The organism is Moraxella porci DSM 25326 (assembly GCF_002014855.1).
GTDB classification, from domain to species: Bacteria; Pseudomonadota; Gammaproteobacteria; order Pseudomonadales; family Moraxellaceae; genus Moraxella; species Moraxella porci.
In genome coordinates, this window is sequence record NZ_MUYV01000004.1 from 1 (window position 1) to 57,671 (window position 57,671).

Sequence of the window (57,671 nt, forward strand, 5' to 3'; positions counted from 1 at the left end):
TGCCATGATGGTTTCCTCGATTGTTAATTAAAACCCATGGTTTTATTTTTAGCAAAACAAAACCATATTCTGATGCATTATATCATACAAGTTTTTTGATTGAAATAGATTTGGCGGTATTTATTTTATGATGTGCAATGATATGGGCTGAACGATGCTTTGGGTCAGCTTAAGACAGCTTATGTGTCATACTGACTGCGCCATCAGCCCTGTTATTGGCCATTAAGGCTGTTTAAGATATGGCCAAGCTGCTTTTAGATAAATCATCATTGACCACAAGGTCAAAATCACCGCAATCACCATCAGCGTATAACCGATCATCTCAAGCGATTGCCAGTTGAGTAGCAATACAGTGATGGCGATCATCTGAAAAGTGGTCTTAAGCTTACCCACATACGACACCGCCACACTGGTGCGTGCGCCCAGCTCCGCCATCCACTCACGCAATGCCGACACCGCAATCTCACGCGAGATGATGACGATCGCCGATGTCGCCATGACGATGTTTGGATGCCATTGCACCAGTACGATCAAGGCAGCTGCCACCATCAGCTTGTCCGCCACAGGATCTAAAAAACGCCCAAATGCCGAAGTGATATTCATCTTGCGCGCCAAATGGCCATCCAGCCAATCGGTCAATGCCGCCAGCACAAACAGCAGCGTCAAGATCAGATGCCGAAGCATACTGTCGCTATATTCCATCATTCCCAAGCGAGCGATGGCATTATCAGGGATGGCAGGCACGCCGATGCCCAGCGCTGGCGGCCAATAGGCGATGGCCACAAACAAAGGAATCATCACGATGCGCGCGATGGTGAGATTGTTAGGCAAATTAAAAACCGATGCCGGCTTCGTTTGCTCGGTTGGTAAATTCACAGTCATGCAGTCTTGCGTGGTTAAAGTTGATTTATGATACCCAATTTTTTAATAATTTGCCATCATTTTAGTAAAAATCGCGCAATGGATACGATGCTTTTGGGTCATAAAAATGTTACCATAATAGCTTTGGCGACTCAATGATTCGCCATCAGACACGCCACTTTGCCCATTTTCACAGCCAAGGAAATACTATGAACCATACAGTCGATACCATCATCATCGGTGCAGGCGCATCGGGGCTGTTTTGTGCGTTCAACTTGGCAAGCTTTGGTAAATCGGTGCTGGTACTTGATCATGCCAATAAAGCCGGCAAAAAAATCCTAATGTCAGGCGGTGGACGGTGTAATTTTATCAATCGCCAAGTAGAGCCACGGCATTTTATCAGCCAAAATCCGCATTTTGTCAAATCCGCGCTATCCAAATACGGCAGTGATGATTTTATTGATTTGGTCAATCGCCACGGCATCGCCTATCACGAGCGGGAGCATGGACAGCTATTTTGTGATGACAGCGCCAAAGATATTTTAGATATGCTACTAAAGCAATGCCAAGATTTCGGCGTCGGTATCCATCTGCATACCGTCATCGATAGCATCCGTGCGACCGATGATAACGGCTTTGCACTGCAGACCACCCACAAAAAGGATGGCACCGCCACCACCTATCACTGTCAGCATCTGGTGGTTGCCACAGGCGGTCTATCTATCCCAACGCTTGGGGCGAGCGGCTTTGGCTATCAAGTGGCAAGCCAGTTTGGACATAGCATCGTCCCGACCGAAGCTGCCTTAGTGCCATTTACCTTTACTGATGCGACAGGAGATCTCATCAAGTCACAAGCAGGTCTAAGCCTAGATGTCACTGCATCCAATGATAAGATTAGCTTCACTCTACCACTGCTATTTACGCATCGTGGTCTGTCTGGCCCTGCCATGCTCCAGCTGTCAAACTACTGGCATCTGGGCGAGAGTATTACCATCAATCTAGCACCACAGACCGACATCGCAGCACTGCTACTAACCGCCAAAAAATCGCATCCAAAACAGCTGATTCGCACCGCTTTGGCAGGTGTGCTACCCAAAAAACTACTCACCGCACTCGAAAACCATCTGTGGCAAGCTCATAAAGAGACCGAGCTTGCCAATCTCAAAGACGACACCCTGCGTCAAATCGCCACACTGCTAAATGCATGGACGCTCAAGCCCAGCGGCACCGAAGGCTACCGAGTCGCCGAAGTCACTCGTGGCGGTGTCGATACTCGTGATGTCTCAGGCAAGACGATGGAGTCTCGCCTAAAACCAAATCTCTATTTCATCGGTGAAGTGCTCGATGTGACCGGCTGGCTTGGCGGCTATAATTTTGCTTGGGCATGGGCAAGTGGCTATGCCTGCGCCGAAAGTATCGGGATGAAATGGTGATGTGGTGCATGTTTGTTGTAAAGCTGTGCAATACCGACTTGGTTTGCGAACGGCTGCACTTAGGAAATGAGCAATGATTGTTTTTAATCTATCCCATGAAAAAGCCTTAGACAGCCTTAAAGCAAGCTTGGAAAAAGATAATCTAAGTGAGCTGTATGTAAATTTAGATAATGAAACGCCCTCAAATGTCAAAGAGGTATTTTTGGTTTCATATTTTGATCATATTTTGACCGAAGACGAGTATATGAATGAGCAATTCGTATGCTATGCCAATATCGTGAAATTGAATGATAAATATTTTGATGAAAAATTTACAACAATAGCCAATGAATTTTTATACATATACCAGCGCTTATTTGACCTAAATGATGGGTTTGTTTATATTGATGCTAACTCATCAATCATTAAAACCAAAAATAGCGCTGTTTATGCAAGACATATCATTAATGGACTAAAAGAACGACCAACCTGCTGCTTGGTATTTCAAAATTTAAAATTGGTTGTTGATCTTGGTTTTGATTTGACACATCACTTTTATTGTTTAGATGATAGTAAAATCAAACAAATAAAAGAAATGATTTTATCCACCAATCTATTCATACTGCAGCCATAGATACATGCGCATAGATACCTGCACATAGATATTCATACAGATACTTGCGCAATTTTAATTAGATATATTGCCAATCCACCCACAAAAAAGCGAGCCAAAGCCCGCTTTTTATTATGCCAATTTCTTAATCACAAAACCAAGCTTACTCATGGCATCTGCTTGTTCTATCGGTGCCAGTGTGGCTTTGGTATGTGGTTTATCCTTCAGATAGGTCGTCGCCACTCGTTTTAGATCATCGATAGTGACTGCAAGAATTTTGGCTCGCATCGCCTGTTGCCATGCTTGATCACGCTCATGTAGCTCGCTAAAGCAAGATTTGACCGCTTCACCAGCAGGCGAACCTGGTTTGTCCATCCCTGCGATGATGCCCAAGATGGCTTCGGTCAGCTGCTCGTCATCATGCTCGGTAGTGAGCAGCCAGTCGATGCTTTTATCAAAATGAGCAAAAGTCTCTTGGCAGTGCGGATCGCGATAGCTATAGAAACGAAACGCAGCTGCATTGCTATCAAAGCTGGCACCACCACCATAAGCACCACCTTTTTCACGGATAGCACTATGCAGATAGCCATTACGCAAAAATGGTGCAAGCACCATCAAAGCAGGCGTATCAGCATGACCTGATGTGGTCGCAGGATAAGCAGCGGCGTTGTGATGGACATTGGTTGAGATCAGCCATGCGATATCCTCATCGCCATGATCATCAAGCAATTCAGTCAGCTCATCGAATATCATTGGCGAACTTACTGATGGTGCCGCTTGCGTGCTTGGCTGCAGCGATAGCTGATCGGCGATGATTGGCAACAAAGTCTCGCTCATGCCCTCTTCGCACACGAGCAATACTTGCTTTGGCAGTGCCATCACCGTCTGATGCAGTGCCGTCAGTCGCTCGCTGAGTTGTTGCCACTGTAAGTCATCTTCGGCTGCCTGCACCAAAAATGCCTTGAGCGTCGCCAATGCTGGCAGACCCGAATAGGCATATTCGATGGCTGCTTGACGGCTCATCTGACGCACCGCTGTCTGCATAGCATAGGCGTGCCCTGCACCTGATAGACGAGACTGCCAGCCGCTTTGTTTTTGTTGCAGTAGCTCACGGATGCGATCGGTTTCGCTAAAGATGGTATCGTTTAGCACTTCAGATACCAAAGCGATGGCTTCGGTTTTACGATTGAGCGCACGAGTGGCAAGCACAAAATAACTGCCCATCTGATCCTTATCATCAACACTGGTACGCTGACTGATACGAGCTGTCACCCCTGATGAATGCGATGCTTGCACCGCTTGGAAACTGCGGGCATCATGCTGATGAGTACCGACTTCAGACAGCAGTGCCAAATACAGTGGCAGTAGCGGATTATTGAGTACTTGATCCGCCACATCACCAGTCAGTGGTGTGATCAACTGATAATAGTACAAGCCATTCGTGCCAGCATGGTACAGATGCACAGGCACATCCCCCATGGCGGTTGCAAGTGTCGTATGCGTCGCGTGCGTGAATGCCACATCACTCGGCACATCACTCAAATCAACTTTTGGCAGTAGATTGACATCATCTGGGGTGGCTTGACGAGCCTGTAGATCAGCACTTTGCTTACGGATATTGACTCTGTCATCATCACCCAACTGCGCATCCAGCTCTGCCAATTTTGCCTGTTCATCACGAATCAAGCGAGCCGCCTTATCCGTATCAGGACTCATGGTCAAGCGTACTCGGTGCGGATTGTCAATCAAATGCGTGCGAATCAGCGACTGCACCCAATTTGGCTCAAATGCCTTGTCCTTGAGCCACGCCAAATGCTCATCAATCTGCCACACATCGATCGGATCACCGCCATGAATCGCCGTGCTAAAGCCCTCAAGCATCAAGGTCAAACCATAGGGCATACTATCGCCACCGATATGACGCTGATCAATCTCAATCTGATGCAAAATCGTCTCAATCACTTCATCATCAATCGGATGATTGGCAATGTCAGTTAATAAATCCAAAATCCCCTGCTCAACTGCATCGGCGTATTCAATATCCGAACCACGCAGTCCTGCATAGAATACCATCTGATAGTGGCTGTCATCCAGACCCAGCAGCGGACTCGGTGCTGTGCCATGCGGATGACTCTCAAGATACGCTCTGAGTGGCGAACCGCTATGCTCAGCCAGCACCCCTTCGACTAAGCGTAATGATAGTCGAGTCTTTGGATCAGTGATGGTTGGCAAAAGCCATGCCAGCACATGGTGCGTCATCTGCTTGCCATCACTATCACTGCTATAAGTATCCGACACCGCTACAGGGGCAGTCAGTGGCTGCTCTAGTGATGATGAGAATTTTTTACCCTGAGCAGGACGGGTAATGCCATCAAAACGACTTAGGGCATCATCATGAAGTTTTTCTTGAATGTCGCTCACCGCAATATCACCAAAGCTCATGATGATGGCGTTGCTCGGATGATAATGCGCTTGGTGAAATGCCACCAAATCAGCATGGCTAAGCTTTGGAATCTCGGCAGGATCACCGCCAGAATTATAATGATAAGTCGTCGTCGGAAATAGGTGCGGTGTCAGTGCATAATACAGCTGATCAATCTCACCACTCATCGCCCCTTTCATCTCATTGAACACAATGCCGTGGTACTGTGGTTTGCCATCATCATCGAGCTCGATGCGGATACCTTCTTGAGCAAAATCCAGCGGATGAATATTGGGGAAAAATACCGCGTCGGTATAGACGGATAATAGGTTAAAAAAGTCCTTTTTATTCTGACTAGCAAAGGGATATACCGTCCAATCACTGGCCGTCATCGCATTCATAAAGGTATTGAGCGAGCGTTTAATCATACTAAAAAATGGATCTCGCACAGGGTATTTTTCAGAGCCGCACAGTACCACGTGCTCTAGGATATGCGCTTCGCCACGAGAAGTCATCGGCACGGTGGCAAAGCCAATCATCAAGGCGTTTTCGCTGTTTTGGCACGCCAAATGATAATGCATCGCCCCTGTTGTGCGATGGCGGGCGGTCAACACGGTCATATCCAGTGCTTCGATGCGACGCGTGTCAAGCAGCTCAAAGCTTGGGTGTAATGTTATTGTCATATTTTTCCTATCAAATTCAATGAATTATCATGGTATATCACACCAAGATAATGTAGCAACCAGTAGCGATCGCCAAAAAATTTTGTTATGCTAAGCGATTTGCAAAGTCGTTATTTTAGCACAGATTTGGCATAAATAGGCGAATTGTCATGCGTGATACTGATGCCCGCTCATATCAGTGCTGTTATTTGGATGTTTATAATTTATCTTATGAAAAAATTCTACCTAATCCGTCATGCCCAAAGCGAATCCAATGCAGGGCTTGTCATCCGCGAAAATCATCTGATCAATCTCACCGACCTTGGACGAACTCAAGCCCAAAGCCTGTGCGACTGGCTGTGTGACTATTTGGCAGCTACCCAAGAAACCATCAGCGGCGTGTTTACTTCACCTTATATTCGTACGCAGCAGACCGCCCTACCTTATCTACAAAAAACTGGCTTTGATGCCACGGTGATGCCAAGCTTACAAGAGTTTAATATACTTGAATTTGAGCGGATTTTTCAACGTGAATTGTCCGAGATTCGCACGATGGCGCAGGCATTTTGGCAGCTGCCAAACGATCACAAAGATGGCGATAGCACGGATAGTTTTGATGATTTTGTCGCCCGAGTACGCACAGCACGGCACGCCTTTAGCGAGATGGCGGACGGCAGTTATGTGGTCTTTGGACATGGAATGTGGATTGGGATGTTGATTTGGCAACTACTGCACCAAGACAGCGAACAGGTGCTGAACAAGGCGACTTTTGCTACTTATGAGCTGACTATTCGTCCTGATAACTGCGATGTCTATCTACTCACCATCGATAATAACACCCAATCCATCGCCAAACTGCGGGATAATCATGGCGGTGTGTCAGTGGTGATGTGATGGCAAATTGGGTGAGTTTTTGAAGAAAATTGCCCAAATCAGCTGAATTATCGCTTTATATTTGTTATACTAAAGCTAGGAAAATTGGCAACTCAAACTGCAAAAGGAGCGTGTTTATGTACCAACATGTACTGCTAGTCACTGACCTAAAAGACGATACCGATTTGGTCGCACAAAAAGCCAAGTGGATTTTGGATGCAGAACCACAAGCCCAATTATCCGTCTTGCACATCGTCGAAGAGACTATGCTTGGTTTTGGCTATGAGTTGATTCCAGCATCGGCATTGCATGAGCAAATCGATGATGAACGCTGCCAAAAAGCGCGAGTGCGTCTGGCCGAAGTCCTAAACCGCAACCATCTACAAGCCCATCATGTCAATATCAAGACTGCCATCTCTGGTCGCAAAGGCATCGTGGATTACTGCCATCAGCACGCTGTGGATCTGGTGGTCATCGGTCGCCACAAGCGTACTGGTTTGTCAGCTTGGATTGCCGGTGCGACAGCGGACAGCATTTTGCCAGATGTTGATAGTGATTTGTTGGTCGTACAACTGGCTGCTGAATAACCGTTTATTTTATCCTATCATCAGTCAAGCGAGTCAAGCCTATTGGCACGCTTGGCTGTTTGTGTTTTTTAATTTTTAAAATAAGAGAAAACTATGTATGATGTCGTCGGCATTGGTAATGCCCTAGTAGATACCGAATTTCAATTATCCGAAGATCAGCTTGCCAAAACAGGGCTGACTCGTGGCAATATGACGCTGGCAGATGCCGATGCTCAAGCGACACTATTTGACACACTAAACGCTCAAGGCATCACCCCCGCCAAGCAAGCCGGCGGCGGCAGTGCGGCCAATAGCATGGTGACATTTGCCTCTTTGGGTGGCAGTGCTTATTATCATTGCCGTGTCGGCGGTGATGAGATGGGTGATTTTTATTTGGGCGATCTAGAAGCATCAGGCGTGACGACAGATGCTGATTTTGCGGTACATCGTGACGGCACCACTGGCTCATGTGCGGTACTGGTGACACCAGATGGTGAGCGTACGATGCAGACACATCTTGGCACCAGTAGCGAGATCTGTGCGGATAATGTGAATTTTGAGAAATTAAGCCGTGCCAAATGGCTGTATCTTGAAGGCTATCTTGCCATGTCGCCATCGGTCAGTGATGCACTGGCTCAGCTACACACCACCTCTCGCAAGCATGGTGTCAAAGTCGCTGTCAGCTTTGCTGATCCTGCCGTGGTCAAATTTGCCAAAGAAGGTCTCTTGGCGATGCTAGATCGTGGCGTGGATGCGGTATTTTGTAACTTTGAAGAAGCCAGTCTATTTGCCGAAGCAGATGGTGAAGCTGACCCTGTCAATGCCCTACTCAAATACAGTGAGCTCGTAGTCATCACCAACTCAGACAAGCCTGCCATCATCGCTTGTCGTGGCGATACAGGTATCATCGAACATCACATCGATGCCGCCCCAGTCAGCCAAGTGATTGATACCAATGGTGCGGGCGATAACTATGCTGGGGCGTTCTTATACGGCCTATCCCAAGGGCTTGAGTTGCCTGTTTGTGGCAAGCTTGCCGCCGAAGTCGCCGCCGCCATCGTCAGTCAGTTCGGCCCTCGCCTAAGCGTGGCGGACTATCAAGCAATTAAGGCTAAGACGCTATAACACACGCCATAATTAAAGCCAAAAAAATCAACCGCTTTGAAAGATGGGCGGTTGATTTTATTTTAATAAGACCTCAAGATCTCGGATGGATGGGAATATATTCAAAAGAATTACCGTATGATTTTGTTCATCAATCTTATAAAAGGCAGTATATTTGCCATCAATGATAAATCGTCGATAATTCTTAGAAAATGGTGCAGTCGTGTAGATTTTGGGTGACTGCTTGAGTGTTTCGAGCTGAATATCCAGCATCAGTGCAATTTTTTCGGCATATGCTTGGGTGTAATTTTGCAAAATATCATCAATAATCTGCTCAAAGTCGGCCACAAACTCTTTAGAAGCTTGCACAGTGTACATCAGGCAACCGAAGTCTTGCGACTAACCATATCGGCAAAAAAACCATTTTGCACATCAATCAACTTGCTCTCGCCACGCTCAATACGAGTTTCTGTCTCGTGCAGCGTCTGCTCGATCATCTGTAAATATGCCTGCTCAATCGCTTGAACAGCTGACACGCCACTTTGGACATTTAAGTTGTATTCTTGTTTCATCACGCACTCCTATGGCTATGATAATCAAGTATATCATAGATTAACAAAAATACCCACCAACCGTCCAATTACGATTGATGGGTATCGGATAATGATGATAAATTTAAGATAAATCAATCACTTATAATACGCATTATCCGCGACGCTGTGGTCGGTGCTATCTACCACTTGGGTCAGCTCAGGGATAGATTGCTTAAGCTGCACTTCCACACCTTGACGCAAGGTGACATCCACCGCCGAGCAGCCTTGGCAGCCACCGCCAAACTTCAAGACCGCTGTCAGACCCGCCTCATCTTCGATGACTTCAAGTAGCTCAACTGAGCCGCCATGACTGGCAAGATTTGGGTTGATTTCTGACTGTAGCACATAGTTGATGCGTTCTTCGATGCTGGCATTTTCGCCAACTTGTGGCACTTTTGAATTTGGTGCACGGAAAGTCAGCTGACCACCAAAACGGTCTTTATTATAATCAATCACCGCATCATGCAGATAAGGGATGCTTGGTGCATCAATATGAGCGGTGAATTTTTCATAGGCGATGTGCAAATCATCTTCATCCACCTCGTCAGGCTGGCAGTATGACATACAGCACTCCGCGCGTGGCGTGCCTGCGTGCTCAACAAAGATGCGCACACCGATGCCGTCCACTTCTTGCTTGGCAAGCAGCTCAGCCAGATAGTCTTGGGCAGATTCGGTGATTTTGATGTTACTGGTTAATTCGCTCATGGGGTTCTCTTATTTGGTATTGGCGTAAATTATTTACAATCTGTTTGATTATATATGGTAACATAGTTGCCATTATCAAGGCTATCAACAAATTTTTATTGGATCAGTGATGAACGACGCTTTTGAATTTGATTATTTGGTATTTATTGGGCGATTTCAGCCATTTCACCAAGGTCATCATCATGTGGTCAAGCTTGCCCTACACTATGCCAAGCAGGTCATCATCCTGATTGGCTCAGCCAATTCGCCACGCACTCCCAAAAACCCCTTTACCGTCAGTGAACGCACGGCGATGATTTTAGGCAGTTTTGAGCCCGATGACGCTGCACGCATCCATTGCATTGGCATCCCCGATGCCACTTATAATGATAACAAATGGCTGATCGGCGTTCAAAAAGCCATCGCCAATGCCACCGCTACCGCCGATGCCAGTATCGCCATCATCGGACATGACAAGGATGAAAGCTCGTATTATCTTAGTCTGTTTCCACAGTATGGCAGTTTTATGGTGGATAATTATCAAGGGCTGTCAGCGACGCCCTTGCGAGCGGCATATTTTGGCGATGATGCCAAGGCGCGTAGCGACGCCAGTGCCGTACTGACGGATACAAGCCGAGCATTTTTGGATGCATTTCGCCAAACGGCTCATTATGCCAATCTCAAGCGAGAATTTGACCACATCCAATCCTATCAAGCTGCATGGCGTGATGCACCGTATCCGCCAAGCTTTATCACTGCTGATGCCATCGTCGTACAGTCGGGGCATATTTTATTGATCGAACGCGGTGGCGAATACGGCCGTGGACTGTATGCACTGCCGGGGGGTTTTGTTGATCAAGGTGAAGATTTTTATCACGCCTGCGTGCGAGAGCTGATCGAAGAGACCAGCATTGATATTGATCCAACTATCTTAAAAAATAGCCTAATCACAAGCCAGCTGTTTGATGCACCAAAACGCTCTGCTCGTGCTCGTACAGTGACGATGGCGTATTATTTTGAATTGCCGAACAGTGCCGATTTGCCACAGGTGCGTGCCGCAGATGATGCCAGTCATGCCTTTTGGTTGCCGTTATCACAGCTGGATGCCAGTCAGATGTTCGAAGATCATTATGGCATGATTTGTCGTTTACTTCGGATTTGATGGCCAAAGTGCTGGGAGTGTCATCATGAAATTTCGCAAACGAGATTATCTGCTTGCGCCGATTTATCTGTATCAAGCGCATCAAATCAAGCGCACCGCCATCAGCCTGCCTGAGCCTCGTGGTGAACGGATCGGCACGACGACAGTTCAGTCAGCTGGTCAGTCGCTCAGACTGATGATTATCGGTGATTCAGCCGGTGCAGGTGTGGGCGTGGCGCACCAAGATGATGCTGCGCTTGGGCGAATCATCCATCACCTGTCAGCACATATAGCAGATTTGCCCTTTGGGACCATCGAGTGGCAGCTACACGCCACCACAGGTCATACCAGCCTAGATATATTAAAAAATCTACAAAATATCAATGATACCGCCATCGACTATGTCATCATCAGTGTCGGGGTTAATGATGTGGTAAAAAAGACAAGCGAGGCAGCATGGCGACAAGCAATTACATCGATGGTGCAGATGATTGATGCCAAATTGGCGCAAGACAGGTGTACTTTTTAAGCTTGCCACCGATGCAGCTGATGTCATCTTTGCCTTATCCGCTGAATCGCTTTTTGGGTTATCAGGCGAAGCGTCTGGATCGACTGCTATATCAAAGCTGTGAGATGCTGCCTAAGGCGACTTATTTGGCAGACGAATTTGACAAGGCGGCACTAGATTCACACCAAATGTTCGCCAAAGACGGCTTTCACCCCAGTGCCATCACTTATGATATCTGGTCACGGACCATCGCCCAAGCCATCTATCAAGATCTAATGTGTGATCAACATCAATTCAGCCAAAGTGCATCGAGCCATCAAAACACCACTTCCACACGGCTAAATAATGCCACATGATGGTCGCGATCTTCGGTTTTATTATTATAATAACTGACATCACCTTGTAAGAACAGCCAATCACGCCACACAGGCTGACGATAGCTGACATAAGGGCCATAGGTGTTGAGATTTGGGTTTTTATCGACGATATCGCCGCCAGTATAAATGCCATAACTCAGCTCGGCGGTGCCATGCTTGACTGGCAGAGCATGCTGCTGAAATAGACTGCTACTCCAGTCGAGATCCTCCTGATCCTTGTGAGCATAATATAAATGTGAGCGGCTGACGATTTGCCGTGATTGTGACTGTGGCTGCACGAACTCCAGCGTCGTCAGCGCCGTATGCTCGCTCGATGAGCCATAGCGATACATCTGCTCAAAGCGCGCATGGATATCATGGGACAGTTGCCAAGACTTGTCATATTTGGCGCGCACAAACACATCATCAGATCGCACCCCTAAATCGACATCGATGCCCGCAGCACGACGGAATTTCGACCATCTGAGCGCCAAAGATGAGTTATCCTCCCGCGCTTGACGGCGGTCAAATCGGCGATCTTCGGCATTTGGCGTCGCCACGCGATCATCACTCATCACCCCACCATCGCTTGGAATGTCATCCAAGCTGTCATCACCAAATACAATGCTCAAGCGGTTTTCGAGTGTTGGCAGTTTAATTTTGCCACGCACACGCGGTTTGACGGTCGTGCCATCGTATTCATTCCAAGTGGTATCCATCATCACACGCAGACTGGCACGCGCAGGCTCATTGGGATTGGTATCGCCAAACCACCCATCCATTCGATGCGCAGTTTTTTGGAGCCATCCTCTAAATTCTTGATGATTGGCATCAACCCACTCAAGCTGCTTGACATTCTCATCGGCTGCTTGTTCAGCCATCGCCTCTTCATTGGCTGTTTTAGATTCTAAGTCAGCATCGATTGACTGTGTCGCTGCCTCCACCACATCCACAGCCGACCCATCCTCTGAAGGCAAAGCATCTGGCGTCTGTGCCATCGCAGGCATGCCGATTAGCATCAAAATTGCCACTGTCACATCAAAGCGCATCACGGTCTTCATTTTTTCTCCATTTATAAAAGCTGACTTTGCCACATATTTACCGCAAATCCAATAAACAGCCCTGATGCCGCCATCATCAGCGCGCTGCCGAGCACTGGACGCTTGACAAATCGCTCAGCAAGCGCTTTGCCGGTATATACAAGGAGCATCAAATACAAAAAACTCACCGCCTGTAGAATCAATGCCAAAATCAAAAAACTCAGCCACGGCTTATCATAAGTAGAATCAACAAACTGCACAAAAAACGACAAAAAGAATAAAATCGCCTTTGGATTGGTCAGGCTCAAAGTCAGCGAACGATAAAAATAATTCTGACGCGATGGGGTCTTGATGCCAAACTCTGCGCGGCGAATCTGATGGCGATTTTTAAAATTATAATAAGCACCAATCAATAATCGTATGCCCAAATACGCCAGATAAGCGCCGCCAATCAGCTTGATGGCATCAAACACAGCAGGATAGACTCTTAAAACAGTGCCAGCACCCAAGATGGTGGCCATCATCAAGATGCTATCTCCCACCAAAATCCCTGCCAGCGCACGCCAACCCGCAGCGCGCCCGTGCCCTGCAGATACCGACAGACAGTACAGGCTATTTGGACCAGGCAAGACAATGATAATCACCACCGCCAGCACATAAGTCCACAAATCTGTAATACCCAACATCCCAACCACCATACAGCCCTCATTCATCGGCTCACTATACCCAATTTGGTCAAGTGTTGCAATATTTTGGTGAGTATTTGGCAACATTTTCATGCTGTCTGTCAATCGACCGACAAAAACCTAAAAATTTGACAATAAAAAACACCCCAAAGCCGCACAGCTTTAGGGTGTATGAATCCATGACTTATTGAGCTTGAGCTTCTTGAAGTGCTTTCATTTGCGCTTCCATCATGGCTTGCTGCTCTTTTTGGATGGTGGCAGCATCGGCGACGCGCTGCAAATCGATGGTGAAGATCAGCACGCTGTTCGGGCCGATCTCAGCACCTGGCACGCCCTCTTCGCCATAAGCCAAGGCGCTTGGAACATACAGTTCATATTTGCCGCCTTCTTTCATCAGCTGCAGACCCTCTGTCCAGCCTTTGATGACTTGGTTTAGCATGAATGGTACAGGCTGACCTTCTGATGAATCAAACACCGTGCCATCGATTAGCTTGCCTTCATAGGCGGCATATACGCCATCGTTCGCGGTTGGTGATTTGCCTGTGCCTTCGGTGATGACTTTATATTGTAGGCCTGATGCGGTGGTTTGAACGCCAGCTTTTTTGGCGTTGTCGGCCAAGAATTTCTCACCTTCAGCTTTATTGTTGGTGGCAGCTTCAGCTTGTTTTTGCTGCGCTTCTTCGCTCTTACGCTTCTCATAAGCCACACCCAGCGCCTGCACCTGCTCTTGGGTCAATGCGCTTTCGGCACCTGCATAGCCATCTTTAAAGGCTTTCATGTAGATGTCCAAATCCAGCTGATCTTCGATTTGTTTTAGGGTTTTGCCAGCGTCATAGCCAAACACATAGCTGACTTTTTGGATCTCGGTGCTGCTGTCGGTGACGACGGTGGATTTCTCGCCTTCTTTCGGCTCTGCTGCCGTATTTTTATTACAGCCGACCAATGCCAATGCTGCGATGGTTGCTGCCAAAACTTGTTTTTTCATACAATTTCTCAATGTCGTGTGGGAGGAAGTCAGTGCGTCGTGATCGTGTGCATATCAGCAGATCGGTCATGACCGTCATCTTTGCCTTTGCTGCGCTGACCACAAAGATTCGCCAATGATAGCAAAATTTTGGAGTTTTGACCACGAATATCCACTAAATTTGCTCGCAAGTTGTATTATTATTGTTAAGATTGTCAAAGCTTGTTTAATAAAGGCGGTGAAATGATGGATTTGGTGTTACAATCTTGCTGAAACTGGCGCGCTTGCCCATTTACTGTCACATGTGATGGATAAATTGCTCGCTGACTGTGATCCATGGCGCCAGTAATTTTGATTTTTTTCACTGCATTGACATTAGTCCATATCAATAAATCTGGGCGCTGTCTTACTGGGTTGTCCTAGGGCTGCTTGGCCTGTTAGGCATCTGCCATCGGTTTGACTTGGCACACTTAGGTATTTCATGCGACTGCCAAATGTCATATAATATCGGAGCATTTCATGGATTTTAACAGAATCGTGATTTTTAACCAAGGCCTACAAGGACCGATTGGCTCGATCATCGGCGCCATCGCTATTTTTGTGTTGGGTTGGCTGGCTGCATTGGTGTTGGCGGCGCTGACTCGTAAGGCACTTGCTAAATTTAATGTCAATCAGCGCATGCAACGCTCAACTGGCAGCAATTATCAAGTCGATGACATCTTAGCAAAAATTGTTTTTTGGTTTGTGTTCGTCATTGGCATCTCAGGGGCGCTGAATCAGCTGAATCTTAACTCAATCTCGGTGCCATTTGCCAACATGATTAATCAAGTTTTGCTATTCTTACCAAATCTTCTGGCGGCCATCGCTGTTGGTGTGATTGGCTGGGTGGTCGCAACCATCGCCAAAAATGCCGCTAACATGGCACTGAACAAAACCAATCTTGACGAAAAACTGTCTCAAGAAGCTGGTGTCAAGCCGCTTAGCAGCACGATTGCCGATGTCATTTATTGGTTCATTCTGCTGATCGTATTGACCATGGTGCTTGGTCGTCTGGGTCTGACAGGTCTGTTTACGCCGCTGACCAATATGATTGATAAGATTTTCGACTTTGTGCCGAATTTCTTGATGGCAGGCTTGGTGTTCTTTGTGGGCTTGATCGTCGCGCGCGTGGTTCGTGGCATCATTACCAATTTGGTTTCTGGATTAAACATTCAAAGTCTGGCCGCCAAAGCAGGTGTCAGCGAACAAAACAGCTTGCCAAACATTGCAGGCTCACTGGCGTTCTTGTTGATCATCGTGCCATTTACCATCGCTGCACTTGATGCTCTAAAAATCGAAGCCATCTCGCGCCCTGCGACCAACATGCTGAACAAAATCATGGAGGCGCTGCCAAATATCTTCACCGCAGTGGCGATCTTGGTGGTGACTTATTTTGTGGTGCGCATGGTGGCCAATATCATCAAAGGACTGCTTGCCAGCACTCAGCTTGACAGCCTGCCTGCGCGCATCGGCTTACAAGGCGTACTTGGCACCAAGCAGCTGTCTGAAGTGGTGGCATGTGCCATCTTGTTCTTCGCCATGCTGTTTGCTGTGACCGCAGCAGCTGACATTCTAGGCTTTGAGCAGATCCGCGATGTGGTGACGATGTTCATTCATTTTGCAGGTCAAATCATCCTAGGCGCTGTGATTTTGGCGATCGGCTTTTGGCTTGCCAATATCATCGCTGGCATCGTCGAGCGCTCTGAACAAGGCTCGCGCCTATTGGCAAACATTGTCCGCGTACTGATCATGGGTCTGGTACTGGCGATGGGTCTGCGCGCGATGGGCATTGCTGATAGCATCGTCAATCTGGCCTTTGGTCTGACGCTTGGTGCTGTGGCGGTGGCATTTGCCTTGGCATTTGGCATGGGTGGTCGTGAAGCGGCCGCGCGTCTGCTAAAGCGCATTCAGGATAAAGCTGAAAGCGAAGCGGACAACAAAGTCATCCTGCCTACCGACACCAAGCAAGCGGTAGAAGACAGCATTGAAGATAACACACCGCGCTTTTAATCGCTGTGTGTGATCCAAAAACGGCATCTGTGTGATGCCGTTTTTTGTGCTTAAAAAAATAGTTATGCTTATTTTGATGATATATATTTGCATTCTATAAGCCATTCTTTTGCATTTTATAGAGTGTATTTTTCTTTCAAGTCAAATTTTATGAATATCCATTAAGCACTAATTTATTTAGCACATATCGGTAAAACTCTGCCTGCTCATATTCTATGCACCCAAACATCAACTCTAGATTTTCTTGGCTAAGCATATTATCCATACTGAATAAATTATCAATTGCGACTTTTCTTCTTTGACATAAATCAATATTGTTTAAATTTAACAAATTAATCGCTTGTTCCGCTCTCTTGCTTTTTGGGTTCAGTTCGCCATTAACTTTTAGCGTGATTTCTATATCACATTCTATCATTAAAGGTGTTAATTCTAGCTCATTATTACCTTTTGCATTATCGCATTGGTTGCTTTCTTGGCAAGAGAGTAATAAATTTTGATAATCAAAAGTTAATTGTGGGAATTTACTACGGCTTTTTAAATGCTCAACGGTAGCCTGAGTTTCCAAAATTTGACAACAGTAACAACACAAACCTTTTTGTTCTTGGCGTAATTGTTCTCTTAACAAGACATAACCATCATGATAATCCTTACCAAGCTCCCAAGTTTTTGGTTGATTTTTCTTAATCCAATTTTCCACATCTGTTGGCATGGATAGCTGTTTAGTAATATACTGCATATTAGACTTCCTTGCTTTGGTCTAATTTTGCTTTCGCCCAAATTAATTGGGTTCTTAATAACTGTGTGTGATTTTTTGATAATATTTGCGACAATTCATCAATTAAATTTTTGGCATTATCTAATTGCTTATCAGAGATATAATCACCAATCAATTTAAATTTTTCAGCAATTTCAGGCGTTCGTTCAGAAACCCCAAAAACCCCACTTAACAAAGTATTCACATCTTCGCCATAGGCATTATTATATGCTCTTAATTCACCATTATCCAAAATATAAACCAATACATCAGGATTATCACTCACAATATGCGGTGAATGCGTGGTTAAAATAAATTGGACATTGGGAAAAGTTTTGGTAAGTTTATCAATGAGATTTTGCTGCCATTTTGGGTGCAAATGCAAATCTATTTCATCAATCAATACCACCCCTTCACCATGCAAAGGATTATCAAGACTTGGATTTAAGATTGCCAATCTGCGAGCAATATCACCTACCAAGGCAAGCAACGATTTTTCGCCTTGTGAAAGTTGATTAACATCTAATTTTTCACCGTCTTTTTCTACAAACATTTTTGGAGTATCTTGGCGTTCAATGTGAATGTTTTTAAAGTCAGTAAAAAGCTCAATGGCTTGGCGAACACATTGTAACTTCTTATTGCCCTTAAATTCGGTGATTGCATCTTTTATATGATCAATCTGATTTGTATTATTGCCATCTATTAATTCCAATATTTTGTTGCTTAAATTTTTCTTATTTTCATTTTCTAAATCTTCATTCTCCCTAAACCATCTAAAAAATCTTTTGTATTCAGATTCTGCAAGACCATATGCTAAATATCCCAAAAGTATTTGATGACTATCCTTATCTGAATGTTCATCAATTTTTACTTTTTCAATATTTCTAGTAGTACCATAAAATGCCAATATTGGAAAATTAGTTTTGTCAATTGTATTGGACGTTAATTTATTTAAAAAATATTGTAAATTTTCAAACAAATTATTTGAAATTTTTACATTACTACCATTGTTAATATTTGCCCCTTTTCTTTCAGAATATACACTTACAAATGAATTTTTATTGCTAAATAAAATTTCAGTATCAATTTGAGTATAATTGCTATTATTTCTTATTGATAATTCTGGAACTGTATGACCTGTAATGTTCTTAAAAAATACCCAATCTTCTTCCTTTTTTTGTTCTTTCCTGCCATTCAAAATATAACCAATAACATTGCTTAAATTATCAAGCAACGCCTGTAAAATCTGCGATTTCCCTGCCCCATTATTCCCCACAATAATGGTAACATTGCCCTTTGTCTCTCCATTAGGGGCAAATTGTATTGTTAAATTATCAAAACGCCCATAATTTTGTAATTGCAATTGTTTAACTTTCATTTTTAACCCTTAACATTCATTGATTAAAAACATAAATGCCCTACAATCGTGCAAGGCATTTATGCTAAGGCGAGTTAAGATTAACCCCCAATCTTCTTATATTTCATACGCTTAGGGCCTGCATCTGCACCAAGGGTCTTTTTGCGGTAGGCTTCGTACTCGGTGTAGTTGCCATCGTACCACACAGGACCTTCTTCTTCGAATGCTAGGATGTGGGTCGCGATACGGTCAAGGAACCAGCGGTCATGCGACACAACCATCACTGTACCTGGGAAGACTTGCACCGCATCTTCTAGCGCACGCAAGGTCTCGACATCAAGGTCGTTTGACGGTTCGTCAAGTAAGATGACATTGGCGCCTTGCTTAAGTGTCTTGGCAAGCTGTAGGCGGTTACGCTCACCACCTGATAATTGACCGACGCGCTTTTGTTGGTCTTGACCTTTGAAGTTGAAGCGACCGATATACGCACGGCTTGGCGTGGTGTACTCACCCACAGTGATCATATCAAGACCGTCCGAGACTTCTTCCCACACCGTCTTATTATCGTCTAGCTCATCACGCACCTGACCGACATAGGCGACTTTGACGCTCTCGCCCACTTCGACCGTACCTGTATCAGGCTTATCTTTACCCGTGATCATATTAAACAGTGTGGTTTTGCCTGCACCATTTGGGCCGATGATACCGACGATTGCCATCGGTGGTACGGTGAATGATAGGTTTTCGTACAGCAAGCGATCGCCAAATGATTTTGAGATGTTATTGACTTCAATCACTTTATTCCCTAGGCGTGGCCCTGGTGGAATATAGATTTCGGCGGTTTCGTTGCGTTGTTGGAATTCACGAGAGTTCATCTCTTCAAAACGCTCTAGACGAGATTTAGATTTGGCTTGCTGACCTTTTTGGTTCTTGCGTACCCATTCCAATTCTTGTTTTAAGGCTTTGGCAAAGGCTTCTTCTTGCTTTTGCTCTTGCTCTAGGCGTTTGTTCTTCTGCTCTAGCCATTCGGTGTAGTTGCCTTGGTATGGATAGCCATAACCACGGTCCAGCTCCAAAATCCACTCAGCGACATTGTCAAGGAAATAGCGATCGTGGGTAATCGCCACAATTGTACCTGAATAGTCTTTTAAGAAACGCTCAAGCCATGCCACCGATTCTGCATCCAAGTGGTTGGTTGGTTCGTCAAGCAGTAGCATATCAGGCTTGGACAATAGCAGACGGCACAGAGCGACACGGCGTTTCTCACCGCCTGATAGCTTAGAGACATCAGCATCCCATGGTGGTAGGCGAAGTGCATCTGCTGCTTTTTCAAGCTGGGTGTTTAGGTTGTGCGCATCCCATGCTTGGATAATGTCTTCCATCTTGCCCTGCTCAGCAGCAAGCTTATCAAAGTCTGCATCAGGCTCGGCATATTCGGCATAAATTTGGTTCAGGCGGTCAAGGGCATCGAGCGCTTCACGCACACCATCTTCGACATTTTCACGCACGGTTTTGTTCGGGTCCAGCTGTGGTTCTTGGGGTAGATAGCCGACCTTGATGCCTGCTTGTGGGCGCGCTTCACCGCTAAACTCGGTATCCACGCCTGCCATGATGCGTAGTAGGGTGGATTTACCCGCACCGTTTAAACCTAGGACACCGATTTTGGCACCCGGGAAAAACGACAGACTGATGTCTTTTAGGATTTCACGCTTTGGGGGAACAATTTTTGACACCTTGTTCATGGTGTAAATATATTGAGCCATAGTTTTCCTGTGGGGTTGAATGACAATAAAAGCTTAACTGGATATTATCGCATTGATACCCGATTTGGGCAAGGTATTTTGGCGATGCTCGGCATATTTTGGCTGCCAAATGGTGCCTTATTGCAATCCATGCGATCAACGGCTCTTATTTGGTGGACAAATTTGATATACTGCGCAGTTGGCAGATTATGGCACGGATATGGCCACGCATCATTGACCAATCACAGGGGCTTTGCCAAAGATTTGGGCGAGACGCCAGCCTGTCAAAAGCCGCTGTCCGACGATGTCTGGCCTTAAAAAGAGTTTGTATTATGAAAAAATCATCCGATCGCGGGCAAGAAAACAGTAGCTTGCGTTATTTTTTAATTTGGCGATGGCATTTTTATGCTGGCATCGTCATCGCGCCTTTTTTGATGATTTTGGCGATTACTGGGCTTGCGATGATTTTGTTTGCCAATATCCAAGGCAAAGATGGCGAGCGCATTCATGTACCAGTGCAGTCGGTGGTTCAACCGCTTTCACAGCAAGCCAAAGCCGCTTTGGATGTGGTGGACAAAGAACACGGCATGGTGCTGCAATACATCTCGCCGCGCGCAGCCGACATGGTGGCGGTGTTTCGCGTCAATGATGGCGCGGGCAAATCAACCATGGTGGCGATTGACCCTTACACCGCGCAAGTCGTCCAAACTTATCCGCGCAATCAAAACATGTATCATGTGATGGATGAAATCCACAGCGATTTATTACTGGGTAAAGTCGGCGATTATGTGCTGGAAACCACAGCCGCATTAACCGTATTGATGATTTTGACAGGGCTGTATTTGTGGTGGTGCTCGCGCAAGCGTCGAGTGACGCACATGTTGTTCACAGGTAAATTGGGCACAGGACGGTCGTGGTGGCGTGGTTTTCATGGCGTGTTTGGGGTGTATGTGTCGGCAATGCTACTGGTATTTTGCATTTCTGGCATGGCTTGGGCGGGCATTTGGGGCGAAAAAGTGGTACAAGCGTGGTCGCAATTTCCTGCTGGTAAATGGGGCGTTGCACCGAATCCAACCTCTACTTTACCCACGCATGGCGATTTAAATGACGGTAAAACCAAAGAAATTCCGTGGGTTTTAGAATTGACGCCCATGCCTGTTTCAGGCAGTACTTTGGGCGAAAAAGGGATCTCGTCCGATGTGCCGATGACGCTTGAAACGGTGGACAGATTTGTCCGCGAAAAAGGATTTGACGGTCGTTACCATATTTATTTCCCAAAAACAGACACCGGCGTATGGACAATCAACCAAGATTCCATGAGCTACGACAGCCCCAATCCAACCGCTGACCGCACCATGCACATTGACCGTTATAGTGGCAATGTGTTGGCGGATATTCGGTTTGAGGATTACAACTGGTTTGGCAAATTGATGGCGATAGGCACAGCCTTTCACATGGGAACGATGGGCTCATGGTCGGTGGCGTTGAATGTCGTATTTTGTTTGCTGGTGATTTATTTGTGTGTGAGCGGCTATGTGATGTGGTGGAGGCGCCGTCCGCGTGGTGTGGGTGTGTATCCGCCAGCGCAAGGGCGTGAATTGCCCAATTGGAAAGCGGCGATGATTGTATTATTGCTGGTGGCGTGTGTGTTTCCAACGGCTGCGGTGGCGATTATGGCGATGGCGCTCTTGGATTGGCTGTTGGTGTCGCGAGTGGCGGTATTGAAAAAGTGGCTAAAATAAACAGCCGATCTGATGAATACTGCCTTGTGCGTGATGATTCTGTGCTTGTGCGTCAAAAAAATGAGCTGACATCAATACCAGCTCATTTTTAACAATCAAAACAGCTTAGAGTGTGAATGGATGGTTGTAAGTTGCATCAAGATTTGCTCGCCGCCGTAAAACGCTTGTGTAAATGCGCTTGATTTTCCACATCATCACTGATAGCAATCGCCAAATCCGCGACGCTGATGCCTGCAGGGATATCGCCATTCATCAGCAAATTATCATCACCTAAACGATATTCGCCTGTACGCTCTTCGCTATAGTCACCTGTCACACCAAGCAATGCCGGCGGTGAAATAAACGCCCAATTCACATCACGGCGTTCTTGTAATTCTTTTAATAAATTGCGTGCTGAGTTTGCCCCATCAAAAATTTCTTTTGGAAAATCAGGTGTATCAATCAGCTGTACATTGGGCGCAACAAACAGACTGCCTGCACCGCCCACCACCAATAAATACGGCACAGCTGCTGTTTTGGCAGCCTCCGCGATGGCAGTTGCCCCACGGGTAAAATCCGCACCGATATTTGGGTTTGTCCAACCTGGATTAAAGGCACTGACCACCGCATCAAAGCCCTGTAATTGCTCTGCAAAATTCGGTGATAATACATCAGCATTAACAGCCGTTACATTGTCTGCCTGTACGACTTTTTCGACATTGCGTGCAAAAGCGGTAACTTGATGACCACGGCTTGCCAATTCTTTGACCACTGCCTGACCCACATAACCTGTCGCACCGATGACTGCAAATTTTTTCATAAAAATACTCCGATTGTCAAAAGTTAACATCTTGCAAAATTGCTTGATATGGCGTATTATAGATGAGTAAATTATTTTTAGTAAGTACTTACAAAAATGTAAGTATGAAAATAATTTTTAATTCATTGATTTTATTATATATTTTATGAAAGGATTATTATGCCACTCAACCATCTCAATCAACCCATCGGGGAAACATTGACGGATTATTCAGCAGGACAACAGCCCAATATTCAACAGCTAATCGGTCGTTATACCATTGTTGAACCTATCAGTTTTAAACATTTTGATGATGCCTACCGTGTTTATGGCGCAGAAAGCCCTGAAACACAATGGACTTATTTATCTATTGAAGCCTTTAAAAATCAAGCGGATTTTCGGGCTTATTTTGAAAAAATGACACAATCTCATGATCCTTATTATTTAGCGATTGTGGACAAAGCCTCAGGCAAAACTGTTGGAACATTTGCCTTGATGCGTATTGATACTGCCAATCGTGTCATAGAAATGGGTTGGGTGCTTTATGGCGATGAATTAAAGCAATCACGCTTGGCAACGGAAGCACAGTTTTTGGTCATGCAATATGTGTTTGAAGTTTTGCAATATCGCCGTTATGAATGGAAATGCGATAGCTTAAATGCACCTTCTAACCGTGCCGCAAGACGCTTAGGTTTTCATTTCGAAGGCACCTTTCGCCGAGCACAAGTGTATAAAAATCGCACGCGAGATACCAATTGGTATTCAATGATCAAAGAAGACTATCAAGCAATGAAACCCAAATTTGAACGCTGGTTACAACCTGAAAATTTTGATGAAAACGGGCAACAACGTACAGCATTAAATGATGAATAAAAAAAATCAAGGAGATAAAAAATGGAAAAGTTTTCAAATTCAATCGAGCGGGGCTATGTCTTGGCAGCCAGTTGTCCATCTCGGCAAATTCTACAGCATCTCACCAACCGTTGGGGCGTGTTGGTGATGATTGTGCTGATGAATGGCACGAAACGCTTTAGCGAAATTCGCCGTGAGATTGAAGGTGTCAGCGAACGAATGCTCACGCAAACTTTGCAACAACTAGAACACGATGGCATGGTACATCGCAAATCTTATAACACCGTACCGCCGCATGTGGAATACTCACTCACCGACTATGGCAAAATCGCTGGTGAAAAGCTTGCGGATTTGGTGGATTGGCTAGAAGAGAATTTGGGTGGGATTTTGGCGAGTCAAAATAATTGTTAAATGGCGATCACTTTGGATCGCCATTGAGGTTTATTGGATTAAGCAGTTTTTAGCTCGCCTAATGCTTGCTTGATGATGGCATAACTGGCGCTCAACGCCAATGCCGCCATGATAAACGCCACCACCAGATCAGGATATCTTGAACTGGTAAAATACACAGCAATCCCTGCACCGATCACGGCAACATTGCCGATAGCGTCATTGCGAGAGCATAGCCAGACGCTCGTCATATTGCTGTCACCATCACGAAAGCGGTATAGCAGCCACGCCGCTGTAACATTTGCCAATAACGCCAGCGCCCCCACAAGACTCATCTGGCTATGGCTTGGTACTTCACCATACCACAGCCGATACACCGTGGTCGCTAGGATAAACAGCCCGAACGCCCCCATCGTCGCTCCCTTGATGAGCGATGCCTTGGCACGATAAGATAACGCCATCGGTAGCACGATTAAGCTAATCGCATAATTAGCACTATCGCCAAAAAAGTCTAAGCTGTCGGACAATAGCGACACCGAGCCTGAACTGATGCCCGCTAAGATCTCAACGACGAACATCGCTGCATTAATCAGCAGGACAACCCATAAGGCTCTTTTGTAGGCTGGCGATAGTCGTTTGGCGGCTGTGTCGTGCGAACAAGAAGTGCAAGCCATGATGATCTCCCATGTAATTTCTCATCAATTCAGCTATACTATAAACCCTGTAGTCGCTACAGAGTCAAGGATAAACGAAGGAAAAATGATGAAAATTAGCGAACTTGCCAAATCAAGCGGCATCAATCTTGAGACCATCCGCTATTATGAACGGCTTGGGCTTATCACGCCTGCCAAGCGAGATGTCAATGGCTATCGATCATTTAATCAGGTGCAGTTAGATGAGCTGCATTTTATTAAGGCATGCCGTACCATTGGTTTTAGCCTTGATGAGATTCGTGAGCTGCTCGCCCTGCAGGCCAATCCCGATAATCCTTGTCAAATGGCTGATGCCCTTGCCAAAGCGCATCTGAATCAGATTGATCGGCAGATCGAGCAGTGCCAACAGATCAAAGCCTTACTTGAGCGCATGGTCAATTGTCATGCTCCTGATATTGATCATTGTCAGATCATTGAGGGTATCAAGAAGTTTGGGAATGAATTATAATTCCTCAATATCCAATGAACGTAAATATTGATACGTCCCATCATAAAAACACGGTTTGCGAGTATTATCTGTTTTACTGCCTTCAGGAATCCAAATCACCATACCTTGACGAGCACGCGTCAGTAGTACACGGTAGCATTTTGGATGTATTGTCTATCGTCCGCTTTATTGACATTTTGCCAAATCCCGAGTTAAGACCTGCTTCACCAGTATTAATTTTTTTAACCACCGCCAATCAGACATGCAATAACGCACCAGCCTGATGGCGATTCATCACATCAATCAAAACTCTGGCTCTGATCATATAATCAGCTGACAAAACCGCTGTTTTTTGCCAAAAAATCGGTGTAGCGTTTCTTTGCCTGTTTATGTTTTGAGATAAAGATCATACAAACCTCAAGAAATCAAAAAACTTGGCGATGCTTAAGCTCACCGCCCATTTACATAATTTAAAAACTGTATTATCATAAACCAACAACCAAACAAGGACGCATCATGAACATCACCCACAACACCACCGCCCAACGCTTTGAGACCACCATCGATGGCATCACCGCTTATCTAAGCTACCAAGTGGCTGGAGATGACACACTGATTTATGATCACACCATCGTCCCAAGTGCACTTGGCGGTCGGGGCATCGGCTCGGCATTGACCCAGTTTGCCCTAGATTATGCCGTCGAGCACGGCAAAAAAGTCGTGCCGACCTGTTCTTTTGTCGCCCATTACATAAATAAGCACACCCAATATCAATCTGTGCTAAAATAAACCACATTTTGATTGATTGAATTTAGGAAATACTATGAGCAGTCTAACTTCCGACCAAGTCGCCCTACAGCTGGATGGGCTACCAGGATGGTCTCGAGATGGCAACAGCCTGATTAAGACTTATACTTTTGAAGATTTTGCCACAGCGATGAGCTTTATGGTGCGTGTCTCGTTTTTTGCCCAAAGCCTTGAGCATTATCCTGTGTGGCAGCACGACTATAATGTCGTGAGCGTGCGTATCGGCGATCCTGAGCAGCATGCCGTGCACAGCCGTGATGTACAGCTTGCCAAGCGTATGGAAAGCTCATTACAAGCACTATAATCACCCACATCACCCAACAAAAGCAATGGCTGATCGGTCATTGCTTTTGTTGTATTTGCTTATAAATCAGTCAGCTTGGCATTGCCTAACCCTAGCAAAACTTGCTATCATAGCTGATTATTTTCTTTGATTGATGATTATGACCACGCACATCGACACCCGCTCGGTAAGTGACTTTACCGAATACGCCTATCTCAACTACGCCATGTATGTCATCATGGATCGCGCCCTACCGCACATCGCTGATGGACTCAAGCCTGTACAGCGACGCATCGTCTATGCCATGAGCGAGCTTGGACTCAAGCATACCGCCAAGCCCAAAAAAAGCGCTCGTACCGTCGGTGATGTGCTGGGCAAATACCACCCACATGGCGACATTGCGTGCTATGAAGCCATGGTACTGATGGCACAGCCCTTTAGCTATCGCTACCCGCTCATCAGCGGTCAAGGCAACTGGGGCAGCCCTGATGACCCAAAATCCTTTGCTGCCATGCGTTATACCGAAGCCAAGATGAGCCAGTATGCCAATACGCTATTGGCTGAACTTGAGCAAGGCACAGTCGATTGGCAAGATAACTTTGATGGCTCGCTCACCGAGCCTGTCACCTTGCCTGCTCGTCTGCCCAATATCTTATTAAACGGCACCACAGGCATCGCTGTCGGTATGGCGACCGACATCCCACCGCACAATCTGAACGAAGTTGTCAAAGCCTGTATTCGCCTGCTAAAGAACCCAGATTTGTCGGTCAAACAGCTTGCCCAAAGCATCCCTGCGCCTGATTTGCCGACCACCGCTGAGATCATCACCCCAAAAGATGAGCTCATCAATATGTACGAAACTGGTCGTGGTAGCTATAAGATGCGCGCCACTTATCACATTGATCCAAACCAAAAAAATCTTGTCGTCATCGATGCGCTGCCTTATCAAGTCTCTGGCAACAAAATCATCGAACAGATCGCCAAACTGATGAACGATAAGAAACTGCCTTGGGTCGTCGATGCCAATGATGAATCAGACAATACCAATCCTTGCCGTATCGTGATTGAGCTCAAAAAAGGCAAGCTTGATATTGATAAAATCATGAGCCATCTATTCGCCAATACCGATCTTGAGACCAGTTTTCGGGTCAATATGAACATGATCGGCGTCAATGGCAAGCCTGAAGTCAAAAACCTAAAAACCATCTTGTCTGAGTGGCTGTCTGTGCGTCGCAATGTGGTCATTCGCAGGCTCAATCACCGCTTGGATAAGATTGATAAACGACTGCACATCTTGGCAGGTCTTTTGATTGCTTACCTAAATATCGATGAAGTCATCCGCATCATCCGTGAAGAAGACGACCCCAAGCTTGAGCTGATGAATCGCTATGGACTATCGGACATTCAAGCAGATGCCATCTTGGATATCAAACTGCGTCAGCTTGCCAAGCTTGAAGAAATCGAGCTCAATGCTGAGCGTGATCGCCTAGAAGCTGAGCGCGCTGTGATCGCCGAACAGCTGGCCAATCCAGATGCACTCACCGCCTTACTCATCGATGAGCTGACCGCCGATGCCAAAGAGCATGGCGATGAACGCAGATCACCTGTGGTGGAGCGTAATGAAGCTACCAGCCTAAAAGCCACTGAGCTGATTAGTGCTGAGCCTGTGACCGTCGTTATCTCACAAGCAGGCTGGATTCGCCTTGCCAAAGGGCATGGCACCGATCCAAGCGAGATGAACTACCGTGCTGGCGACGGCTATCTGACCCACGCACTGGGCAAATCGACTGAACGCCTGATTTTATTGGACAATACAGGGCGTAGCTACGGACTAGATACCGTCAATCTGCCATCGGCTCGTGGTCAAGGCGATCCGATCACCAGCCTACTAAACCTAGCCAGTGGTAGTAAGATCGAACAGCTGCTATTTAACACCCCGCACAATATCATCATGGCAAGTAGCACAGGTTATGGCTTTGTTAATAGCATCAATAATCTCGACACCGCCCAAAAAGCTGGCAAAACCAGCATCAACCTAGGTGATGGCACGCTTCTGCCTGTTGCACTGATTGATGAAGCAGATACGCTTGTGGCGGTCAGTGTCTCCAATGGCAATCTGCTGATTTTCCCGCTTGATGATCTGCCGCAGCTTGCCAAGGGCAAGGGTAATAAACTGGTCAATCTCAAAGGTGATGAGACCATCACCGCCATCACAAGCCTATCGGCAGCTGACAGCCTAGTCATCAGTGCAGGCAAACGCACATTGACGCTAAAGCCCAATGACATCGCCAATTATACTGGCAAGCGTGCTGGTCGTGGTGCTGCGTTGCCCAAAGGCTTTGGCAAAGTGAATGCAATGACCAAGCTCATCAAAGATGCTGAATGAGGATGACAAGTAAGACAGACGGTGGTGTGATAGCCACCGTTTTTTTATTGATCAATCACTCATCGTTTATCAACTCACTCTCAGATAGATTATTAAGATAAAATAATCATACTGGTATTATGAATTATTCCATATCAGCATAAAAATAGTGCCAAATTTACCCTTGATAAACATCATCATCCACCCAACCTAAATAGTGCCGATCTTATTTTCGGTGTGTTTTAAATAAGTCAAAGGACAATTCCTATGAGTATGAAAGTCGCTCGCTGGTACGGTCAGCGTGATATCCGTGTTGAAACTGCCCCTATCCCTAGCCCAAAAGCCCATCAAGTCAAAATCGCCGTCAAATACACAGGCATTTGTGGTTCTGATTTGCACGAATATCTAGGTGGCCCAATCTTCATCCCCACCAAAGATAACCACCCTTATTCAGGTCAAAAAGCCCCCATCACCATGGGTCATGAATTTGCTGGTGAAATCGTGGAAGTCGGTAGCGATGTGACTGGCGTACAAGTGGGCGACCGTGTCACCGTTGAGCCAATCCTTGCCAAAAACGGCCTAACAGGCAAATACAATCTAGACGAAAACTTAGGCTTTGTCGGTCTAATGGCGGATGGTGGCTTTGCTGAATTTTGTGTGGTGGATGCCGAGCTTGTGCATAAGCTACCTGACAGCATTGACTATGAACAAGGTGCTTTGACCGAGCCTGCGGCCGTTGCCCTATATGCGGTGCGTCAAAGCAAGCTAAAAGCTGGTGATACTGCTGCCGTGTTTGGCTGTGGCCCGATTGGACTACTCACCATCGAAGCCTTGCGTGCAGCGGGTGCGACCGACATTTATGCCGTAGAATTATCCGCCGAACGCCAAGCCAAAGCCGCTGAGCTTGGTGCCATCATCATTGACCCTGCCAAAGTGGACGCCGTCGCCGAAATCAAACGCCTAACAAATGGCGGTGCGGATGTGTCGTTTGAAGTGACAGGCGTTGCCCCTGTGCTAAAACAATCCATCGAAGCCATCAAAAATGACGGTGAATGTGTGATTGTCAGCATCTGGGAAGGTGAAGCGTCTATCCACCCGAACGAAATCGTCATCAAAGAAAAAACCGTCAAAGGCATCATCGCTTATCGTGATGTCTTCCCTGCAGTGCTAAAACTGATGGAACAAGGCTACTTTAGCAAAGACAAGCTTGTGACCAAACGCATTAAGCTTGAAAATATCGTTGAAGAAGGCTTTGAGGCACTGGTCAAAGAAAAAAGCCAAGTTAAGATTTTGGTTGAGCCAAAATAAACCAACCAATCTTGCTTAAATTTACCAAAAAATCCCAAAGTATCAACACTTTGGGTTTTTTTATTTGGCTTATGGATTTTGGATTTGGTTATTGTTTGGCAACGCTATCCACCCAAGCAAATAACTCGTCCAAATCATAATCCCCACCATGACCTTTATCCCACGGCATCGCAAAATCGACATTTTTGCCCTGATTTTTAAGCTTAGTTGCCAAAATCACAGGAATGGCAAAGCCTGTATCGCTGTCTTTTGCCCCGTGACGGATACGCCAATGCAGGGCGGTGTTGGCAGTTTTGTCGTCCAGATACGCCATCGGATTCATCAGTTTCACCGTCTGAGCATCTGCCATTTTGGCATCAGTAGCGGTGCTGTGCTTGACGCCAAAGGCAGTAAAATGACGGTTGTCGGTGGCACCATCGCCAAACAGATTATTCTCGCCTGCGGACAAATCTAAGGCATCAAAAGCAGGTGGCGTTTTTGAGCGACCTGTATAAGCCTTCAAAAACTCACTATAATCAGCGATATAATACGGCTCGGCAGATTTTTTCTGCGCCAAAAAGGTGTAACTGCTCAAATCCACACCCTGTTTATGAGCGGTATTGACCGATTTATTCAGATAATACAGCACTTCATCTTTAAAGCTGCCATTGCCATCTTTATCCAAGGTCAAAAGCTTACCATCATGACCAGTCAGCTTTAGGCTATTGATATAGTTTGGGAAATCTTGCTTGAGTGCTTGGGCGATTTGTTGCTCACTGTCGGTCAATTGACCTGCAGTTAGCTCACGCTTGACATTATAATCAAGCATGGTGGCGGATATTTTTTTATAATCCACCACATCAGACAGTTGCCACTCATACGCCATATCAGCGTGCTCAAGATTGGTAATCGGACAGTAGCTTGACACCGCAAACACGCTGTCTGACGCCTTGGCAGCGCCGATGGCATCCAGATACGGCTCATAGTCTGCACTATCGCCCGTCGCCCCAAGCAGCGCCGTCATCGCTCCGCCTGCTGATGTGCCATTGATGATGATTTTACCCGCATCACCTGCCATCAGGCTGTCATTCGCCTTTAGATAACGTACCGCCGCTTTGAGATCCACAATACCTGCAGGGGCTTTGCCATAATACTGACCTTGTTCGTTTTTTAGCGAGCGACCCCTTGCCCCTGCTGACGCAACAATCAGCCCACGATGAAGCGCCTGTGCAACGCTGTTTGGCTTGCCATCACGCCCCACACCCACCGTCATGGGTTTGGCAGGCATATAGCCACCCACCGCATTGGGCATAAAAATCGGTGCCGTGCTTGCCGTGTAGCCATTGATGGACTGATTTTCAAAGTAGCTTTCGGGAATATAAATGTTCATGGACTGATAAGTGCTGTCCACGGGATTGGCAACATAGACGATGTTTTCATAGGCACGCACTTTGATGGTTTGGTCACCCACCGTCACATCAAGGGTTTTGTAATTATTCACATCAAACTGCAATGGCTTGGCAGTTTTTGACTGGGTGGCTGTTATGCTTGGCAATTTACCATCAATGACACTAATATTAATAGGATTCTCATTGATGTGCGTAATGGTCGATGCAATGGTAGAACATCCTGCCAAGGCAATACTGGCAGCCAACGCGGTGATGCCAAATAACTGTGGTGTTTTCATAAAAATATACTCAAAATAAGAATAATTCTTATTCTAACACGCTCATTGATCAGCCCACACCGCTTTGTGTTATTTTTTGTAAATAATCAGATAAATTTATTAGCATCTCTTAAATATATACACACAAAATTCGCCACGCACATCAAGCGTATCGAAGCGTTCAAGCTCAGCTCGTTTGTCAGCTTTTGCCTTGTAGGCATAAGGTGTCATGGCAATCAGATGCTTAAGCATGGGATTGTCCAAGCTAAACTCGCTGATTATCAAATGCTCATCCACAAGCTCAAATTCAGGCGACAGACTTGCGATGAACTTCTTTGGCTCATGCGGTATCACTTGACCAAATAATGCTTCACGCATGGCATACAGATGGTTGGGTGCAGGGGTTGCTACGATCAGATGACCCGTTGGCTGTAGCACTCTTAGCATCTCATCTTTTGGTAGCGGGCTAAATAGGCTCGTGCAGACATCGATACTGCCATCTGCCACAGGGAGTATCGCACCTGTGCCGACCACCCAAGTGATGTTAGTGCTGGTTTTATACGCTTTGGCGGCGGCTTGCACAGCAGATTTGGCGATATCCACGCCGATGACAGTTTGTGCTACTTGCCCAAGCGCTTCGGTATAGTAGCCCTCACCGCAGCCGATATCAAGCACCGTGCTTGCCGATAAGCGACTGATAATCTGCTGTACGCCTGTCTTGAGCGGCTGATAAAACCCTTGTGATAAAAACGCACGGCGCGCCGCCACTGACTCAGGCGTATCACCAGGGTTTTTACTCTTTTTGTGCTGGACGACATGCAGATTGACATAGCCTTCTTTGGCGATATCAAAGCTGTGATTGGATGGACAGCGGTAGCTTTTTTGGGTGAGTGTCAAAGACTGTTGGCAGATTGGACAGGTGAGCATGATGTGTTTTGAGTCATTGTCAATGGATTGGCTATTGTAGCATAGCTGACTGATTTTGTGGGATTGACGGTGTTGGTGTTTATTTTTTGCCTGCCAAAATGCCACTAGCAATCACAAGCCCAATCCCCGCCATCGCCATCATCGGTAGCATCTCATCAAAGGCAACGACCCCGTACAAGGTGGATAGCACAACGGTCAGATATGCCAAAGCAGACACCATGAATTTACGCCCGACCTTATAAGCATGAGTCATTGCCAACTGACCAAACATCGCCGACAGCCCAATGCCCAATAAATACGGCACCATCTCCACGCTGATCATCGTCCAGCCCTTGATGGTACTGATAATGAAAGTCACCACGCTTGCCAATGCCGAAAAATAAAACACAATCCGCCACGACGGCTCACCAAGTAGCGACAGCTCTCGTACCTGTAGATAGGCATAGCCTGCCACCGCACCACTGCCCAAGCCCACCAAAGTCGGTAGCCATCCATGTCCCAAGATACTCGGCTGCAAAATCAAACCAATACCCACCAAGCCTAGCATCAAAGCAAACCAAGTCAGCCCTGATGGATATTGCTTCAAAATCAGCACCGAAAACAGTGCCAAAAATAGACTGGAAGTATAATTAAAAGTAATCGCCGTCGCCAAAGGCAGATGCACCAAGCCAAAAAAGAACATCACAAGACCAAGCGTACCTGCCAACGATCGCCAAAAATGTGCTTTGGGATAAGCGGTGGCAAAGCTTTGTTTGGCGATACACGCCTGCACGCCCAGTACAATCGTAGCAAAAATCACTCGCCAAAACACCAGTTCGTACTCGTGCATGGCAAATCGACCGCCTGCTGCCTTGACCAAAATGCCCATCGTACAAAAACATACCGCAGCGGCCACCATCCATAGCGAGCCAAGAAATGAGCCTGTGTCTGTGTATGATTTCATCGATGACCACCTTTTTTATAATAAAAATGGGACGCATCACGCCCCACTGTATTATAACCACTTAGCTGACCAAAGCAAGCACAATCATCGTGCCTGCTCTGGCGTTTGATTGTACATATAACGATAAATCAGCCAATCGCCTTGAGAGTGTTTTAGGATAAACAATTCGCGATTATGATCCAGATGTCGGCTGCCGTCTTTTTTATTGGTGACATATGAGCCGACAGGATGGATGGTCGCCACCATCGCCAGCTGGTCATCGACGACGATATCATCAATCACATAATCAATGGTGCCAAAATCCATCGCCGCAAAGGTACCTTGATAATTTTGTAGCACCTGTGCTTTGCCTTTGGCAGTTAAGCGATCTTGAAAAGTGGTCACCACATCAGGATGCAGCACGCTTGCAATCCCATCCACATCAGCGGTGCGCATCGCCTGCTGATAACGCTGCATGACGGCTCGTACGGCAGCTTCATTCGCCTGCTGAGTCACTGATGGTGTATTTGTGCTGACGATGACAGGCTGCGTGACGCTTGGTGTGGCAGCACAGGCACTTAGCATCACTGCCGCCATGGGTATTGCCAATGATTTTAGAGTATATTTCATATCATTTTCCTTATTGTTGTGGTGTGATTGATTATTTATCCGAAGTCAAGCCCAAGAGCGAGAAGCCACCCGTCTTGACAGTAATACCATTTTTGACTAGATACATCTGCAGCATCCCGAGTGCTTCTAGCTGCTTGGCTTGCTGAAGGCTACCGACATCCACAGCATTTAGGCTTGAGTCTTGTAGGGCGGTGATGAGTGTGTGTTTGGCGTCGGCATCATCGCCTGCAATCAGTACCGTCGGCGCATCTCGATCGGCGACTTTTTTGGCATTTAGCATAAATGCCGATGTGGTGTTAAATGCCTTTAGGATGCGCGATGATGGCAATGCCTGCTGTAGCAAACTTGCTGCTGACTCGCCTTGTGGCACAACCAAGGTATCCAGCGTCTGAAAATTAACAGGATTTGAGATATCAATGATGATTTTATCGCTAAGCTTGGCCTGATGATCCGCCACAAACTGCTGATGTGCTGCATACGGAATCGCCAAAATCACCAATGAATCCAGTGTATCAGGGACATCACGACCGATGAGCGTGACCATATGGCCGGCGTCTTGTAGATGGGATTTGATGGCGCTGGCCATATTGCCTTGGCCGATGATTGAGATGTTCATATAATGATCCTTTTTTGTTGTTATGACTTCATCATACGCCAATACTTAGGCGGTTGGCAATGGGTAGAACTTGGCGGTCATTTGGGTGGGTTGGATGAAAATTATTCTAATCATCAGATTTAAAAATAAACCAAAATTCAAAACTTTACATATGATCATTTGCAACACCCTGTTGCATCCAACTTAATTGTGCAAACCACGCCTGCACGATTTGATAAGACAGGGATATATGATAAGATTACGAGAAATGTTGTTTTATTTACCAATAATCAGGCCTTATGATTGCTTTTTTGTGCATTGGGATTTTGTCAGGCAATTGACTATTTTGCAATTCTTCTTCCAAAATATAATGCCTTGTCCAATCGGCGTATTCGCTCAGTTTTTTTATTGTCAGGTCTTTTGGAATTTTTATAAATCGGAATAATGACACCAATTTGAATTTGATTACCAAAATCTTCTCTTAAAGCGCATAATGCGGGTGCCAAATCAGTATCGTTGGATACAAAGACAACTTGCCGAGCCTGATTTTTGACACAGTCACGATAAGACTGCAAAGCAATATTAACATCCGTTTATTTTTCTTCTAGCTTCCAAATTTCATAACGGTGATTTTTATTGGGTGGTTTTTGACAAGCTAATAAATTGGCTTTTTCTAATGAATAATAACCTTTGATAATTTCAATCAAATCAGGATGATAAGCCAATAATGCCCTATGATAAGTTTGTTGAGCATTATGAGCATTCTGTCCTTGCGTGGCAACTTTTGCCAAAATATCGGCGGTAAAAAAATTTGATTTTTGCAATGTCTGATTTTGGATTTTGATTTTTTTTTAAAATTATAGCAAATAACTTAGCCAAATCTAGCCACTTATAGTGCGTGTTTTTTAAACATCCATAAAATAAGTTATAGCCATCAACATAAATAATCGTTTTCATATTTCACCTAAGCATTAAAAAACCGCCCTAAAGCGGTTTTTTAGCCCTAAACAACAGCCAACTTACTGACGGTTATAAAGGGAGAGTTGTATCCTTGTTATAGTATCAAAAGAAGCTTTATCAAACCATCAATGCTCCCTTGTCGCACGAAACTCCACTTCAGGATAACGCTCTTGCATCAGTTGTAGATTGACACGGCTTGGGGCAAGATAAGTCAGATAACCACCGCCGTCCACCGATAGCTGGTCGTGGGCTTTTTTCTTGAATTTTTCAAACGCCACTTTGTCATCACAATGCACCCAACGCACGGTCGCGATGGATACAGGCTCAAAGGTACATTGTACTTTGTATTCTTCGGCTAGGCGATGTGCCACCACTTCAAACTGCAAGACACCCACCGCACCTAGAATCAAATCATTATTGATTTGTGGCATAAATACCTGCGTCGCCCCTTCTTCGGACAGCTGCTGCAAGCCTTTTTGAAGTTGTTTGGACTTAAGTGGGTCTTTTAGCACCACACGGCGAAACAGCTCTGGGGCAAAGTGTGGAATGCCCGTAAAGTTTAGATTCTCGCCACTGGTAAAACTATCGCCAATCTGAATCGTGCCATGGTTGTGCAGGCCAATGATATCACCTGCATAAGCTTCGTCCAGCGTCTCACGGTCGCCCGCTAGGAACATCAAAGCGTCCGACACACGCACTTCTTTGCCGATACGCACATGATTCATCTTCATGCCACGCTCATATCGCCCAGAGCAAATCCGCATAAAGGCAACACGGTCTCGGTGCTTAGGATCCATGTTAGCTTGGATTTTAAAGACAAAACCTGTAAATTCTGGCTCGTCTGCTTTGACCGTACGCTCAAGTGTCTCATGGTCTTTTGGTGGCGGGGCGTATTGGGTGAGCACATCCAAAATCATATTTACCCCAAAGTTGCCCAACGCCGTACCAAACAGCACAGGCGTTTGACGACCTGCCAAAAACTCGCTCTCATCCCAGTCTTCATGTGCCATCTGTGCAAGCTCCAAGTCTTCCACAAACTTATTCCACACAAGCTCGCCCAGTCGCGCCTTGATGTCGTCATGCTCATAGCCATCACGCACTTCAATGTCGGTGATTTGTGTGCCAAAGCCCTTTTTATAAAAGTAAGTTTTGTTTTCGCCCAGATGATACACGCCAACAAAATCCTGCCCCATACCAATCGGAAAAGTAAACGGCACGCATTTGATTTTTAGCACGCTTTCAATTTCATCAAGCAAAGATAGCGGATCACGGATTTCACGGTCAAGCTTATTAACAAATGAGATGATTGGCGTATCACGCATACGGCACACATCCATCAGCTTAATCGTCCGCTCTTCGACGCCCTTAGCACCGTCAATCACCATCAAGGCACTATCCACCGCAGTCAGCGTACGGTAAGTGTCTTCACTAAAGTCGGCGTGGCCAGGGGTGTCAAGCAAGTTCACCATATTATCGCCATAAGGAAACTGCATGACAGAGGTGGTGATAGAAATCCCACGCTCTTGCTCCATGCTCATCCAGTCAGAGGTGGCGTGTTTGTCAGTTTTACGGGATTTGACTTCGCCTGCGGTCTGAATGACCTGCCCCCATAGCAGGAGCTTTTCGGTCATGGTGGTTTTACCTGCGTCAGGGTGGGAGATGATGGCAAAGGTGCGGCGGCGCTGGATTTGGGATAGGTGTGTGGTCATGGGTCAAACTTTCAAATAATGATTCATAAATACAATACTAAAAATATCAAGAATTATACCATAAAGCCGACTTATTTTCTCATCCAAACCAGTTAACCGACCAATAAATCACTTCATGGATGGATTGATAAATATGTTATAATATAATTATAATTAAAAATTCACTAATCCATAAAAACTTTTGCTAAAATATTTCTTGACACAAGCAATTCCTTACTATAATCTTACTGCCTATGACTTTCAATGATGATTGTATAGTCATATATGATTTAACATGGAGTATGGATATGATGTTCAAAAAAATCACCCTTCTAACTGCGGCCATCTGTAGCGCCCTAGCGCTAGGTGCCTGTAAAGATGACAAGGCTGCAGAAGCAGGTGCGCCATCAAAGCCTGAATGTATCGCCCCTGCTAAGCCGGGCGGTGGTTTTGATTTAACCTGTAAACTGGCTCAAAGCGGCCTAAAAGACACAGGGCAACTTGACAAGCCTATGCGTGTTACTTATATGCCAGGTGGCGTTGGTGCGGTTGCCTACAATAAAATCGTCGCCAATGACCCTGCCAACGGTGATGCCATTGTTGCGTTCTCAACAGGTTCACTGCTAAATCTAGCACAAGGTAAATTCGGCGAAAACTACACCGAAAATGACGTACGTTGGCTTGCAGCTGTCGGTACCGACTATGGTATGGTTGCCGTCAATGCTGAATCACCAATGAAAAACCTACAAGACCTAGCAGATGCCCTAAAAAAAGATCCTAAATCAATCAGCTTTGGTGCTGGTGGTAGCGTCGGCGGTCAAGACTGGCTACAAACTGCAATGATGGCAAAAGCAGCTGGTATTGATCCAAAACAAATGACCTATGTCGCCCTAGAAGGCGGCGGTGAAGCTGTCACTGCAGTGCTTGGTAATCACATCAGCGTCGTTAGTGCTGGTATCGCCGAAATGGGTCCACACATCGAATCAGGTAAAATCCGCGTGTTGGCGGTATTTGCACCTGAGCGTCTAGAAGGTAAGCTAAAAGATATCCCAACTGCCAAAGAGCAAGGCTTCGATGTAGAATGGCCTGTGATTCGTGGTTATTACATGGGTCCAAAGGTCAGCGAAGAATCTTATCAATGGTGGAAAGCACGCTTTGATGCGATGATGGCAGATCCAAAATTCGCTGAACTTCGCGCCTCTCGTGATTTGCTACCATTTGCCATGACAGGTGATGAGCTACAAGCATACATCAAAAAAACCACCGAAGAAATGCGTGTTCTATCAAAAGACTTTGATCTAGCAACCGAAAAATAAGATTCCTCACGCCAAATTATTGACCGTTTGGCGTGATATGGCAGGCAAAGCCCAGTGCTTTGCCTTGCTTTTATAAGGACAAATCATGAACACAAAACTTGAACGCTATTTTTCTGGTTTGCTATTTTTAGCAACCTTGTTCTTGTTATATGTCGCATGGGGCTATACCGCACCCATCGCTTATGACCCATTAGGCCCTCGCCCTTATCCTTTGCTCGTTCTTGGTTTAATGGCTGCTTGCACGCTTTTTTTGACCGTGCGGCCAAAGGCTGAAGAAATCGATCTTGGTTATACCCCTTCTTTGCTCAAAAAACTTGCGGTTTGTTTGGCGGCCATGCTTGGCTATGCCGTTTTGTTTGAGATTTTGGGCTTTCCTATTGCTACTGCTGTGATGGCAGCCGTGATTGGCAAACTCTTCGGTGGCAAGACCCTACCTTGCGTCATCTCTGGCGTGGTGATGGGTGTGTTGCTCTATCTACTTTTCGACCAAGCATTCGATGTTCCGTTGCCTCTTGGTCTGATTGGATAAGGTGAGATATGGATACCTTAAACTATCTAATGGCAGGCTTTGGCGTTGCATTAACCCCAACTAACCTGATGCTTGCATTAATTGGTGCTTTTTTGGGCACAATTGTCGGGATGCTGCCAGGTCTTGGACCGATTAACGGCGTTGCCATCTTATTACCATTCGCCTATGCATTGGGCTTGCCACCTGAATCGGCACTGATTCTCTTGGCAGCTGTATATCTTGGCTGTGAGTACGGTGGACGCATTTCAGCGATTTTGATCAACGTCCCTGGTGATGCTGCGGCCATCATGTCCACACTCGACGGCTATCCGCTCGCCAAGCAAGGCAAAGCTGGTGTTGCATTATCATTATCGGCGATGAGTTCGTTTACCGGTAGTATCATTGCCACCATCGGTGTCGTACTGTTTGCCCCACTATTGGCAAACTGGGCAATCGCTTTTGGTCCTGCTGAATATTTTGTTTTGATGGTATTTGCCATCACTTGCTTAAGCGGATTGGTCGGTGATCAGCCTATCAAAACTGCTGTTGCTGCCTTGATTGGTCTAGGACTTGCTACGGTTGGCGTGGATGCCGTCACGGGTGTTTATCGCTTTACATTTGATTCGGTCAACTTGTCCGATGGCGTTCAGTTCACTACCATCGTGATTGGCTTTTTTAGTATCAGTGAAATTTTGATCATGCTTGAACAAACCAGCACCGGTCAAAAGGCTCTAGAGCAAGGCAAGCGCGCCATGTTCAATCTAAAAGAGTTGATGTTCAGTGCTGGCACCATGGTGCGAAGCGGTATTGTCGGCTTTGTTGTTGGCGTACTGCCAGGTGCAGGTGCAACCATTGCTAGTGCCATGACCTACACCAATGAGAAAAAGCTAGCTGGTGAAACTGGTAAGTTTGGTGAAGGTGACCTGCGTGGTATCGCCGCCCCTGAAGCTGCAAACAACGCATCCGCTTGTGGTTCATTCATCCCAATGCTAACCCTAGGCGTACCAGGCTCTGGTACCACAGCAGTGATGATGGGTGCGCTAACGCTGTACAATATTACTCCAGGTCCACAGCTATTTGCTGAACAGCCTGATATCGTTTGGGGTCTGATTGCTTCGTTGTTTGTTGGTAACGTGATTTTGCTGATTTTGAACCTACCATTGGTTGGTCTATTTGCAAAAATGCTAAACACACCAAACTACATCCTAATCCCAGCGATTGCTGCAGTGAGCTTTGTGGGTGTGTACGCAATCCATAGCACGACCTTTGACCTTATCTTGATGGTTGCTTTGGGTGTGCTGGGTTATTTCCTGCGTAAGCTAAACTTCCCACTATCAGCATTGATTTTGGGTTATGTACTTGGCGAATTGATGGAGTCTAGCCTGCGTCGCGCATTGTCAATCTCTCAAGGCGACATCAGCATCCTATTCCACGGCCCAATTGCACAAGTGCTATGGGTATTGGTAGGATTAATGATTCTATTGCCAATTTATCGCTCAATTCGCGGTAAAAAACGCAAGCAAGCCGCCTAAGGTATATTGCAAGCATTCAAAACAGTCACTTGGTTCTAAGTGGCTGTTTTTTATTGCTATACTATCAGAGAACGCCTATAATCAACGCTATCAATCACAAACAGTTTTCAGCATGTTTTCAGCTCTAGCCTATCTGCCCGGCTTTCTCATCGCCTGTACTGGTGGTGTAATTGCCAATCTACTCAACCTGCCCATTCCATGGCTGTTAGGTTCGCTATTTGCTGTTGGCTGCATGAGCCTGTCGGGTCTGCCAATCAAGACGGCAGGATTTAGTCGCAAAGCCGGCTTGATGGTGATTGGTATTTCTTTGGGATTGTATTTCACGCCACAGATGGTCGCCGTGCTAAACCAGTATGCCTATTTAATGGCTGCTGTTGCCTTATTTAGCATACTACTAGGCATTATCGGCTCCGCCATCGTTTATCGCTTTGGTGGCGTAAGCTTTAAGACTGCATGGTTTGCTTCTGTCATCGGTGGTGCAAGTGAGATGTCAAACTTCGCTCAAATTCACGGCGCAAGAGTGGATCAAGTTGTCGCCGCCCACTCGCTACGGGTCTTGATGGTGGTTACCATTGTGCCATTTTTTTATAAGTTCATGGGTTATCACGGTAAGCTTGATGCATTACTTAGCCCAAGCCAAACCGTCCATACCTTTGGCTTGGTAGTATTAATTGGACTTTGCGTCGTGATGGCTTTGGTGTTTGAGCGACTCAAATTATCCAACCCATGGACTTTTGCGCCATTATTAACAGCAGCTTGTTTGACCGCCAACGATATACACTTATCCGCCATGCCAAACTACTTATCCTATCTTGGTCAAATTTGTATCGGCTGGACATTGGGTGCAAAGTTTCGTCCTGATTTTTTTCAAACTGCACCAAAACTGCTCACTGCCACAGCAGTTAGCGTCATCATTCATCTAATACTGACCGTCATCATCAGCCTGAGTCTGGCTTGGCTGACAGGTATGGATGTATCAATCCTGGGCTTGGGATTTGCGCCTGGTGGTGTCGCTGAGATGACCATCACCGCCAAAACACTGCAACTTGGCGTACCCATCGTGACCATGCTACATGTTGTGCGGATGGTTGCTGTGATTAGCACCGCAGGTATTCTGTATCATTGGATTAATCAAAAATTCATCCATCGACATGGTGTCGGATGATTTCGCTGATTGATGGTAGGCAGTCGCTATCTAGACTGTTATAATACTTTTAATAATATAGGAATTTGTAGGATTTTTTATGGCCCTTACCGTAATTTATGCACTGCTTGGCTTACTATTAATTGCTTTTAATGTCTATCAGCGTAAGCTATGGCTCAAATATGCCATGATGGTGCTTGGCTTCGTATTGGTATTTTCAGCCAGCCAACACGCCGGGCTGGATAACAAAAGCACGCTAGAAGTCGCCATCTATGTCGGCGTGATGATTGTCTTTGCCTTTATCATTCAAATTATCGCCAAAGCCATCTGTGCCAAACTTGCCGTCCGCTATCCTGAGTGGATTCGTGCTGATATCCGCTGATTTGACAGCCCACTTGATTATAAGAACACACCCATGACCGATTTGACCGCCTATACCGACATCCCAAACCTTGCCAAATTTGACACTAGCCACATCGATAGCACGCGCGCGCCTGTGGTGCTGGTCGATGGCTCATATTATCTGTTTCGCTGTTTTTTTGGTCTGCCACCTTTATCCAATAAAGATGGCCTACCGACCAATGCCATCCGTGGTGTATTGAACGCCCTAAATAAGCTCATGCGTCGCTATAAGCCTGCATATATGGCAGTAGCATTTGACACCAAAGCGCCGACCTTTCGCCATGAGTTATCCGACAGCTATAAGGCACACCGCCCACCGATGGATGATGATTTGCGAGTGCAGATTCCCTACATTCATCGCATGATTGAGCTACTTGGCATTCCGCTGATCAAGCTTGATGGTTTTGAAGCTGATGATATCATTGGCACACTCGCCCATCAGGCGTGTCAAGCAGGACATCCAGTGATCATCTCAACTGGTGATAAAGATATGGCACAGCTGGTCAATGACTGCGTGACGCTCGAAGACAGCTTCACAGGTAGGCTGACCAATCCTGCCCAAGTCAACGACAAATTTGGCGTCACCGCCACCCAAATCGCCGACTACCTGACGCTCATGGGGGACGCTTCCGATGGCATCGCGGGTATCCCAAAAGTCGGTGCCAAGACCGCCGCCAAACTACTCACCGAATACCAAGACATCGATGGCATCTTGGCAAATTTGGACAATATCAAAGGTGTGGTGGGCAAAAATCTTGCCGAGCACCGTGATGAGATTCCGCTCAATCGCACGCTAGCGACCATCGTCACCAATCTGCGTTTGCCGTTTGATTTTGATGATATCAAACTTCAAGGTGATGACGATCCTTCTCGCCTGCATGAGTTGCATCGCTTATTTGGCGAACTTGAGTTTCGCACAGAGATTAGTGCCATCAGTGATAAACTAGCCAAGCTTGAAACCGCTTTTCATGCCGATGATGAGAGCGTCGATGCGGCGGCTGCCAAGATGGATGCCGAGCTTGAAGCACAGTTTACGCAAGCCTTTCAGGAAATTGACGCACTTGGCGATGACGGCACCGATGCAATGAGCGTGCCTACCCTACCATCACAGCCTGTGACTTATCAGACCATCAGCACGATGGATCAGCTTGATGAATTATTAGCCAAACTTCATAGCTTGCCGTATTTTGCCATCGATACTGAGACCACGAGTATCAACTGGCAGCACGCCGAATTGGTCGGTATCAGCATCGCCTACCAAAACTTTGACGCTTATTATATCCCTGTCGGTCATGTCGATGATTTGGGCGTACTACTCGATGGACAACTACCCAGAGATATGGTGCTTGCCAAATTTAAGCCAATTTTAGAAAACCCAAATATCGGCAAAATCGGTCAGCATATCAAATATGACGCGCATATTTTTGCCAATTATGGCATTGATCTGATTGGAGATATTCACAGCACGCCGAATAATTGGGCATTTGAGACCATGCTTGCCAGCTATGTGATCAACAACACCGCGACGCGTCATAATATGGACGACTTGGCAAGTCACTATCTGGGCGTGACGACCACCACATTCGAGGACATTGCAGGCAAAGGTGCAAAGCAGCTCACCTTTGATAAAATCGACATCGACACCGCTGCCCACTATGCCTGTGAAGATGCTGACATTACCTTTAGACTATTTAGTATATTTTCACAATATCTGTCCAAAGATGCCAAAGCGCATCGCTTATTGCACGAGCTTGAGATCCCAACGGCTCAGATTCTAGCACAGATGGAGCATGATGGGATTTTGATTGCGACCGATTTTCTTGGTACGCTATCGCACCGCTTTGATACTGAGATTTTGGGGCTTGAACAGCGTGCCGAAGTGCTTGCTGGTGAGCAGTTTAACCTAGCAAGCCCAAAACAGCTTGGCGAAATTTTGTTTGATAAGCTTGGCATACCAGGTGGCAAAAAAACCAAAACTGGTCAATACTCGACATCCGAAGCCATCCTTGCCAAAATCGATCATCCGCTAGTCGATGTCGTGCTTGAACATCGTAGTCTATCCAAGCTCAAAAGCACCTACACGGATGCACTGGCTCGCGCTGCCGACAAAGATAACCGAGTGCACACCAGTTACCATCAGGCACTGACCACCACAGGTCGCTTATCATCATCAGATCCGAACTTACAAAATATCCCGATTCGCACCGACACAGGCCGTCTGATCCGTGAAGCCTTTATCGCGCCAAAAGGTCGTGTCATCCTAGCGGCGGACTACTCACAGATTGAGCTGCGTTTGATGGCACATTTTAGCGGTGATGAACGCCTGATTGATGCCTTTCACCGTGGGTTAGACATTCACACCGCCACCGCCAGTGAAATCATGAATAAGCCACTTGATGAAGTGACATCAAACGAGCGGCGAGCGGCTAAGGCGGTGAACTTTGGGCTGTTGTACGGCATGAGTGCCTTTGGGCTTGCCAAGCAGCTTGGTGTGGATCGTGCGGTGGCGCAGGATTATATCAAACGCTACTTTGCTCGCTACCCTGCCATCCATGACTATATGGAGAACACCAAAGCCCATGCCAAACTGCACGGTTATGTACAGACGCTACTGGGTCGTAAGCTATATTCGCCTGACATCAACAGCAGTAATCGTATGATCAAAGAAGCTGCCGAGCGTGCCGCCATCAACGCACCACTACAAGGCTCAGCCGCCGAGATTATCAAGCTTGCGATGATCGCCGTCGATCAAGTGTTGCCAAAAGATCATGCCAAATTGCTACTGCAAGTGCATGATGAACTGGTATTTGAAGTGGATCAAGATAAAGCCGATGACATTGCTGCCATCATCAAAGAAGCCATGCAATCGGTGCTGGGCGACTTTGCGGCAGTGCGTGGCTGGCAGGTGGACTTTGCCGTGCCGCTCGTCGTCGAAGTTGGTATCGGTGACAACTGGGATCAGGCGCATTGATGCACCAATTCTAAATCCATCCTAAAACCGTTCATGTGGTGCATGAGCGGTTTTTTTGGCTTTTCACCAGCTGTTATTTCAGACAAAAAACAGACAAAAAACAGACAAAAAAACAACGGGCGATGCCATCAGACACCGCCCGTTGTTTTCCCTGATTTTACCACCGTAAAATCCGTATCCTTACCAACCTTCCTTGAATAGCATGTCATCCTTGCCCTGCTCCATCAGGGTTCTCCGTTGCTATGTGTGTATTATGCATGATTTTTTGCATAATACAAATACGCAAAATGCGTCAATCGTTGTAAGAAATTTCGTACAACGCATCACGACTCACTCACCCAAGCGCCATTTCGCCAAACTAAAGCAAAACGAGTCGCCTTGCCGTCTTTTTCGGAGCCGATGTATTGCTCGTTGTTTTTACGACTCCAGCGTAAGATGGTTGGATTGCCATTATCATCAACATCAGGCGCATCAAACAGATAATGAAATTTTGGCTCCAGTTGATCTTTGATACTGCGTAGCTCAGCAAGCTTCGGTGGGCGAGTTTCTCGTACTTTTGGGAATTTGGAGGCTGCCAAGAATAGCCCTGCCGCCCCTTCTCGCAGTACATAATGATCATCAAACTTCTGTGAACGCAGCTCGGGCATCGCAATCGCTGTCATGCGTGGTGGCGCAGCTTGGCCATTTTTGAGCACTTTACGGGTATTATCACACTTGCGGCATGCAAAATACGCGCCAAAACGACCTGTCTTGAGCTCCATCTGCCCATCGCATTTATCACAATCGATGGTCGGCGCATCATTGGTCGCCCCACCCACTTCAAAGACACCTTGCTCAAGCAAATAGCCATCGCAGTCAGGATTATTACCGCAGATGTGAAGCTTTAGACCACCATCAACGATATAGCCATCCATCGCTGCATTGCATTTTGGACAGCGTTTTTTCTCCATCAAGGCATTGACTTCGGCCGAATCATCATCAGCATCAAACTCAAAAGCCGATACAGGCATCAGGTTTTTGGTGCCTTTGCAGCGCTCTTTTGGTGGTAGATTGTAGCCTGTACAACCCAAAAATACGCCCGTGCTTCCAGTACGCACCTGCATCGGACGACTGCAAATATCACAGTGAATATCCGGCACATTGGTCGGATCGTTCGGACGCATACCTTGGCTGGATTTGGCGGTTTCTAGTTTTGCCTTAAAGCCACCATAAAAATTATCCAGCACAGCTTTCCAATCTTCATGCCCGACCGCCACTTCATCAAGCTTATCTTCTAGTCCTGCGGTAAAAGCATAATCCATTAAATCAGGGAAGCTCTCCACCAAGCGTTCGGTGACGATATCACCCATCTTCTCGGCATATAGGCGCTTATTTTCAAGCTTGACATAGCCACGCTCTTGGATGGTTGAGATGATTGATGCATAAGTCGATGGGCGACCGATGCCACGACTCTCAAGCTCTTTGACTAGGCTTGCTTCTCTGTATCTTGCTGGCGGCTTGGTGAAATGCTGTGATGGCTCAACGCTGATCAGTGGCAAGTTCTCACCGACCTTAACCGCAGGCAATAACACATCATCACTCTTGGCAGGTGGCTGTACTCGAGTATAGCCATCGAACACAAGTGTACGGCCTTTGGCCTTGAGCTCAACATTGCCTGCTGTGACAATCAGATTCACCGATTGATAGCGCGCTGGTGTCATCTGACACGCCACAAACTGACGCCAAATCAGCTCATACAATCGCTGTGCATCACGCTCCATACCAGTCAGCTGTGATGACTTGACTGCCACCGATGACGGACGGATGGCTTCGTGCGCTTCTTGGGCGTTTTGTTTATTACCATAGAAATTTGGCTTGTCTGGCAAATAGGCATCGCCGAAGTTTTGGCTGATATAGCCACGCACCGAATTGAGCGCATCTTGGCTTAGGAATGTCGAGTCGGTACGCATATAGGTGATGTGGCCTGCTTCGTACAGACGCTGAGCCAAAATCATGGTTTTTTTGACACTAAAGCCTAAGCGAGTGCTTGCCGCCTGCTGCAGTGTCGATGTGATAAATGGCGCTGATGAGCGTGACTGGGTCGGCTTCTCATCAATGCTTGAGACAACAAAGGGGGAGTTTTGTAGGAGCTGCACCACCGCATCCGCTTCGGCTTGATTACTCATCTTGAGCGTTTTGCCGTTTTGCTTGGTGGCTTCTAGACGAAGCGTCTCGCCTGCTGCACTGTTATTGGTGTGAATTTCCCAATATTCCACAGGCACAAAAGCACGGATTTCGCGTTCGCGCTCCACCACCAAACGAGTCGCTACCGACTGCACACGCCCTGCCGACAAACCACGAGCAATCTTCGCCCATAGTAGTGGCGACACCATAAAGCCAACTACACGATCAAGGAAACGACGTGCTTGCTGCGCATTGACACGGTCGATGTTCAGCTGATCAGGGTGTTCAAAGGCATTTTGGATGGCAGTTTTGGTGATTTCGTTAAATACTACTCGGCTATATTTGGCATCATCGCCACCGATGACTTCTTTTAGGTGCCAAGCGATCGCTTCCCCTTCTCTATCCAAGTCCGTCGCCAGATAAATCTTATCGGCATCTTTGGCCAAAGCTTTGAGTTCACGGATGACCTTGGTCTTATTTGGTAAGACTTCATAGACCGCCTTCCAGCCATGCTCAGGATCGACACCCATACGACGCACCAAGGCGCGCTCGGCCTTTTGTTCACGAGACAATCCTTCATCGTCTGCTTTGGTGGCCTTGGTAGTCGTGCCGCCGACAGGCAAATCGCGCACATGGCCGACACTTGAGCGGACAATATAGTCATTGCCAAGATATTTATTGATGGTTTTGGCTTTGGCAGGCGACTCCACAATCACCAAGGCTTTGCCCTTGGCGCTGGCTGTGGTCGAGCTTGCCGCAGCTTTGGTGGTGGTTTTTTTGGTGGTTGCCATGTCTTTGCCTTAATTCAACTAATAAAATAAAAATTGCGCCATGTTCTTAAGCTTTGATGGCGCGATTACAAGGATCGAAATCCGATCATAAACGCTTTTTTGGATCCGATAACCCAAACAGCATCAGCTTCCCTGTTTGCATTTATAGGGTGCAAATGGCTTTTTGTCAATCATTTTTATAAAAAAATTACCAAAGTTTTCTATCCTCTGGCTCATCTAATGACGCGCTCATGCCATTATTCACCGACCGCGCCCATGCCATCAACTGCTGTTTTAAGTGGGACAAATCCGCCTCAGCTTGCTGATTATCCAACTTATAGGCTTTGTGGCTATGTTGATATGAATCATCCAGCCAGTACAGACTGATGTGGTTGGCCTTGATCGACAAACCCAATGCATGAGATACAATCGATGCTGGCAAATCAATCACTACGCCATCGATTTTTGAGACTTGTCGATGCATCTTTGGTGTGTGGATCTGTTGATCAAGTAGCTGCCATCGGCCATCGATTGCCCGATAGTGTGCCAAAGGCAGCTTTAGCTCATCCATCATCACAGTGTACTGCGCGATCATCGGGACGCTGGTATCTGTGCGCGCGTATGGATCTGCTTTGGGTGGCCTGAGCGCCTTTAGCGTATCGCTAAGCCATTCGGGGCGCGCGATGAGCTTGGGATAGATGCCCATCTTTCGCGCCATCAATCGAAAATCCGCCACGCGTGATTCTTGTGCCTTGGGGCGCGCTGCCATAAAATTGCCCACAAAAAACCCAGCCACGCCCAGCACAACAAGGATGGCGATGCTGCTACTTGATAAGTCCATCTGTCATCCTATAAAAGCAATTGGCGTTTGCCGCTGTGGTCCATCGACGATACCAAGCCGCGCTCTTCCATCTGATCAAGTAGGCGCGCGGCACGGTTGTAGCCGATGCTAAATTTGCGCTGCACCGCTGAGATCGATGGCTTGCGTGTCTCCACCACAAAGGCGGCTGCTGCTTCGTACAGCTCATCGCCATCGATACTGCCGCCGCCCATCTCGCCGCTGCCCTCACCCTCGAAGGTGTAGCTGTCAGACAGATCGATATAATCAGGGCTGCCGCGCTCACGCCATGCATCACAGACGCGGTTCACCTCATCATCATCGACATAGGCACCATGCACACGCTCTGGGTTATTTTTACCCGGTCCGATGAACATCATATCGCCATGACCCAGCATATCTTCAGCGCCGCCTTCTTCGATGATGGTTCGGCTATCGACTTTTGAGTTGACGCGCAGTGCCACACGGGCAGGCACATTCGCCTTAATCAGACCTGTGACCACATTGACCGTCGGACGCTGAGTGGCGAGCAATAGATGGATACCTGCGGCACGAGCTTTTTGGGCAAGACGCACGATCGGCTCTTCGGCAGTCTTGCCAAGCTGCATGATCATATCAGCAAATTCATCAGCGACGATGACGATGGTCGGTAGTGGCTTTAGCTTAGGTGGCTTGGACTGGCTGACACTGTCGTTCATCTGCCATAGCGGGTCATAAATCGGCTCACCTGTCATCTCAGCTTGTTCGACTTTTTTGTTAAACTCGCTGATCTTACGCACACGAAGCTTACTCATCAGCTGATAGCGGCGCTCCATTTCATTGACACACCAAGTCAGTGCCGCCACAGCATCTTTCATATCGGTAATCACGGGCGTCAATAGATGCGGAATGTCGCCATAGTTGGCAAGCTCGAGCTGTTTTGGGTCAATCAACACAAGCTTTAGCTGATCGGGCGTGTATTTAAGCAGCATCGACATCAAAAATGAGTTCACCAGTACCGACTTACCCGAGCCTGTGGTGCCAGCAACGAGCATATGCGGCGCTTTGGCAAGATCAGCGATCACAGGCTGACCACCGATGTCCTTACCCACCGCAATGGCGATTTGTTTGTCTGGATCACGATAATCTGGCGTATCTAGTAGCTCAATCAGACGCACCATCTCGCGCTTGTCGTTTGGCACTTCGATGCCGATGTATGGCTTGCCAGGGATCACTTCCACCACGCGCAGTGATGCCTTGGACATCGAGCGTGCCAGATCCTGCGATACGCGAGTGACGCGACTGGCTTTCACCCCAGGCGCTAATTCCACCTCAAAGCGTGTCACCACAGGACCAACCATCGCTGAGACGACCTGCGCTTGGATATTAAATTCTTGTAATTTGATCTCCAAAAGCTCTGAAGCTTGCTGTAATTGGGCTTCGCTGACCTTTGGCTTGGCGCTCAGATCTGGCTTATCAAGTATGTCAAGATCAGGCAGCGGCGTAAGGCTCAGTCGATGGCTCAAGGTGTCCATGGCTCGAGATTTGGCGATCGGCTGTGCAGCTGGTGCTGGTGTCGGTGCTGCTGGCTCGCTCACGACAGCAGTTGAGGCTTGCCATACCGCACTCACCTCTGCCTCGTCCGCCTCTGGCTCGGGCTGTGGCTGGGAGATCTGTTCAGATGCGCCGACTTTATGGATCTGTTTGAATCGCTCCACTGTCGATGGTGCATCGGATGGCTCAGGCTCTTGAGTCACTGTGGGCTCAATCTCATGGGTCTGCACAACGCTGTCAGCTTGATTGGTGAAGTGGACTGTATCGATCTCACTTTGCCATGCGCCCATCTGCGCATCCATCGCAGGTGTCTGCGCCTGCAGATTGGCATCGGTCGCAGCAGCGGCATTCATCTGCTCAGCGATTCTTTCATCCATGACTTTTTTGGCGGCAGCGGCTTGCTCGGCCTGTTCTTTGGCGATCAACTCTTCGCGCAGACCCGAATGCTGCAAGAAGCTCTCTAGCGCGCCTGCGTGATTGTGCGCCTGATAGGGCAGATTCTCATCATCTTGCGCCAAAGGCTCATCATCAGACAGCTCATGTGCATCGATAACATCCTCATCCTGCTCATCTGACATTGGTTGGGTTTTTTCGGCACCAATCCATTGAAACACCATCCCTATCACATTGCGCCAGCGAACCTCAAAGCCCAGCACCAAGATGGCAACAATGACCAATAACAGCACCAATGCTGTCGGCATCGCACCGATAGTTGTCGTCAGATTTTTTTGCAGCTCATAACCGATGGCACCGCCCAAACTGGCCGCCGACCATGACTCATTGAGTGCACCGATATAGGCAAGCAATCCACTGACAAACAGCATCAATAATGCATAAGCACAAATGCGCAACGCCCAGACCAGCTTGACATGCGTCCACCACAGACGCACCAGCTCATAGGCCAGCACCAGCACCAGCACCCACGATCCATAACCAAAAAACGCGTGCAAAATATCCGCCACCCAAGCGCCCAGTCTGCCGCCGACATTATTGATTTGTGTATCACTGCCGACATGCGACCATGCCGAATCGGCTGCATCAAAGGACAACAAGGATAAGAAAAGAAACACAAATAAAATAATGCCGCAGATACTAAAAATCAGCTGCTTGATGGTGGGCAGCTTGCCCATAATGTTGGTGATGGTTGGGTGTTGAAATAGGTTCGTCATGATAACTCGTAGGCAGGCGATGGACGGTTTATAAATGCATCATAAACCGTCTATTATAGCGAATTTAACAAATTTAGCCAAATATTACTTATTCGATGCCCCTTATCGATCCACCCACCCCAAAGCTTTAATCAGCCATCAGTCCAGCAGCCCCATCTCGGTCAGCACATCGACGGCAGCACGGTAGGCTTCTTGGGTCGCAGGTGCGCCGCAGTAGGGCAAGCTGTGTAGCAGTACTTCTTGGATTTCTGCAACGGTTGCACCATTATTGATGGCCCCACGAATATGCCCTTTGAGTTCGGCTGGGCTTTTTTGGGCGATCAAAAACGCCATCGTCACCAGTGAGCGAGTCTTGCGATCGATGCCATCACGCTGCCATGTCGAACCCCAAGCGTGTTCATTGATCCAGTCTTGTAATGGTGCAGTAAATGGCGTTACTTGCCCCATCGAACGCTCGACATGAGCATCCCCCATCACTTGCTTGCGTATGGTGATGCCGTTTTGGTAGGTTTGATTGGTCATATCTATCTCCATATACGATATCTCAAAATCTTAGCACATTTTAGAGAACAATCAACAGACAATTTCTATTTTAGACCATTGTCTTTACCTTCTCTTCAATAAACGCAATCTCATCATCACTTAGCCCATATTTGGCATACAGCTGCTGATCAATATCACTGATCGACTGTGTCCAATCTATATCTGATTGAGCAGTAAAGTCTTGTAAGGGGACTTTTGACCAGACTTCTTTGGTTGCATTGTCTTGTGTATTTTTCTTAATTCCCAACATTGTCCGAGCAAATTTGCTTTTGAGATACTTGAGACAATTTTCGGCTTCTAAGCGGTCATCAAAGTTACCAAAAGAAATAAATGTTTGCGTATGTCCGATTAGGGGTTCCCCGATTAGAGGTTCCCCGATTAGGGGCGTACTTAAAACCTCACCAATTGCCCCAGATCCGTTAGATTTGGGCAAAAACACTTTGTAACCATTCAAATTACCGCCATCCTGCAAATACTTCTTATCTAGATATTTGAGCCTTCTTTCATTACCTTGGCGACCATAAATCCCAACTTGATTATTATTTCTTTTTTTGTCATAAAATACTTCTGGGTACCTATCAAATACATTAGAGCCCATGGAACGCTCCTCACTAACCTGGACACGACCTTTCAATTCAGGGAAATCTTTCATTAATTTTTCTGTAAATTTATACGAACTTCTCACAAAAAGAATGTCGCCAATTTCAGAAAAATTATCATCAACAACTTTTCTTAATATACCATTCAATTCCTCAAAAGTGGTATAAACACCAATCGCTCCAAATTTTTTATTCACATTTCTCAAGGTAATGACAACACCACCTTTAAATCCTATACTATCACCAAAAATATCCTTTGCTCTCGGATTGAAATACAAAACTTTTAAATGCTCATCTTGCAACATTTTAGCATTCCAATCTTTTGGTGTCTGACCTATGTTGAATAGAAATCTAGCTGGTGTAATTAAAGAATAGTTATTAGAATGTTGCTCTGCCAAATTATAAAAATAATGATAAATAGGGTTGTCACGATTATTTGCATCGTTCTCATCCTGATAAGGCGGATTGCCCACAACAACATCAAATTTCATATTTTCTATTCCAAAAATTTCTTTTAATTTCTCGTTAAAATCAAGCTCGCCTTTGGCATAAGGCGTGGTATCAAGCTGTAAAATATGTCTATGATCAACTGTTTGATCATGGTCAAATCCTGTAATAAAATTTTTGGCAATTTGATAAATGATCTCACTTGGGGCAAAGCCGTAAATCTGATGTTCAAAGATATGGGCAAGCCGCGTCTGGTCATCGGGAATTTGCGTTTTTAGACCGACATACAATCTTTTGACAATCTCTGTCAAATACAGTCCCGATTTCATATATAAATCAGCAAAAGTGATATCTGGATTGGTAAAGATATCAGGATTTTCTTGTTCAAACTTATCCATCATCATTTTTACCACCCATTTTGGCGTAAAAATCTGATTGGTTCTTTGTGGTGGAATATAATCAAAGATATCTTCAGTTTGATTTTCATCAAAATAATTGGCAAGTTCGGCTCGTTTTTGTAAAAAAGTCTGCACCGATGTATCAAAAACTTGCGGATCAAAGAATTGATGCTTATCTCTTAGTATGCAGAATTCTTCAAGTGTGATACCCGTCACTTCCTTAAAGACAGCATCGCTGATGTGCTGATCAAAATTGGTTAAAGTCGTGCTCTCATTGCCATATGCCATCAAAAATGATGGAATGGTGCGACTAAATCCACGCAAGCATGCACGCACATCATCTTCTACTTTATCTTGCTTATTTTGTTCAGCTTTTTGCAAGATGGCTTCGGTGCTGTTTTGGGTGAATTCTTTGGCTTTGGTCGCAAGCGTTTCAGTGATTTGTGTTTGTAGATTTTGGGAAATCTGAGTGGTTATTTCTTGATAATCACTGGTAATTTGCTGTTTTTCGCTGTCAGTCTTGGCTGCTTTTAACTGATTTTCAAAAGTAGCTTTGGCAGTGTTTTGCTCAATCTCGCTTTGTTTTTGGAGTTTTTGCACTTCATAGGCAACTGTTTCACTTTGTTCTTTTGCTACTTTTGTGGCAAATGCACCTGTTATGCCATGTTCTTTTGCCAATGCCTGCAAAGTACTCTCAGTATTTTGTTTGAGCACATCAGCCACCTGATTCGCCAAACGCTTATCTGTCAGATTGTCTGCATTGGCGATGATCTCATCAGTGCTTTGGGTAATTTCGCCATAAATCTTTTCACCAAATTTGGCAGTGTTGGTATTGATGACGATTTGGGTGTCAATCACTGCATTGCCTTTGTCATCCACTTGCACGCCCTGGGTGTCGATTGGTGTCGCTGACTTAGTCGGTGATGTTTTGCCCTCTTGTACAGGTTTCAGCTGTTCTAGAATCTCACGTACTTCGCTACTTTGTGCACCAAAAATACCGGTAATATTTTGGAATAACAAATTACTCAAAAAGCCTTTTTTGACGACTTCTTGGGCTTTGATCATTTTGGGTATGGTCAGCACTTGACCAACATCCAGCTCCACCATTTTACCATCTGTATCTTCAGCGATCACAGGGAAAAAATTTAAAAGCTGTTTGATGTTTTCTTCACGATCATTAGCTGTGCCGCCAGCATTGGTTGTTTTTAACGATAAATTATTAGCGAATTCATCATAAATAATCAGCGTACGCTCTGGTGCAAAATCAAAGACATAGGCGTTTTTCTTTTGGTAGGCTTGTCCGTCCTTTTCGTATTGCCATGCATTCTGAGCACGGAAAGCTGCCTGCCAATATAGGGCAGGTGATTTGATGTTTGAGAGCATCAAAACCGCCGTCCATTCAGGTATGGTAATGCCTGTGGTTAATTGGCCAACAGATAGTGTGATGGTTTTATCGTGCTGTTTAACTGCATTTTTGACACGATCTAAGGCACTACCACTCACAACATCATCGCCATCACTACGACCATCACCAACCGCTAAAATGATGTGATAATTTTCAAATACAGGGTGATTTTTTAATAATTTTTCTAGGGCTTTGGCACTATCCACACGATCAAGCAGCCAAAAAGTATGCTTAAGCTCATCCCGCAATTCTTTGGTTGAAAAAGGGTATTTTTCATTTTTGGATAAAGTATCTAACCACTTTTCTACTTCATTTTTATGAACAAAATGACCTTTTTCATCGGTTGCAAAAAATTCATTGAGATCAAAGGCGAAATCATAGTTTTTTCCATCAATATCTGCCCCTTGACTCACCCTATCACTGATCATGTGGCTCATCTGATAGCTGAATAAATTCAAGCATGGTAAGGCTTCATAAGGATTGTATGCTTCTTGATTCCATTGTAGCTTGGCTTTTTGCTCATCAACATAGGTCCAATTATAAATTTCATGTTGCTTAAATTCACCACTGGCCAATGCCTTAAATGGTGTACCTGACAGATGTAGCGTAAATTTACGATCAATATTATCAAAGGCGACATCGGTCTTTAGAGTAGCGACCCCTTCATGAGATTCATCAATCACCAATAAATCCCAACTTAATTCTTTGACCCAACTCAATTTATCATACTGTCCACCGAAAGCGATCGCCCCCTTTAGATCTTGCAAAGAAATAAAAGCGATCAGTGATTTTTTACCATCTGGTCTAGTAGATTGGTTGATAAACTCATCTCTTGTTAGCACAGGGCGATCTTTTAGCGTATCGGCAGTAGAAACAAAAGCAAAATCTGTTTGCCATGCAATAAATTTCTCAAAATCGTCAAACCACGAATTGGCAATAGCAGGTCGATTGGTAACGATTAGTACTTTTTGGGCATGAAGTTGTCGTGCCAAATCATAAGTGGTCAGCGTTTTGCCAAATCTAGGCTTAGCATTCCACAAAAATGCACCATCTGGATTGCCATTAAAATATGTCAAAGTCTGATTAACAGCATCCTGTTGCTCTTGGCGAAGCTGATATTCCAACTGTTCATTTGCTTGATTGAAATTTTGGGCTACAAAATCCTGAAAATCACTTAAGCTCTGATTGGGCGTACCATTATAATAAAACCATTCAGTATTTGGTTTATTTTCTATACGCTTATGCTTTTTTAGATAATGATGCAACTGATGATCATTAAAGAATTGAGAATTTATAAATCTTGCTACTTTATGCCATAGCAATTGATAATCAAGATCCACCGTACCCACTTGTTCTTTGATGCGAGTATTGACATCTGGGCGTTCGGTATAGCCAATTTTGACCCAGCCATCTTTGTCAGATACGGTCGGCAAGATATAAGCATAGATTTGTGGATAGATAACTCTGGTGGTAGCGATTTGTGTTCGGTTCATGACTACTTCTCCATAAAATCAACCAATTGTTTGGATTTCCAATCTTTAACTTTGACCATATGGCCATGAGTGGTAATGCTTTTTGTTTTGATTTCAGCGAACAAATCTGCTTGATAGCCATCCACCACTTCCGTCCTTTGAAACAACGGCGTGGCTCCTGTCAACCCATCCATCTGAAAAATGTTGTAGCTGATGATTGTGGCGATTTGGATCAGCTCATCGAGTGATGGCTCACATTGCCATTGATCAAAATAATAATCCCGATAAGTCAAAAGCAGATTTTCTCTTGCCAATAACAAAGAGTCGCCATTCCACTCAAACCCATAGCTTGACTGATAGGCGATTTTTATTAGCTTTTGCCATTTTTGTTTATGGTTAATTTCTTGATTGATGCGTTTTAGCTTTCGATCCAAAAACCCTACACGCTCATGCAAGGCGATAATTTCACCTGTTTGCATTTCATAGCGATTGGCAATATAAGGTGCTTCACCGCAAGTGATCTCAAGCCAAGTGCGTGCAATATAGGTGGATAAATCATCCTCTTGGTAATTGTTATCCAATTCATCATTTTGTTTTTTCACCACCCAACTTGGCGTAAAAACCTCAGCTTTGGATTTGGTGCGTTCTTTTTGCCGCTCTTTTGATTTTAGAGCTCTTGGCACGATTAAATTTCCCTTCTCACCCGTGATCAAATCGGGTGTTATTTGGCAATTTTTACCGTATTTTTCACCGTGATCTGCATAATTATCATTTGCCCAAATGATGTTCTTTTTCTTTTTGGTATAAAAAGATGTGGTTCTGTCTCGTAATAAAATTTCCAACAGCTCAGATGAATATTGATATAAGGCGTTTTCAGAAAGGTTGGCAACAGTTAAGTCAATTAGATGTTGCTCAAGCTCATCTTGAGTTTTAGTTTTGGCGGTATCGGTCATTTTGCACCGCCTGTTAGAGAGCTTAAGAAATTTTGGACAACAAAAAGTCCGCCCAAGATACTAGGCAGACTTGAAGTGATAGATGGGTT

Annotated in this window: 49 protein-coding genes; 23 read left to right on the plus strand and 26 right to left on the minus strand. The window is 45.9% G+C overall.

What is annotated here, in order from left to right; translation table 11 throughout:
* Positions 1–222: 222 nt before the first annotated feature.
* Positions 223–882, minus strand: a complete 660-nt coding sequence (pgsA, locus tag B0681_RS03855) for a CDP-diacylglycerol--glycerol-3-phosphate 3-phosphatidyltransferase (RefSeq protein ID WP_078317443.1) — start codon at positions 880–882, stop codon at positions 223–225.
* 188 nt (positions 883–1,070) lie between these two features.
* On the opposite strand from pgsA, the gene B0681_RS03860 reads away from it, so the two are divergent.
* Positions 1,071–2,294 (plus strand): BaiN/RdsA family NAD(P)/FAD-dependent oxidoreductase, encoded by a 1,224-nt coding sequence (locus B0681_RS03860; protein ID WP_078317444.1) that lies wholly within the window; start codon positions 1,071–1,073, stop codon positions 2,292–2,294.
* Positions 2,295–2,367: 73 nt separating this feature from the next.
* The gene (locus B0681_RS03865) at positions 2,368–2,907 is read left to right on the plus strand and encodes a hypothetical protein (protein WP_078317445.1); all 540 of its coding nucleotides are present in this window, start codon (positions 2,368–2,370) and stop codon (positions 2,905–2,907) included.
* A gap of 111 nt (positions 2,908–3,018) precedes the next feature.
* Here B0681_RS03865 and B0681_RS03870 read toward each other — a convergent pair whose 3' ends face one another.
* Positions 3,019–5,991, minus strand: coding sequence for an insulinase family protein (locus B0681_RS03870; protein ID WP_078317446.1), 2,973 nt, complete (start codon positions 5,989–5,991; stop codon positions 3,019–3,021).
* A 210-nt stretch (positions 5,992–6,201) separates the two neighbouring features.
* Between B0681_RS03870 and B0681_RS03875 the strand changes: the two genes are divergently transcribed.
* The 3 genes from B0681_RS03875 to B0681_RS03885 all read left to right on the plus strand — a co-directional run bounded on the left by B0681_RS03875 (position 6,202) and on the right by B0681_RS03885 (position 8,534).
* Positions 6,202–6,864 (plus strand): histidine phosphatase family protein, encoded by a 663-nt coding sequence (locus B0681_RS03875; protein ID WP_158077917.1) that lies wholly within the window; start codon positions 6,202–6,204, stop codon positions 6,862–6,864.
* Positions 6,865–6,980: 116 nt separating this feature from the next.
* Entirely contained in the window at positions 6,981–7,430 is a 450-nt protein-coding gene (locus B0681_RS03880; protein WP_078317448.1) for a universal stress protein, read from the plus strand.
* A gap of 93 nt (positions 7,431–7,523) precedes the next feature.
* Positions 7,524–8,534 carry an adenosine kinase gene (locus B0681_RS03885; RefSeq protein WP_078317449.1) on the plus strand — a complete coding sequence of 337 codons (1,011 nt, stop codon included), beginning with the start codon at positions 7,524–7,526 and terminating at the stop codon, positions 8,532–8,534.
* 57 nt (positions 8,535–8,591) lie between these two features.
* On the opposite strand, the gene B0681_RS03890 is transcribed toward B0681_RS03885, so the two are convergent.
* From B0681_RS03890 to nfuA, 3 genes are all read right to left on the minus strand, one after another.
* A complete protein-coding gene (locus B0681_RS03890) occupies positions 8,592–8,891 on the minus strand; it encodes a type II toxin-antitoxin system RelE/ParE family toxin (RefSeq protein ID WP_078317450.1) in 300 nt (99 codons plus the stop codon).
* Positions 8,891–9,085 (minus strand): hypothetical protein, encoded by a 195-nt coding sequence (locus B0681_RS03895; RefSeq protein WP_078317451.1) that lies wholly within the window; start codon positions 9,083–9,085, stop codon positions 8,891–8,893. The genes B0681_RS03890 and B0681_RS03895 overlap by 1 nt, the downstream gene beginning before the upstream one ends.
* Positions 9,086–9,202: 117 nt before the next feature.
* Positions 9,203–9,811 (minus strand): Fe-S biogenesis protein NfuA, encoded by a 609-nt coding sequence (gene nfuA / locus B0681_RS03900; RefSeq protein WP_078317452.1) that lies wholly within the window; start codon positions 9,809–9,811, stop codon positions 9,203–9,205.
* Between the two features lie 109 nt (positions 9,812–9,920).
* Between nfuA and B0681_RS03905 the strand changes: the two genes are divergently transcribed.
* From B0681_RS03905 to B0681_RS03915, 3 genes are read left to right on the plus strand one after another with little or no spacing between them, the layout of a single operon-like run.
* Entirely contained in the window at positions 9,921–10,952 is a 1,032-nt protein-coding gene (locus B0681_RS03905) for a bifunctional nicotinamide-nucleotide adenylyltransferase/Nudix hydroxylase (protein ID WP_078317453.1), read from the plus strand.
* A gap of 25 nt (positions 10,953–10,977) precedes the next feature.
* On the plus strand, positions 10,978–11,460 hold the full coding sequence (locus B0681_RS03910) for a GDSL-type esterase/lipase family protein (protein WP_078317454.1): 483 nt from the start codon (positions 10,978–10,980) through the stop codon (positions 11,458–11,460).
* Entirely contained in the window at positions 11,448–11,795 is a 348-nt protein-coding gene (locus tag B0681_RS03915; protein WP_078317455.1) for an SGNH/GDSL hydrolase family protein, read from the plus strand. The genes B0681_RS03910 and B0681_RS03915 overlap by 13 nt, the downstream gene beginning before the upstream one ends.
* On the opposite strand, the gene B0681_RS03920 is transcribed toward B0681_RS03915, so the two are convergent.
* The 3 genes from B0681_RS03920 to B0681_RS03930 form a co-directional block, all read right to left on the minus strand.
* Entirely contained in the window at positions 11,756–12,856 is a 1,101-nt protein-coding gene (locus B0681_RS03920) for a hypothetical protein (RefSeq protein ID WP_114144947.1), read from the minus strand. The two genes, B0681_RS03915 and B0681_RS03920, sit on opposite strands and share 40 nt — an antisense overlap.
* 11 nt (positions 12,857–12,867) lie before the next feature.
* Positions 12,868–13,521 (minus strand): leucine efflux protein LeuE, encoded by a 654-nt coding sequence (gene leuE, locus B0681_RS03925; protein WP_078317506.1) that lies wholly within the window; start codon positions 13,519–13,521, stop codon positions 12,868–12,870.
* Positions 13,522–13,705: 184 nt separating this feature from the next.
* Complete coding sequence (locus B0681_RS03930) at positions 13,706–14,506, minus strand: FKBP-type peptidyl-prolyl cis-trans isomerase (RefSeq protein WP_078317456.1); 801 nt, start codon at positions 14,504–14,506, stop codon at positions 13,706–13,708.
* 498 nt (positions 14,507–15,004) lie between these two features.
* Here B0681_RS03930 and B0681_RS03935 point away from each other — a divergent pair, with 498 nt between their 5' ends.
* On the plus strand, positions 15,005–16,534 hold the full coding sequence (locus B0681_RS03935; protein WP_078317457.1) for a mechanosensitive ion channel: 1,530 nt from the start codon (positions 15,005–15,007) through the stop codon (positions 16,532–16,534).
* Positions 16,535–16,682: 148 nt separating this feature from the next.
* On the opposite strand, the gene B0681_RS03940 is transcribed toward B0681_RS03935, so the two are convergent.
* The 3 genes from B0681_RS03940 to ettA form a co-directional block, all read right to left on the minus strand.
* Positions 16,683–17,270: a retron system putative HNH endonuclease gene (locus B0681_RS03940; RefSeq protein WP_078317458.1), complete on the minus strand. Its 588-nt coding sequence runs from the start codon at positions 17,268–17,270 to the stop codon at positions 16,683–16,685.
* Between the two features lies 1 nt (position 17,271).
* Positions 17,272–18,666, minus strand: a complete 1,395-nt coding sequence (locus B0681_RS03945) for an AAA family ATPase (protein WP_078317459.1) — start codon at positions 18,664–18,666, stop codon at positions 17,272–17,274.
* Positions 18,667–18,746: 80 nt separating this feature from the next.
* Complete coding sequence (gene ettA / locus B0681_RS03950) at positions 18,747–20,408, minus strand: energy-dependent translational throttle protein EttA (RefSeq protein ID WP_078317460.1); 1,662 nt, start codon at positions 20,406–20,408, stop codon at positions 18,747–18,749.
* Positions 20,409–20,719: 311 nt separating this feature from the next.
* Here ettA and B0681_RS03960 point away from each other — a divergent pair, with 311 nt between their 5' ends.
* Positions 20,720–22,129 carry a PepSY-associated TM helix domain-containing protein gene (locus B0681_RS03960; protein WP_078317462.1) on the plus strand — a complete coding sequence of 470 codons (1,410 nt, stop codon included), beginning with the start codon at positions 20,720–20,722 and terminating at the stop codon, positions 22,127–22,129.
* 136 nt (positions 22,130–22,265) lie between these two features.
* On the opposite strand, the gene B0681_RS03965 is transcribed toward B0681_RS03960, so the two are convergent.
* Positions 22,266–22,928 (minus strand): NAD(P)-dependent oxidoreductase, encoded by a 663-nt coding sequence (locus B0681_RS03965; protein ID WP_078317463.1) that lies wholly within the window; start codon positions 22,926–22,928, stop codon positions 22,266–22,268.
* 159 nt (positions 22,929–23,087) lie between these two features.
* Between B0681_RS03965 and B0681_RS03970 the strand changes: the two genes are divergently transcribed.
* Both B0681_RS03970 and B0681_RS03975 read left to right on the plus strand, forming a co-directional pair.
* On the plus strand, positions 23,088–23,780 hold the full coding sequence (locus B0681_RS03970; RefSeq protein WP_078317464.1) for a GNAT family N-acetyltransferase: 693 nt from the start codon (positions 23,088–23,090) through the stop codon (positions 23,778–23,780).
* Between the two features lie 21 nt (positions 23,781–23,801).
* Positions 23,802–24,170 (plus strand): winged helix-turn-helix transcriptional regulator, encoded by a 369-nt coding sequence (locus B0681_RS03975; RefSeq protein ID WP_078317465.1) that lies wholly within the window; start codon positions 23,802–23,804, stop codon positions 24,168–24,170.
* A gap of 38 nt (positions 24,171–24,208) precedes the next feature.
* Here B0681_RS03975 and B0681_RS03980 read toward each other — a convergent pair whose 3' ends face one another.
* Positions 24,209–24,823, minus strand: coding sequence for a cation transporter (locus B0681_RS03980; protein ID WP_078317466.1), 615 nt, complete (start codon positions 24,821–24,823; stop codon positions 24,209–24,211).
* Positions 24,824–24,911: 88 nt separating this feature from the next.
* Here B0681_RS03980 and B0681_RS03985 point away from each other — a divergent pair, with 88 nt between their 5' ends.
* The 5 genes from B0681_RS03985 (at position 24,912) to B0681_RS04005 (ending at position 30,052) form a co-directional block, all read left to right on the plus strand.
* The gene (locus B0681_RS03985; protein ID WP_228143854.1) at positions 24,912–25,310 is read left to right on the plus strand and encodes a MerR family DNA-binding protein; all 399 of its coding nucleotides are present in this window, start codon (positions 24,912–24,914) and stop codon (positions 25,308–25,310) included.
* A 492-nt stretch (positions 25,311–25,802) separates the two neighbouring features.
* A complete protein-coding gene (locus tag B0681_RS03990) occupies positions 25,803–26,078 on the plus strand; it encodes a GNAT family N-acetyltransferase (RefSeq protein ID WP_114144948.1) in 276 nt (91 codons plus the stop codon).
* Between the two features lie 34 nt (positions 26,079–26,112).
* The gene (locus B0681_RS03995; protein ID WP_078317469.1) at positions 26,113–26,400 is read left to right on the plus strand and encodes a 4a-hydroxytetrahydrobiopterin dehydratase; all 288 of its coding nucleotides are present in this window, start codon (positions 26,113–26,115) and stop codon (positions 26,398–26,400) included.
* A 139-nt stretch (positions 26,401–26,539) separates the two neighbouring features.
* Positions 26,540–28,765: a DNA topoisomerase IV subunit A gene (parC, locus tag B0681_RS04000; RefSeq protein ID WP_078317470.1), complete on the plus strand. Its 2,226-nt coding sequence runs from the start codon at positions 26,540–26,542 to the stop codon at positions 28,763–28,765.
* Positions 28,766–29,011: 246 nt separating this feature from the next.
* Positions 29,012–30,052 carry a 2,3-butanediol dehydrogenase gene (locus B0681_RS04005; RefSeq protein WP_322853467.1) on the plus strand — a complete coding sequence of 347 codons (1,041 nt, stop codon included), beginning with the start codon at positions 29,012–29,014 and terminating at the stop codon, positions 30,050–30,052.
* A gap of 88 nt (positions 30,053–30,140) precedes the next feature.
* On the opposite strand, the gene B0681_RS04010 is transcribed toward B0681_RS04005, so the two are convergent.
* The 7 genes from B0681_RS04010 to B0681_RS04045 form a co-directional block, all read right to left on the minus strand.
* Positions 30,141–31,718, minus strand: a complete 1,578-nt coding sequence (locus tag B0681_RS04010; protein WP_114144949.1) for a subtype B tannase — start codon at positions 31,716–31,718, stop codon at positions 30,141–30,143.
* A 99-nt stretch (positions 31,719–31,817) separates the two neighbouring features.
* Positions 31,818–32,624 (minus strand): putative RNA methyltransferase, encoded by an 807-nt coding sequence (locus B0681_RS04015; RefSeq protein ID WP_078317509.1) that lies wholly within the window; start codon positions 32,622–32,624, stop codon positions 31,818–31,820.
* 79 nt (positions 32,625–32,703) lie between these two features.
* Positions 32,704–33,567, minus strand: coding sequence for a DMT family transporter (locus B0681_RS04020; protein ID WP_078317471.1), 864 nt, complete (start codon positions 33,565–33,567; stop codon positions 32,704–32,706).
* A gap of 84 nt (positions 33,568–33,651) precedes the next feature.
* Positions 33,652–34,176, minus strand: coding sequence for an SgcJ/EcaC family oxidoreductase (locus B0681_RS04025; protein WP_078317472.1), 525 nt, complete (start codon positions 34,174–34,176; stop codon positions 33,652–33,654).
* A 31-nt stretch (positions 34,177–34,207) separates the two neighbouring features.
* On the minus strand, positions 34,208–34,792 hold the full coding sequence (locus tag B0681_RS04030) for an NADPH-dependent F420 reductase (RefSeq protein WP_078317473.1): 585 nt from the start codon (positions 34,790–34,792) through the stop codon (positions 34,208–34,210).
* 572 nt (positions 34,793–35,364) lie between these two features.
* On the minus strand, positions 35,365–35,562 hold the full coding sequence (locus B0681_RS04040; protein WP_143821218.1) for a hypothetical protein: 198 nt from the start codon (positions 35,560–35,562) through the stop codon (positions 35,365–35,367).
* Between the two features lie 294 nt (positions 35,563–35,856).
* Positions 35,857–37,440 (minus strand): peptide chain release factor 3, encoded by a 1,584-nt coding sequence (locus B0681_RS04045; protein ID WP_078317476.1) that lies wholly within the window; start codon positions 37,438–37,440, stop codon positions 35,857–35,859.
* Positions 37,441–37,730: 290 nt separating this feature from the next.
* Between B0681_RS04045 and B0681_RS04050 the strand changes: the two genes are divergently transcribed.
* The 6 genes from B0681_RS04050 to polA all read left to right on the plus strand — a co-directional run bounded on the left by B0681_RS04050 (position 37,731) and on the right by polA (position 45,292).
* Positions 37,731–38,735, plus strand: coding sequence for a Bug family tripartite tricarboxylate transporter substrate binding protein (locus B0681_RS04050; protein WP_211271502.1), 1,005 nt, complete (start codon positions 37,731–37,733; stop codon positions 38,733–38,735).
* Between the two features lie 85 nt (positions 38,736–38,820).
* Positions 38,821–39,264, plus strand: coding sequence for a tripartite tricarboxylate transporter TctB family protein (locus B0681_RS04055; protein WP_078317478.1), 444 nt, complete (start codon positions 38,821–38,823; stop codon positions 39,262–39,264).
* A gap of 8 nt (positions 39,265–39,272) precedes the next feature.
* Positions 39,273–40,775, plus strand: a complete 1,503-nt coding sequence (locus tag B0681_RS04060) for a tripartite tricarboxylate transporter permease (protein WP_078317479.1) — start codon at positions 39,273–39,275, stop codon at positions 40,773–40,775.
* A 112-nt stretch (positions 40,776–40,887) separates the two neighbouring features.
* A complete protein-coding gene (locus B0681_RS04065; protein ID WP_078317480.1) occupies positions 40,888–41,940 on the plus strand; it encodes an AbrB family transcriptional regulator in 1,053 nt (350 codons plus the stop codon).
* A 79-nt stretch (positions 41,941–42,019) separates the two neighbouring features.
* A complete protein-coding gene (locus B0681_RS04070; RefSeq protein WP_078317481.1) occupies positions 42,020–42,301 on the plus strand; it encodes a hypothetical protein in 282 nt (93 codons plus the stop codon).
* A 33-nt stretch (positions 42,302–42,334) separates the two neighbouring features.
* The gene (polA, locus tag B0681_RS04075) at positions 42,335–45,292 is read left to right on the plus strand and encodes a DNA polymerase I (protein ID WP_078317482.1); all 2,958 of its coding nucleotides are present in this window, start codon (positions 42,335–42,337) and stop codon (positions 45,290–45,292) included.
* A 323-nt stretch (positions 45,293–45,615) separates the two neighbouring features.
* Here polA and topA read toward each other — a convergent pair whose 3' ends face one another.
* From topA to B0681_RS04105, 6 genes are all read right to left on the minus strand, one after another.
* Positions 45,616–48,246 (minus strand): type I DNA topoisomerase, encoded by a 2,631-nt coding sequence (gene topA / locus B0681_RS04080; protein WP_078317483.1) that lies wholly within the window; start codon positions 48,244–48,246, stop codon positions 45,616–45,618.
* Positions 48,247–48,433: 187 nt separating this feature from the next.
* Positions 48,434–49,066, minus strand: a complete 633-nt coding sequence (locus tag B0681_RS04085) for a hypothetical protein (RefSeq protein WP_078317484.1) — start codon at positions 49,064–49,066, stop codon at positions 48,434–48,436.
* Positions 49,067–49,074: 8 nt separating this feature from the next.
* Positions 49,075–51,765, minus strand: a complete 2,691-nt coding sequence (locus tag B0681_RS04090; RefSeq protein ID WP_078317485.1) for a DNA translocase FtsK — start codon at positions 51,763–51,765, stop codon at positions 49,075–49,077.
* A gap of 138 nt (positions 51,766–51,903) precedes the next feature.
* Entirely contained in the window at positions 51,904–52,287 is a 384-nt protein-coding gene (locus B0681_RS04095; RefSeq protein ID WP_078317486.1) for a carboxymuconolactone decarboxylase family protein, read from the minus strand.
* A 70-nt stretch (positions 52,288–52,357) separates the two neighbouring features.
* The gene (locus B0681_RS04100; RefSeq protein WP_078317487.1) at positions 52,358–56,650 is read right to left on the minus strand and encodes an Eco57I restriction-modification methylase domain-containing protein; all 4,293 of its coding nucleotides are present in this window, start codon (positions 56,648–56,650) and stop codon (positions 52,358–52,360) included.
* Positions 56,651–56,652: 2 nt separating this feature from the next.
* On the minus strand, positions 56,653–57,582 hold the full coding sequence (locus B0681_RS04105; RefSeq protein ID WP_078317488.1) for a restriction endonuclease: 930 nt from the start codon (positions 57,580–57,582) through the stop codon (positions 56,653–56,655).
* Positions 57,583–57,671 lie beyond the last annotated feature (89 nt).

What these genes read in the sequence shown, in the direction of transcription:
- pgsA (WP_078317443.1), bottom strand. Translation starts at nt 882, where the DNA reads ATGACTGTGAATTTACCAACCGAGCAAACGAAGCCGGCATCGGTTTTT.
- B0681_RS03860 (WP_078317444.1), top strand. Translation starts at nt 1,071, where the DNA reads ATGAACCATACAGTCGATACCATCATCATCGGTGCAGGCGCATCGGGG.
- B0681_RS03865 (WP_078317445.1), top strand. Translation starts at nt 2,368, where the DNA reads ATGATTGTTTTTAATCTATCCCATGAAAAAGCCTTAGACAGCCTTAAA.
- B0681_RS03870 (WP_078317446.1), bottom strand. Translation starts at nt 5,991, where the DNA reads ATGACAATAACATTACACCCAAGCTTTGAGCTGCTTGACACGCGTCGC.
- B0681_RS03875 (WP_158077917.1), top strand. Translation starts at nt 6,202, where the DNA reads ATGAAAAAATTCTACCTAATCCGTCATGCCCAAAGCGAATCCAATGCA.
- B0681_RS03880 (WP_078317448.1), top strand. Translation starts at nt 6,981, where the DNA reads ATGTACCAACATGTACTGCTAGTCACTGACCTAAAAGACGATACCGAT.
- B0681_RS03885 (WP_078317449.1), top strand. Translation starts at nt 7,524, where the DNA reads ATGTATGATGTCGTCGGCATTGGTAATGCCCTAGTAGATACCGAATTT.
- B0681_RS03890 (WP_078317450.1), bottom strand. Translation starts at nt 8,891, where the DNA reads ATGTACACTGTGCAAGCTTCTAAAGAGTTTGTGGCCGACTTTGAGCAG.
- B0681_RS03895 (WP_078317451.1), bottom strand. Translation starts at nt 9,085, where the DNA reads ATGAAACAAGAATACAACTTAAATGTCCAAAGTGGCGTGTCAGCTGTT.
- nfuA (WP_078317452.1), bottom strand. Translation starts at nt 9,811, where the DNA reads ATGAGCGAATTAACCAGTAACATCAAAATCACCGAATCTGCCCAAGAC.
- B0681_RS03905 (WP_078317453.1), top strand. Translation starts at nt 9,921, where the DNA reads ATGAACGACGCTTTTGAATTTGATTATTTGGTATTTATTGGGCGATTT.
- B0681_RS03910 (WP_078317454.1), top strand. Translation starts at nt 10,978, where the DNA reads ATGAAATTTCGCAAACGAGATTATCTGCTTGCGCCGATTTATCTGTAT.
- B0681_RS03920 (WP_114144947.1), bottom strand. Translation starts at nt 12,856, where the DNA reads ATGAAGACCGTGATGCGCTTTGATGTGACAGTGGCAATTTTGATGCTA.
- leuE (WP_078317506.1), bottom strand. Translation starts at nt 13,521, where the DNA reads ATGTTGGGTATTACAGATTTGTGGACTTATGTGCTGGCGGTGGTGATT.
- B0681_RS03930 (WP_078317456.1), bottom strand. Translation starts at nt 14,506, where the DNA reads ATGAAAAAACAAGTTTTGGCAGCAACCATCGCAGCATTGGCATTGGTC.
- B0681_RS03935 (WP_078317457.1), top strand. Translation starts at nt 15,005, where the DNA reads ATGGATTTTAACAGAATCGTGATTTTTAACCAAGGCCTACAAGGACCG.
- B0681_RS03940 (WP_078317458.1), bottom strand. Translation starts at nt 17,270, where the DNA reads ATGCAGTATATTACTAAACAGCTATCCATGCCAACAGATGTGGAAAAT.
- B0681_RS03945 (WP_078317459.1), bottom strand. Translation starts at nt 18,666, where the DNA reads ATGAAAGTTAAACAATTGCAATTACAAAATTATGGGCGTTTTGATAAT.
- ettA (WP_078317460.1), bottom strand. Translation starts at nt 20,408, where the DNA reads ATGGCTCAATATATTTACACCATGAACAAGGTGTCAAAAATTGTTCCC.
- B0681_RS03960 (WP_078317462.1), top strand. Translation starts at nt 20,720, where the DNA reads ATGAAAAAATCATCCGATCGCGGGCAAGAAAACAGTAGCTTGCGTTAT.
- B0681_RS03965 (WP_078317463.1), bottom strand. Translation starts at nt 22,928, where the DNA reads ATGAAAAAATTTGCAGTCATCGGTGCGACAGGTTATGTGGGTCAGGCA.
- B0681_RS03970 (WP_078317464.1), top strand. Translation starts at nt 23,088, where the DNA reads ATGCCACTCAACCATCTCAATCAACCCATCGGGGAAACATTGACGGAT.
- B0681_RS03975 (WP_078317465.1), top strand. Translation starts at nt 23,802, where the DNA reads ATGGAAAAGTTTTCAAATTCAATCGAGCGGGGCTATGTCTTGGCAGCC.
- B0681_RS03980 (WP_078317466.1), bottom strand. Translation starts at nt 24,823, where the DNA reads ATGGCTTGCACTTCTTGTTCGCACGACACAGCCGCCAAACGACTATCG.
- B0681_RS03985 (WP_228143854.1), top strand. Translation starts at nt 24,912, where the DNA reads ATGAAAATTAGCGAACTTGCCAAATCAAGCGGCATCAATCTTGAGACC.
- B0681_RS03995 (WP_078317469.1), top strand. Translation starts at nt 26,113, where the DNA reads ATGAGCAGTCTAACTTCCGACCAAGTCGCCCTACAGCTGGATGGGCTA.
- parC (WP_078317470.1), top strand. Translation starts at nt 26,540, where the DNA reads ATGACCACGCACATCGACACCCGCTCGGTAAGTGACTTTACCGAATAC.
- B0681_RS04005 (WP_322853467.1), top strand. Translation starts at nt 29,012, where the DNA reads ATGAGTATGAAAGTCGCTCGCTGGTACGGTCAGCGTGATATCCGTGTT.
- B0681_RS04010 (WP_114144949.1), bottom strand. Translation starts at nt 31,718, where the DNA reads ATGAAAACACCACAGTTATTTGGCATCACCGCGTTGGCTGCCAGTATT.
- B0681_RS04015 (WP_078317509.1), bottom strand. Translation starts at nt 32,624, where the DNA reads ATGCTCACCTGTCCAATCTGCCAACAGTCTTTGACACTCACCCAAAAA.
- B0681_RS04020 (WP_078317471.1), bottom strand. Translation starts at nt 33,567, where the DNA reads ATGAAATCATACACAGACACAGGCTCATTTCTTGGCTCGCTATGGATG.
- B0681_RS04025 (WP_078317472.1), bottom strand. Translation starts at nt 34,176, where the DNA reads ATGAAATATACTCTAAAATCATTGGCAATACCCATGGCGGCAGTGATG.
- B0681_RS04030 (WP_078317473.1), bottom strand. Translation starts at nt 34,792, where the DNA reads ATGAACATCTCAATCATCGGCCAAGGCAATATGGCCAGCGCCATCAAA.
- B0681_RS04045 (WP_078317476.1), bottom strand. Translation starts at nt 37,440, where the DNA reads ATGACCACACACCTATCCCAAATCCAGCGCCGCCGCACCTTTGCCATC.
- B0681_RS04050 (WP_211271502.1), top strand. Translation starts at nt 37,731, where the DNA reads ATGTTCAAAAAAATCACCCTTCTAACTGCGGCCATCTGTAGCGCCCTA.
- B0681_RS04055 (WP_078317478.1), top strand. Translation starts at nt 38,821, where the DNA reads ATGAACACAAAACTTGAACGCTATTTTTCTGGTTTGCTATTTTTAGCA.
- B0681_RS04060 (WP_078317479.1), top strand. Translation starts at nt 39,273, where the DNA reads ATGGATACCTTAAACTATCTAATGGCAGGCTTTGGCGTTGCATTAACC.
- B0681_RS04065 (WP_078317480.1), top strand. Translation starts at nt 40,888, where the DNA reads ATGTTTTCAGCTCTAGCCTATCTGCCCGGCTTTCTCATCGCCTGTACT.
- B0681_RS04070 (WP_078317481.1), top strand. Translation starts at nt 42,020, where the DNA reads ATGGCCCTTACCGTAATTTATGCACTGCTTGGCTTACTATTAATTGCT.
- polA (WP_078317482.1), top strand. Translation starts at nt 42,335, where the DNA reads ATGACCGATTTGACCGCCTATACCGACATCCCAAACCTTGCCAAATTT.
- topA (WP_078317483.1), bottom strand. Translation starts at nt 48,246, where the DNA reads ATGGCAACCACCAAAAAAACCACCACCAAAGCTGCGGCAAGCTCGACC.
- B0681_RS04085 (WP_078317484.1), bottom strand. Translation starts at nt 49,066, where the DNA reads ATGGACTTATCAAGTAGCAGCATCGCCATCCTTGTTGTGCTGGGCGTG.
- B0681_RS04090 (WP_078317485.1), bottom strand. Translation starts at nt 51,765, where the DNA reads ATGACGAACCTATTTCAACACCCAACCATCACCAACATTATGGGCAAG.
- B0681_RS04095 (WP_078317486.1), bottom strand. Translation starts at nt 52,287, where the DNA reads ATGACCAATCAAACCTACCAAAACGGCATCACCATACGCAAGCAAGTG.
- B0681_RS04100 (WP_078317487.1), bottom strand. Translation starts at nt 56,650, where the DNA reads ATGAACCGAACACAAATCGCTACCACCAGAGTTATCTATCCACAAATC.
- B0681_RS04105 (WP_078317488.1), bottom strand. Translation starts at nt 57,582, where the DNA reads ATGACCGATACCGCCAAAACTAAAACTCAAGATGAGCTTGAGCAACAT.